This window comes from Nocardia sp. NPDC005998, assembly GCF_040614395.1.
Taxonomy (GTDB): domain Bacteria; phylum Actinomycetota; class Actinomycetes; order Mycobacteriales; family Mycobacteriaceae; genus Nocardia.
This window is the reverse complement of the sequence record NZ_JBEXUI010000002.1, coordinates 482869-540295: the sequence shown is the minus strand read 5'-3', so window position 1 is coordinate 540295 and position 57427 is coordinate 482869. Positions and strand designations below refer to the sequence as shown.

Below are 57427 nucleotides of genomic sequence, written 5' to 3'. Positions count from 1 at the left end.
CGCGCGCAACTCCGTTGGCGTCGATTCACCGTTCGTCATGGTCAGAAAGGCTACCCGCTCCAGGGAACGCCCTCGACACCCCGACCGCCGATCGGCTTGCCCGGGCAAGTGATTCGCCTCCCACTCTATGATCATGGTGTCAAAACTTCCTTGAATGACATCACAAATGGCGTCACACTGATGTCATGGATTTGAATAAATACACCGCCCGGCTACGCGAGGACCTGATCGCGGCCGCCGCACTCGGTGATGAAAAGACCCAGGCCACTGCCGCCGCACTGGCGGCGGCGACGGAGAGTTCGGCGCGACTGGCGCTGCTGGCGGCGCTGTCGGATCTCGCCGCCGAGGTCAGCACCGAACTCGGCGACCGGACGGTACATGTCTCGGTGGACGGCACCGATGCGACCGTGGACGTCCGCAAGAACCCGCCCGCGGAGAGCGAACATCCGAGCTTCGAGGAAATGACCGGCGATATCAGCCGGGTCACCCTGCGGTTGGTCGAGCAGATGAAGGCCAAGGCGGAAGAGGCGGCCGCGGCGAGCGGGGTTTCGCTGAACTCGTGGCTATCGAACGCCGTCAGCGGGGCACTGCGCGATCAGATGCGCGCATACGGGCCCAAGCGCGATATCTGACCGGGGCGATACCCGATCGATAGCGATTTCCCTCCAACGTTGCGGTGAGTTCGGGTACCGCCAACTATTGCAAGCAGCGTTGCGTTGCAGGCGGACGCCGCCGAGGTATTGGTGGCCGATGCTGCAGCGTATTGCGCGGCATTGCGCGCGGCGACTGCGAGGTCCAGCTGTGGCGGGGCAGGTTCCACATGTTCCCGCTGCTGCCCGAAGCCAGGGACGCACTCGATCACGTCGAGCGGTTCGTGGCACGGGTGGAACACGCAGCCACGCGACCCCGAAATCGGCCTGAGTGCGACCGTTCACAACAGCGGCGCGAGATCGCCGCGTTCGCCGATCACCACCTCATCGAGTTCGAGCCAGTCGGCCATCTCTCGCAGCGCGTCGGTGAGCGCTCGGGCCGTCTCCGGAGTGCGGTGGCCGGGCTCGGCGAACGCACCGGGCACCAGCAGCCGTCCGGCCGCACGCTCGGCCCGCAGGTCGACGCGGCCCACCAACTCCCCGTTCAACAGGAATGGAAAGACGTAATAGCCGTGCACCCGTTTGGCTTCCGGCGTGTAGATCTCGATCCGGTAGTGAAAGTCGAAGATCCGCTCGGTGCGGGCGCGGAAGAAGATGAGCGGATCGAACGGGCACAGCAGCGCCGCACCCTCGATCCGGCGCGGCGTCGACGCACCGGCACGCAGATAGGCGGGCTTATCCCAGCCTGTCACCTCGACCGGCGCCAACTCCCCCGCATCGACCAGATCGGCGATCGCCGGTTCGGTTTGTGATCGGTGCAGCCGGTAGTAGTCGCGCAGGTCGGTTTCCGTCGCGACGCCGAGTGCGGTCCCAGCGCGCAATACCAACTCCCGCACCGCGTCGGTCTCGGAGACATCGTGTGCCAGGATCTCCGGCGGGATCACCCGCTCGGCCAGGTCGTAGTGCCTGGCGAAACCGACCCGCTTGTCGACCGAGAGGTCACCGGCGGCGAAGAGCTGTTCGCAGATCATCTTGGTATCGCTGAGATTCCACCAGGACCCTTTGGGGCGCGGCTTGTCCAGTTCGAGATGACGCTCCACCTCACCGGCGGTAGCCGCGCCGACCTCGGTGATCACATCGAGAATGTCCTTGCCGAGGGTGGGGTTGCGCTCCTTCGCCCGGCGCACGCCATCCCAGCGACCGTGCTCGTATCTGCGCATTCGCCATCGCATCAGCGGCCAGTCCTCGACGGGGATCAGCGCGGCCTCGTGCGCCCAGTATTCGACCAGTCGCCGGGGGCGCCGCACACCATTGCTCCAGGCGGCGTCGTCCAGCAGCGTGCGGTCGTATCCGCCGATCCGGCTGAAAACCGGCGCATAGTGCGCGCGCACCACCGCCGATACCGAATCCAGTTGCAGCAGTTGCGTTCTCGCCACCGCACCCAGAACCGACTTCCGCGTTGTCGTGCTGGGCCGCCGCGCCGCGAACCCCTGCGCGGCCAGCGCCGTCCGACGCGCCGTGGCCGCACTCATCTTCCGCATGCGCACGACAATGCCATGGGGGTCCGACAGATCACGTCGAGACCGAGACCTCACCCGCGGTATCGATCTCGGTGCGCCGATCGCAGTCCGGTGCGTTCGCGAGCACCGTGGCGAGCACCCGCCGTCCCATCGGCAGCACCCGGACGGTGACCGAACCGACATTGGCCGCGTCCAATTCGCGGGTCGCGGATTCGATCACCTGCTGGCGCACCCACTTCGGGACCCCGGCGAAACCGCCGTCATCCAGCAGCACCACCTCGACCCCTCGTGAGCGCGCGCCGCGGGCGGCACTGCTCAGCTCGTCGGTCACCAGCTGGGGCGCGCGCAATCCGTCGCGCAGTTCGGCCTCGAGCAGTCGGCACTCCTCCCGCTCACATGCGGTGAGTTCCGCGCCGTCGGCAATGCGTTCCAGAATCGGGCGGGCCACCTTGTCGAGCCGGGCCAGTTGCCGATCGCGCTCACCGTTCTGCGCGGCCATAGTCGCCTCAGCGGCCGCGCGCATGGTCGCCTCCTCCCGCAGCAGCCGCAGCGAACGCTGCATCGGCCGCATGACCGCCGCGCCGATCGAGACCCCGGCCACCGTGGCGATCGGCACGATGGATCCGACCACCACGCGCAGTCCGGTCGTCGCGCCGACCACCGCGATCACCGCCGCGATCCCGGCCACACCCCACCACGCCGCACCCAAACGGCCGCGCAACACCAGCACCGCGAGCACATAGGACGAGGCGAATGCGGTCCAGACCTGTTTGGACGCGCCATGATCGATATCGACGGTGGTCAGCGCGGTCGCGAGCGGCCCGGCCGCGGCCACCGCGATCGCTGCGGGCAGTGGCAGCGGGTCGACCGGAATCACCAGGACCACCACCCCCGCCCCGACCAGCAGCACCAGCGCGATCAGGGCCAGAATCAGCGGCGATTCGGCGAAGTTGCGCGTCATGTAGAGCAGGATCGTCGCCTCGAAGATGACCAGGAACAGCCATGCCGACCGGTCCCGCAGACCGAGCAGGTCGCGCAGACCGAATTCGTTACCGGTGTCAGCCATCGCCACCCCAGACCAGGGTCACCGTGGTGCCCTCCCCCGGTTGGGATTCCACGAATCCGGCCCCACCGGCCAGTTGGCGCATCCGGCCGAGGATGCTCACCGAGACACCGAGCCGATCGGCGGGCACCCGATCCAGATCGAAACCCGCTCCGTCGTCACGGAATACGACCCGGATACCGCCCGCACTGATCGTCACCGTGACGGTGCGCCGCACATCGCGGCCCGCAACGGTGGCGTGGCGCAGACTATTTCGCGCCGACTCGGCGAGCGCGGCGGCGATGGTGCCAGCGGCTTGCACGGGCAGTCGCAGATCATCGAGTCCGGCCCAGCGCCGCGCGGTGAAGCGGATTGCCGGATTCACCTCGTACACTGCTGCGCGCAGGAAGCCGATCGCCGATTGCGCGTCCAAACGGTCGGGTTCGGTATTGGCGCCGCGACATTCGTCGAGTTGTTCGAGCGTGCGTTCGGCCTGACGGCGCAGTACCGGCGATTCGGCACCGGCACGCGAGGCATCGAGCAGCGTCGACAGCACCGCATCGTGGATGAGCGCGGCGAACCGGGCGCGCTCCCGATCCCGGGCCGCCGCACCGGCCACCGCAGCCGCACGCCGACTCGCGATAACCGATTCACGGTCCACCCGCGCGGCCGCCGCCAGCGCGTAGATACAGCACCAGAGGAAAAGCGCGCACAGGCCAGCGGCCCTGGCGAAGTCGTCGATCAGTGACCACACCGTCGCGTCGGGCACCACATACCGGTTCGCCAGCGCCGCGGCCGCGGCGGCAACCAGCAGATAGGCCACGGCCAGCGCCGGAGGCCAGGCCAGCACCGCGGCCAGCACACCGAGCGCGAGCACTCGATACATCCACACCGATGCGGTATCGGTCAGCGGTGCGGCGTAGATGAACGGCATGGTCGCAAGCGCCGCAAGGTAACTCACCGCGGCCGCGGCCGCCACCACGCGGATCACCCTGGTGCCCATCGCGATCGATACGACCGCGAGCACCGGGAACCATCCCAGCGCCACGCCGACCACTACGCTCGCCCACGGGCTGGAGACGAATTTGACCTGGTCGGCGATATCGGGCAGTTCGACGATCGCGACGATCACTCCGGCGATGCCGACGGCCAGACCCATGCGGCGCAGAATGCGATCCGAGGCCGCCTCGACAATCTTCTGCCTGGACACCGCGGCCCGCCCACGGCGCCACCGACTCGCCCGGAATGGGTCGAGCGCGGCCGAACTCGCGGTTGGTGATGAGGTGTCCAGCATGCTGGACGCGGTCATCCCCGGGTCTGCCGCTCGGGAACTGGTAGCCATCCGTCCTCTACCGCCCGCTTGTAGAGGTCGGTTTTGGTGGGAGCCGGACGCCCCGCATCGGCGTACTTCTGCCGGATGCGCCCCAGATAGTCGTTGACGGTCTGTTCGGAGAGTCCGGTCAGCCGCGCGACGCGGGAGGCCTTCTCACCGGAGGCGTAGAGCGTGAGCACCTCTTCCTGGCGCGGGCTCAGACCCACGTCGGACAGCTGCGGATCACCATCGATGGCGGCAGCCCAGTCGGTGGTCACCACCTGCTCACCCGAGGCGGCGCGACGCACCGCCGCGACCACGGTCGGCGCATCCTCGGACTTGCGCACCACGCCGAGTACACCGGCCTTCGCGGCGGCACGCACCAGGAACGCGTTATCCGCGCCGGTGAATACCAGGACCTCCACGCCGCGGTTGCGCAGCGCGCGCACATTGTCTTCCGGCGAGGATCCATCGGCCAATCGCAGATCGAGGACGACCAGATCCAGCGGCGCGCTATTCGCCGCCGCCGCAAGTAGTTCCGGTACGGTCCCCGCTGTCAGCACCAGATCGAGATCGGATTCCGGCGCCAGCATCGCGGCCAGCCCGATCGCCACCGATTCGTGGTCCTCGACCAACCCGATTCGGCGCGGTGTTGTTTCGCCCCCTTCGGCCCACATCACCTCGACACTCCGTTCCCGAGCAAACTCGTCCACATCCCCACCGTTACAACGTCATCTCGTAGTATGCCCGGCTGCCGCGGCGACCTGTCAGACACCAAAATTCGGGGGCCGTCACGCCATGAGGTGCGCCGCGACGGTCGCCCCGAGCTCCCAGCAGCGCTGAAGATCGTCCTTGGAGGGCGGGCCCATCACGATAACCGGCGCCGCGACCTTCTCCCAGCCGAGCCCGTTGGTCACGCTGACCACTCCGCGTTCGGCCCCTTCGGTGCCCTCATTGCCGTGCAGGTAGAAGCCGAACGGCCGACCACGCGTCGAGTCCAGACACGGGTAGTAGAAGGTATCGAACGCATGCTTGAGCGCACCGGACATATAACCGAGATTTGCCGGGCTACCGAGCAGATAACCATCCGCGCCCAACACATCGCTGGCGGTAACCGCCAGCGCCGCCCGGCGTTCCACCTCGACACCCTCGATCTCCGGATCTGTCGCACCGGACACCACGGCCTCGAACATCGCCTGCATATGCGGTGACGGAGTGTGATGAATGATCAGCAGCCGAGACACATCCAGCAGCGTACTGCGGCACTCGAGTTAAGGGTGGGACGCCAGCACACCATTGAGCCAAAAATCGGGCGTATTCCAGGGCGTCTAGCTATTGACTGGCGACAAAAGTAGAGGAAAATTAAGGGTTACACCGGAATACCGGAAAGTGCCGAACTGTCGGACGAAGACGTTCGTAGACATCGGAGACACCTTCCAGGATCTGGCCAGGCCCCCGGCAAGTCAGTCGAATATCGGAGTAATCAACGACGGTTGAGACTCACGAATTCGATGGAGACTACCGGGGACTGATCTGTTCGGGGGTCTTCGTTCGGCAGTCGCGTGATCAATCCGCGCGCTGATCGCTTTCGATCTTCTCCAGCGCGACTGCGCGCCGCATGGTTTCCCGGGCGCGGCTGCGGTCACCGGCGTAGTCGTAGGCGCGGGCGAGGCGGTAGGAGACGCGCCAGTTGTCGGGATCGGCCTCCCACTCCTGTTTGACCTGGTTGAACAGTTGGTCGGCGGCTTCACGTTCGATGCGGCCGGAGGGGCGGCGGGGTAGTTCGGAGGTGTCGAGTTCCAGGCCCTCCTCGTGGATGCGACGGGCCAGATGCTGGTGGGCCATGGCAGCGCGGACGGTGGCCACGACGATCCAGACGCCGAGCAGCGGCAGGATCAGCACACCGACGCCGATGATCACGGCGGGCGCGTCACCGGAACCGATCAGGCTGATCGCGATGCGGCCGAGCAGCACAAAATAGAAGCCCAGCACGACGACCAGGACCGCGATGAACAAGACGACCTTGCGGACCTCGGTGCCGCGGCCCGCCTCGACCGGTTCCGGGGCGTTCATGACTCCACCTCGCTGCGCTCGCTCACAGATCCAGGAAGGGGTCGAGCCCGACGGTCAGGCCGGGGCGGTTCGCGATCTGGCGCACGCCGAGCAGCACACCGGGGGCGAAGGAGGAGCGGTCGATGGAATCGTGCCGGATGGTGAGGGTTTCGCCCTGGGTGCCGAACAGCACCTCTTGGTGCGCGACAAGTCCGGCCAGGCGCACCGAATGCACCCGGACGCCGTCGACGTCGGCGCCGCGCGCACCGTCGAGTTCCTGGGTGGTGGCGTCGGGGCTGCGGCCGACTCCGGCCTTGTCCCGGGCCGCGGCGATCAGGCCTGCGGTGCGGTAGGCGGTACCCGAGGGGGCGTCGAGCTTATTCGGGTGGTGCAGTTCGATGACCTCGACCGAATCGAAGAATCGGGCCGCCTGTTCGGCGAAGCGCATGGACAGCACCGCGCCGATGGCGAAGTTCGGGGCGATCAGCACACCGGTCTCCGGTTGCCCGGCCAGCCAGCCGCGCACCTCGTCCAGGCGCGCCGCGTCGAATCCGGTGGTGCCGACGACCGCGTGAATCCCGCGTTCCACCAGAAACTTCAGATTCCCCATCACCACATCGGGATTGGTGAAGTCGACGACCACCTGCGTCCCGGACTCGGTGAACGCCTCCAGCGAATCGTCCTTATCGACGGTAGCGACCAACTCCAGATCGCCCGCCGCCTGCACCGCCTCGCAGATAGCCTGCCCGACTTTTCCGCGCGCACCGAGCACTCCGACCCGAATGGTCACCGCACCTCCTCATTCGCCTGCTGTCCCCGCAAGCCTATCGACCCTGCTCACATCCCCCTCCGCTGACCTCCCGCCGGGTACGCATGACTACGTTTCACTGCTAGGCGGCCATATTTTCGGCCATCCTTTCGAGCAGGCGGACCGTCTCGCCGTACTGCTCATCGGTAATGCCGTCGAGCATGGCGCGGCGGCGCTTGCCGATCAGGGCGAAGGCTTCCTGATGGGTGGTGCGGCCCGCTGCGGTGAGGGCCAAGGTGCCCGAATCGTCGGTGATGTCGCCGCGATCTACCAGATACGCGAGTTGAATGTCCCACTCCGACAGGTCGTTCCAGAATGGCGCAAGACCGTCGCGGACATCGGCGGCGGGGCGGGGGCCTTCGGCCAACGAGTTGAGCATCTGCCAGTGCCGACGAGTCAGCCCGGCGGCGGCCAGGTCGTCCTCGAAGCGGGCATTGATCAGGCGATCGAGTTCCTTGAGCCAGTAACCGATCGGGCGTTGTGCGGCCATGATTCCTCCGATACATGTAGAATTACAACTACATGCAATATGACATGAAAGTGGAGAGAATGGAAGAGCACGATGTAGTCACCGAGGCCGTCGAGGCGGCAATGGTCCGGATTCGGCGACGTCAGACGCGGGGGGCACTCGGCAAGGATTCGCCGGTGCCCATCGCGGTCTTCCGGGTGCTGGACGCGGTGGCCGGTACCAGCGCAGCTAGCGTCGGAGCCCTCGCCCCCACGCTGGGCGTCGATCAGCCGCGCGCGAGTCGCCTTGTCGCCCAAGCGGTTTCATCCGGACATCTCGAACGGGTCGCGGATCAGCAGGACGGCAGGCGAGCCGTCCTGCGGCTGACCCCCACCGGGCACGCCGTCGTGACCGCGGCCCGCAATGGCCGCCGCGCCGCAATGGCGGCCGCGATGTCGGACTGGACCGATCGCGAGCGCACCGAATTCGCCCGCCTGCTGGGACAATTCGTCGACGCACTGGACAGGCGGGAAACCTGAGCATCCCGATCGCCGCCGTAATCCAGCACACAGGCCAGGTAGCGGGTGTCCCGAAAGGGCACCGCGGGTGGACTACTCGAACACGATCACTTGCCGCAGCGCATGCCCTGCGGCCAGTTCGTCCATGGCATGGTTGATTTCGTCCAACCCGACATGGGAGGACACCAGCTTCTCGACGGGCAGGCGACCCGCGCGCCACATGCGGACGTATTCGGGGATGTCACGCGATGGGACTGCCGAGCCGAGATAGCTGCCGATGATGGTGCGCCCCTGGGCGACCAGGGCGAGAGGTGAAATGCTCGCGCGGGCATCGGGGGCGGGCAGGCCGACGGTGACTGTCGTACCGCCGGGTCCCGTTGCGGCGATGGCGGTTTCGAAGGCACGGACATTGCCCGCGGCCTCGACAACGACATCGGCCACGATGCCCTGTTCCGCGATTTCGGCCGGTGTGTAAGCGGCGGTTGCGCCGAGTTCCTTTGCAAGAGCGAGCTTTTCCGCGACAGTATCGACGGCGATCACCTCGTGCTCGCCCAGCGACACCGCGACGAGCACCGCCGCCATCCCGACGCCACCGAGCCCGACCACCATGATCCGGTCGGCCGGACCAGGCTTCACGGAATTGAGCAGCGCCCCGCCACCCGTCAGTACCGCGCAACCCAACACCGCCGCGACCTCCGGCGGCACATCGGCATCGACCGGCACCACCGATCGGCGATCGACGACGGCATGCGTGGCGAAGGCGGACACCCCGAGATGATGGTGTACCTCAGTACCCGCGCGGTGCAGCCGCCGCCCACCATTCAATAGCTCACCTGCATTATTGGCCGCACTGCCCGGCCCACATGGCGTGCGGCCCTCGCTGGCGCAGCCCGCGCACTCCCCGCAGCGCGGCAGAAAGGTCATCACCACGCGCTGCCCCATCGCGAGATCACTGCCGCCGGGCCCCACCGCCTCGACAATGCCCGCCGCCTCGTGCCCGAGCAGCATCGGCACCGGTCGCACCCGGTTTCCATCCACCACCGACAGGTCCGAATGACACAGTCCGGCGGCCTCGATGCGCACCAGCAGCTCCCCTGGCCCCGGCTCGCCGAGGTCCAGTTCACAGACGGTGATCGGCGCCGACTCGGCGAACGGCACGGGCGCTGCGATCCGCTCCAGGACCGCCCCTCGAATCTTCATCCCACGACGCTACCGCGCGGCATCGCAGCCAGCGAAGTGGGTCACAGCCGGAAACGCGCTCGACGAATGATGGTCCCGATCACTCGAGGGTGGCACGGTGGGAACCGATTCGCTAGCCTCGACGCCCGTGACGGTGCTCCCGTAGGCCGCCTTGTACCGAGCCCGGGGTCGGGACCGTCACGACATAAGGAGTAATCCCCTGTCAGTACAGTTCAATCACACCATCGTCGGCTGTCACGACCATCGAGCGTCCGCCGAATTCTGGTCGGACATCCTGGGTTTGGAACTGGGCAAAGAGTGGGGCCCGTTCATCCCGCTTCCCACGGGTAATGGAGTCACCTTCGACTTCGCGAACGTGCCACCACACATCACCGAAATCCAGCCCCAGCACTACGCATTCCTGATCTCCGAGGCCGAGTTCGACGCGGCCTACGCCAAGATCCAGCGCTACAAACTGGAGCACTGGGCCGATCCACGGCAACAGGGCGTCAACGAGATCAACCACAATGACGGCGGTCGTGGCGTCTACTTCCTCGACCCCAACGGTCACTTCCTGGAGCTGATCACCGTCCCGTACGGCGGTTGGCCGACGTAGTGCGCCCGTCGGGGCAGCCGCGCACGCGGGTGCCCCGACACGACACCAGAAGACCCACGATTCGGCGCTGCCGCAGCACCAGTGATCTCGCGCATCCAACTGAAGCCGTCTACGAGCTGATCGCAGGCAAGATCGCCGACGATCTGCTCGCGAAATACACACTGGGCCATCTGAACGCGCAGTCCTGGCCTGCCGTGAAGCCCGACGCACGGGTGAGCATCACCCCGCGGCGGTCGGCGGCCAGGGATTGGGTTTGACGCTGGTCGGTTTGCGAGTGGGCACGTCATCCCAGTCGAAATGCGTGCCCACCCAGGCCTTCGGGCGATCGAAGTGGATTTCCTGGGCGGCGAAACGGGTGCCGAGGAACGAGATACCGCCGAAGAAGTCACCCTCGGTGAAGTCGACCATGCGCCCGCCGAACACGGTCCGCGGGAACCTGATATCACCGTGGAACTCCGCCCGCGAGAAGTCCGTTTCGCGGGTGCCCCGGTTGCGTAATCGATTCGGCGTGCCCACTCTGGCCTCGTCAAAGGCGGTGAGCGTGGCGTAGAACTGTGCGCTTTTGAATGTGACACGGGGACTCGTGAATTCGGCGCGGTCGAAGGCGATGTGGTCACCATCGAAGGCAGCCCGCTCGAACGAGGTCAGCTCGGCCCGGAACTTCACGTCCTGGAACGAGGTTCGGGCGCCGAGGAAACGTACGCCGCTGAAGTCGGTGCGCGGACCCCGGAAGGTCGCGCCCTCGAACGATGCCGGATCTTCGAAGGTGACCTCGGCGAAGGTGGTGCCGACACCTGCCGGTTCACGCCGCTCCATGCGATCGGACCCGAACCCCGCGCGATCGAACAGCGCCGGACCCGCCCGAAAGGTCGCGCCGCGGAAGGTCAGATGCAGCCCGGCGAAGCTCGCGAACTCGAAGGTGGTCGGTCCGATGAAGGTCGCTCCGGCAAATGACGTATGCCGTCCCCGGAACACCGCATACCGAAAGTCCGCCTGCTCGATCACCGCGTTATTGAAGGTGAATGTGCACGCCGACCACGAGATCTCCGCCGACGGCTTCAGATGTTGTGCGATCACTCGCACGATCGCGCGACGCACCTCCCGATCATTGCGCCGGAATTCGTAGACCCGCTCGACCTTGACCCCGGCTTCCTCCGCCGACTCGGCCCGCGAGACAAGATGATTCGCCCCATCGGCCGGTTCGTACGGCAGCTGCAGATATCCGCACATCACATCGATGCACTGCTGTCTTCGACTCGGTGCCGAGAATTCGTCCGCTACCCCCGCCATCGCATAGACCCCGGCGATCCGAACCGCCGCATCCGCATCCCCCAACTGCCGTGCCGCCGCCCCGAACAACTCCGCGAACCGTCCCCGCTCCAGATCCCGCTGCCGCCGATACGCCACCACCAGCGCGACCGCCCCGCCAACTCCGGCCGCCACCGATAGCGCGATCTTGGTGAGGTCCAACTGATTCGGGGTCTCGGCCTTCGCACCCAATAGCCACCACAACAACCACCAGGTCAGCCCGGCGATCACCAATCCGCCGACCACCGCACCGAACACCGCGAGCAACAATGCCGCGCGGTGTAGTCGGTCGCCCAACCGCCCCCATCGCATCACCGCATGTTAGCCGGATTGTCGCTCGCCCACTACCGGATGAGATCGGCCGAGTCTGTGCCCCTTGGGTTTTCGACTACCGATTGCGCCGCAGACCCAGCCCCGCTGCCACCAGGCAGGCGAAGGCGACCGCACCGACGAACCACGGGAACACTTCGCTCAGCCCCCACTCGGTCGCCGCCCATCCGGCCAGGATGGTCGGCAGTGCCATGGCCGTGTAGGCGAGCAGGTAGTACGCCGACATGGTCTCGCCCCGCTTGTGCTGCGGCACAACCTCGGACAGATGCCGCAGCGAACCACCGAATCCGAGCCCGAAGGTCGCGCCGAGCAACACTCCGGCCAGCAGCACCACGACCCAGTTGCCGGTGTGCAAGGCGGGCACCGTCAACACCAGCGCCACCGCCATGCCGGTATCGCCGCCGATCGCCGCGCGCCGCGCCGGAATTCCGGTCGCGAACAGCTGAGCCGTGGCACCGGCCACCGCGGTCGAGGCGACGACCGCACCACCGAAGACCAGATTGTGAATGCCCGTCTCCGCCGAAGCGAGCGAAGGATACAGCGACAGCAGCACACCGAGCACCGACCAGGCCGCCATGACGCCCAGTGCCGAGAACCAGAAGTCACCGCGAATCTCCTGCGGCACTGCCGGTTTCGCGATCCGGATGCGTCCGGCCACCCGCGCGGTATGCGGTTCGCGCAATGCGATGACGCCGAGTCCGATGAGCAGGCACACCACGGTGATCACGACGTAGGGCGTGCGCAGCGGATGCGGCGCGTACTGTGCCAGCACCGCCGACCCCAGAATCGCCACGGCCATACCGACATTGAAGGCAACGCCACTGAGCTGCCCCGACCGCGCACCGTGCTTCGGACGCAGATCGAGCAGCGCCGCGGCACCGGCCACCACGGTCGAGCCGACCGCCAGTCCGTGCAGCGCCCGCGCCACCAACAGCATCGCGACATTATCGGCCAGCAGGAAGACCACCAGCCCGATGATCATGGTCGCGAACGCACCGAGCAGCACCGGCTTGCGGCCGACCACATCGGAGATACGCCCCGAGACCAGCACCGCGGCCAGCGCCGCGAATGCGTAGACCGCGAAGACGAATGTCGTCGTCAGCGGCGAGAAATGCCATTCCTTCTGGTACATGCCGTACAGCGGCGCGGGCACCCCGGAGACGCCGAGGGCCACGCCACTCGCCACCAGAATCAGCGCGTAGGCCCAGCGCTGAGAGGTCTGCTGGTCGGCCGCCACCGTCATTGTCGCTGCCATCGGAACCCCGATCAGGTAAGTTTGATGATGATCGAACCATAGAGACGATACAGCCGGTACGATGGTCATCAAACCACTGTGAGGTAGATCATGACCGAAACTAAGGAATCGGCCACCGAGGCACCGCCGGTTGCCTCATTACCCGCCGTGCTCGGAGCACTACAGGATCCGGTGCGATTGGAGATGGTCCGCCGACTCAGCAATGCGGGCACCGCCATGCGCTGTGGTGCGCTCTACGAGGTGATCAACAAATCGACCGCGACCCACCACTTCAAGATCCTGCGCGAAGCCGGTGTTATCGAGCGACTGATCATCGACGGCCAGACCTGCCAGCGCCTGCGCTCCGAGGATCTCGACAATGCCCTGCCGGGCCTGCTGCCCTCGATCGTCGACGCCGCCAATCGCGCCCGCAGCGACTGATCCGCGGTCGGCCGACCGCCCGTCGTCGCTTCCGACACCACGGCGAACATAGAGCGCCGCGCCAACCGCACAAGCGTCGAAACGTGATCGCGGACCCACATTTGCAGATCGAGGACCGGAGCGAATCACTCCGGCCCCCAGGGATCTACTTCAGCTCTCGACCAATCGCCGCACCGCGGCGGGCAATTCCCGAGTCCGCCGGTACGGCCCGGCCACGGAAGCCGCGAACGGCCGCGCCAGCAGGGTGCGGGCGATTGCCGAAACCTCCTCGGTGGTCACCGCATCGATGCGGGCCAGCGTCTCCGAAACGCTGCGGTGATTGCCGTAACTCAGTTCGCTGCGACCGATCCGGTTCATGCGCGACGCCGAATCCTCCAGCCCCAGCACCAGTCCGCCACGCAACGAACCCTTGGCGCGCGCGCATTCCGCATCGGTGATCCCGTTGGCCGCGATCTCTTCGAGCACGCCGCGCGCCAGTGATGCCACCTTGCCGAGATTTTCCGGCTGGCAGCCGATGTACACCGAGAACGCACCGGTATCGGCGAAGGTGTCCACGCTGGAGTACACCGAGTACGCCAGCCCGCGCTCCTCCCGAATGCGTTGGAACAGACGCGAACTCAGCCCGCCGCCGACGACGGTATTGAGCACCGACAGCGGCCAGCGCCGCTCCCCCTCGTGCCGCCCGAAGGCACGCACGCCGAAGGCCAAATGCGCCTGTTCGCTGTCGCGGTGGCTCCAGTGCAGCTGCGGCACGCTGTGCGGTCGAAACCGGCCCTCGCGCCGTCGGGCGGGTTCGGCGGACGGATCGAGCCGAGGGGCGAAGGCACGGTGTACCAGTTCCACGGTGTGGTCGTGCTCCACATTGCCCGCGACCGCGACGACCATCCGGTCCGGCCGATAGCGACGCAGATGGAAACCGCGCAATTGCGCGGCATTCATCGCCTCGACGGTTTCGACGGAGCCGATCACCGGACGCCCGATCGGATGATCACCGAAGAGCGCGGACAGGAAGGCGTCGCCGACCAGATCCTCCGGATCGTCGTCGCGCATGGCGATCTCCTCGAGCACCACCTGTCGTTCGACGTCCACATCCTCGGCCCGGCACAGGCCGTTGAGTACGACATCGGAGACCATATCCACGGCCAGCGGCAGATCCTCGTCGAGGACGTGGGCGTAGTAGCAGGTCTGCTCCTTCGCGGTGAACGCGTTGAGTTCGCCGCCGACCGCATCCATCGCCTGCGCAATATCGAGCGCCGAGCGAGTCGGAGTCGCCTTGAACAGCAAGTGTTCTAGAAAGTGCGCCGCGCCCGCGACCGTTGCGCCTTCATCGCGCGAGCCGACCCCGACCCACACACCGATCGATGCCGAACGCACGCCGGGCACATGTTCGGTAACCACACGCAGACCGCCGGGTAGCACGGTCCGCCGTACTCCGGAGTCGCTGCCCCGCATCTGATCCATCCGCAGCTCCGGAGACGAACCCCCCTGCTCGCCGCGGAGCAGAGGGGTTGCCGTCTTCTTCTTCGTCACAGAGACAAGTACTACTCGGTCTCCGCCGGGCCCGCATCAACGGCGTCGGCCGCCGCAGGCTCGTCGGCGTTCTCATCGACGGGAACCAGCGAAATCTTGCCGCGGTTGTCGATATCGGCGATCTCCACGCGCAGCTTGTCGCCGACGTTCACCACGTCCTCGACCTTGGCCACGCGCTTGCCGTTGCCCAGCTTGGAGATGTGCACCAGGCCGTCGCGGCCGGGCAGCAGCGAGACAAACGCGCCGAAGGCGGTGGTCTTGACGACCGTGCCGAGGAAGCGCTCGCCGACCTTCGGCAGCTGCGGGTTCGCGATGGCGTTGATCTGGTCGATCGCCGCCTGCGCCGCGGGGCCGTTGGTCGCACCGACGTAGACGGTGCCGTCATCTTCGATCGAGATATTGGCGCCGGTCTCCTCGGTGATCTGGTTGATCACCTTGCCCTTCGGGCCGATGACCTCACCGATCTTGTCGACCGGGATCTTGATCGCGGTGACGCGCGGTGCGTACGGGCTCATCTCGTCCGGAGTGGCGATGGCCTCGGCCATGACCTCCAGGATGGTGGTGCGGGCATCGTGCGCCTGGCTCAGCGCGCCGGCCAGCACCTGCGAGGGGATGCCGTCCAGCTTGGTGTCCAGCTGCAGCGCGGTGACGAAGTCCGGGGTGCCGGCGACCTTGAAGTCCATATCACCGAAGGCATCCTCGGCGCCGAGGATATCGGTCAGCGCGACGTAGCGGACCTCCGCCTCACCCTTGTCGTTGGTGATGGTGTCCGACACCAGGCCCATGGCGATACCGGCGACCGGCGCCTTCAGCGGCACACCGGCGTTCAGCAGCGACAGGGTCGAGGCACAGACCGAACCCATCGAGGTGGAACCGTTGGAGCCCAACGCTTCCGAGACCTGACGGATGGCGTAGGGGAACTCTTCCTGACTCGGCAGCACCGGGATGAGCGCCCGCTCGGCCAGCGCGCCGTGGCCGATCTCGCGACGCTTCGGCGAACCGACGCGACCGGTCTCACCGGTGGAGAACGGCGGGAAGTTGTAGTGGTGCATGTACCGCTTGGAGGTCTCCGGGCCGAGCGAGTCGACCTGCTGGGCCATCTTCACCATATCGAGGGTGGTGACGCCCATGATCTGGGTCTCGCCACGCTCGAACAGCGCCGAACCGTGGGCGCGCGGGATCACGGCGACCTCGGCCGACAGTGCACGGATATCGGCCAGACCGCGACCGTCGATGCGGAAGCCGTCGGACAGAATGCGCTGGCGCACCAGCTTCTTGGTGACCGAGCGGAATGCCGCGCCCAACTCCTTCTCACGACCGGTGAAGTCGTCGGCCAGGCGGGTCAGCACATCCAGCTTGATCTCGTCGATCTTCGCCTCGCGCTCCTGCTTGTCCGCGATGCTCAGCGCCTCGCCCAGCTCACGCTTGGCGGTGCCCTCGACGGCCTCGTAGACATCGGCCTCGTACGGCGGGAAGAGCGGGAACTCCTCGGTCGGCTTGGACGCCAGCGAGGCCAGATCCTGCTGTGCCTTGCACAGGCGGGCGATGAACGGCTTGGCGGCCTCGAGGCCCTGCGCCACCACGGCCTCGGTCGGCGCCTGCGCACCGTCCGCGACCAATGCGATGACCTTATCGGTGGCCTCCGCCTCGACCATCATGATTGCGACGTCGCCGGACTCGACGACCCGACCCGCGACCACCATGTCGAAGACCGCGCCCTCGAGCTGCTCGACGGTCGGGAATGCGACCCACTGGCCGTCGATCAGCGCGACGCGCACGCCGCCGACCGGGCCGGAGAACGGCAGGCCCGCGATCTGAGTGGACGCGGACGCGGCGTTGATGGCCACGACGTCGTACAGATCGTTCGGGTTCAGGCTCAGCACGGTGACCACGACCTGGATCTCATTGCGCAGGCCGTCGACGAAGGACGGACGCAGCGGACGGTCGATCAGGCGGCAGGTCAGGATCGCGTCGGTGGAGGGGCGACCCTCACGACGGAAGAACGAACCCGGAATGCGGCCCGCGGCGTACATGCGCTCTTCGACGTCGACCGTCAGCGGGAAGAAGTCGAACTGGTCCTTGGGGTGCTTGCCCGCGGTGGTCGCGGACAGCAGCATGGTCTCGTCATCCAGGTAGGCGACGACGGATCCGGCGGCCTGACGGGCCAGGCGACCGGTCTCGAAGCGTACGGTGCGGGTTCCGAAGGTGCCGTTATCGATCAGCGCGACGGACTCGAACACACCGGGTTCGACCTCAATGGCCGACGATGTAGTTGTCTCTGACATTTTTCTGCTCTCAACCTCTCGTCTTCGCTGGATCGAGCGCATCGGGGCGCGATCCAGCTCTCGTCAGCCGTACCGGATACGGACGCGCAGCAACCCTCCTGGTTGCGACGCGCACACCCGGCCGAATCCCCTTGGAAACGGCGACGCGGAGGCGGTCATCGATCGAAGCCCGCCGACGGCATCGCGCCTGTCGGGAGGCCACTACCGAAGACCGACGCCACGCAGGCGGGTGCATACGGCTGTGCAATGTTGTCGTGCAAACGGGGCGTGTATACCCCTCATACACAAATAGCCAACGGGGAGATTGTACGTCTCCCCGTCGGCTACCTGATCGACCGCCTCGGGTAGGTAGCGTGTCGAACGCTTCCGCGCCCGACCCGGCCACCGCGGAGCGAGTCCTATGAGCGACGTTCGCGGCGCTGCGGGCGCTGCGAATCGCGCGAAATTACCGGCGCAGGCCGAGGCGCTCGATGAGCGAACGGTAGCGGTGGATGTCCTTGTCCGCGAGGTACTTCGACAGCCGCTTGCGACGACCGATCAGCGCCATCAGGCCGTGGCGGGTGTGGTGGTCGTGCTTGTGCTTCTTCAGGTGCTCGGTGATATCGGCGATCCGCTTGGACAGCAGCGCGATCTGCGCCTCCGGAGAACCGGTGTCCTTCTCGTGCAGGCCGTACTCGGCGAGAATCGCCGACTTCTGCTCGGTGGTCAGCGCCATGGGGCATCCACTCCTATTTCTCAGTTCCGCGCTCGAGGATTCCGGTCAACCGGCCGGGTGCCGCCGCGGACCGCAGCAAACCCGAGGATCCACCTTACCGGATTCGGTTCGCCGTACCGAATTCAGTGCGCCGAGCCGAATCGCGCGAGCAAACTCGCTGCTGGGAGCGTCAGTCGATGGTGGTAAGGACCTTGCGGGCGTTTTCCACGTCGCGACCCATCGCCTCGAGCAGTTCATCGATGGAGTCGAACTTGCGCATGCCGCGCAGGTGCTCGACGAAATCCACGGCGACATGCTGGCCGTACAGATCGGCCTCCCGGTCGAGGACGTACGCCTCGACGGTGCGGGCCCGCCCGGAGAAGGTGGGATTGGTGCCGATCGAGATCGCGGCCATGGCCCGCTCCCCCGGCGTCACGGTGCCGATGGTCGGACCGGGACCGAGCACGGTGAACCAACCCGCGTAGACCCCGTCGGCGGGGATGGCGGCATACATGGGCGGGGCGATATTCGCGGTCGGGAATCCGAGCTCGCGGCCGCGGCCGTCGCCGTGCACGACCACGCCCTCGACGCGATGCGGACGACCGAGCGCCTCGGCGGCCGCCGCCATATCGCCCGCGTCGACGCAGGCTCGGATGTAGGTCGAGGAGAAGGTGACCGCGTGCTCGCTGAGCAACTTCACACCGTCGACCTCGAAGCCGAAGCGCTCACCCAGTTCGCGCATGGTGTCGATGGTGCCAGCGGCCTTCTTGCCGAAGGTGAAATTGTCACCGACCACGACCTCGGCCACATGCAACCGCTCGACCAGGAGATCGTGCACATAGCTCGCCGGGGTCAGCTTCATGAATTCGTGGGTGAAGGGCATCACGCAGAACACGTCGACGCCGAGTTCCTCGGCCAATTCCGCACGCCGGGTCAGGGTGGTCAGCTGCGCCGGATGTGAACCGGGACGCACCACTTCCATCGGGTGCGGGTCGAAGGTCATCAACACTGCCGGAACACCCCGCGCGGCAGCGGACTTCACCGCCCTGCTGATCAGCTGCGCGTGGCCGCGATGCACACCGTCGAATACACCGATCGTGAGTACGCACCGCCCCCAGTCCGCGGGTATGTCGTCGAGGCTTCGCCATCTCTGCACAGTCCGCAGCCTACGCAAAACAGGTGTCGAACAGTATTCGGAGGTGCCGATCCACACACGATTCCGTGCCGCTCGTGTACACCCGGTGAATCGCTGGGTGCACTCGAGTGGCGTGATGTGTGAATCGCCCGTCATATGCATAAGCTCGAACATGTGCCCGGTAAACGAGACATCGCAACCCGACGCGAGCTGGCCGACACCGCAGCGCAGCCGACCGAGACCACAGGCCCCCACGGCAGCACCGCAACGATTGCGCCGGAGCTCACCTCGGTCGCCCAGGACTATTTGAAAGTGATCTGGACCGCTCAGGAGTGGTCACAGGAAAAGGTGTCGACGAAGCTGCTCGCCGAACGGATCGGCGTCTCGGCCTCCACCGTCTCCGAGGCGGTCCGCAAGCTGGCCGATCAGGGCCTCGTCGAACACGCCCGATACGGGTCCATCACCCTGACCGAGCACGGCCGCCGCGCCGCCGTCGCCATGGTGCGTCGGCATCGGCTGATCGAAACCTTCCTCGTCAATGAACTCGGCTACGGCTGGGACGAGGTGCACGATGAGGCCGAGGTGCTCGAACATGCAGTCTCCGAACTGCTGATGGCGCGCATCGACGCGAAACTCGGCTATCCGGACCGGGATCCGCACGGCGATCCCATTCCGTCGGCCGACGGCGCGGTGCCCACCCCACCGGCCCGCCAGCTCAGCGACTTTCGCGCGGGCGAATCCGGCCATGTCGCACGGATTTCCGATGCGGATCCGGATATGCTGCGCTACTTCGATTCCGTCGGCATCGCGCTGGATACCCCGATCGTGGTGGTGGAACGCCGAGACTTCGCGGGCACCATTGCAATTCGCATCGCGGACCGGACCATTGATCTGGGCAGCCCGGCGGCCGAGGCCATCTGGCTCAGCACCCGGGACTGAACAGGTCGGCGGAAATAGTGCTGCCGGCTGTCGGCCGCGACGGCTTCGGGGCGCAGGCAGGCTTTGCCCCCTCGGAGGACCCGACGAAAAGTCAGCGGGACAGGAAATCCAGCAGCGCACGGAATTCGGACGGAGACAGGTAGCCATCCCCGTCGGTGTCCGCGGCTGCCAGCAATGATTCGGCGGGCTCGTCGATCAGGCCCGCACCGATATGGCGGATGAGGGATTCGAGTTCTTCGACCGAGATCTTGCCATCGCCATTGATATCGAAAACCCGGAAGGCCGCGTCGGCATCGGTGACCTCGATACGCCCGCCGACCAGTGCGGCGTCGAATTCGGCCCGGGAGACCAGGAAGTCACCGTTGGTGTCGGCGGCGGCGACCATGCGTTCGACGGCCTCGTCATCGACTTCCAGTCCGAGCGAACGGATTCCGGTGGTGATGTCCTCGACCGACACCAGACCGTCGCCGTCGCGATCCCAGAGTTCGAACGTATCGACGGGTTGTTCGCTCATTACCCCACTGCCTTCTTCGCACTGTCCACCGCGGCCGCCGCAGCACACCGGGCTGCGCACGGCCACGGCCCACTGTACGGATTGCCGTGCCAGCGAACGACTCCAGCCGATGGGTTCCGATTCAGCCTGCGGCGGTGACGCGCTCGACACCGGACGCCGCGCGCTTCTCGTCGGCGGTGGCGAGCCAGAAGAAGATCGGTGGTAGCACCAATTCGATTGCGGTCAGCACGATTTGGAACCAGTGCGGCCAGCCGTAGACGGCGACGGAGATCAGCCGAGCGACGCCGCTGAGCAGGAAGATTCCGGCGAGCCAGTGCACCGCAAGCGCCGGGATGGGGACCTGGCGCGCGGCCCAGATCCAGGCGACGCCGTAGCCGACGAAGATACCGCCGAAGAAGCGGGTCTGACTATCGGCGGTGACGCCGGAGGAGCCCATATCGGGGATGCCGTCGATACCGGCGGCCATGTGGAAGATGCCGATCCCCACGATGGCGATGCCCATCGCCATGGACAGCCATTTGAGTGCCGTGGCCATGAATTCCTCCCTTCACTAGTAGACGTTTGTCTACTAAGCCAAATACTACGACCGTTAGTAGACAAACGTCAACTAAGCTTCGAGGGGTGACCCGCCGCCGCCTCGCCCCCGACGAACGCCGCCGCCTGCTGCTGAACGCGGGCGCGAAATTGTTCGCCGAACGCGCCTACGACGCGGTGCTGATGGAGGACGTCGCGGCGGCGGCCGGGGTCTCGCGCGCCCTGCTCTACCGCCATTTCCCGACCAAACGCGATCTCTTCGCCGGCGTCTACCAACTGGCCGCGGATCAGCTGCTGGTCGCCACCAAACTCGACACCGAAACCCCGCTACCCGAACAGCTCGCGGCCGGACTCGACGAACACTTCGACTATTTCGAGGCCAATGCCAATACCGTGGTCGCCGCCAATCGCCTGCTAGCGGGCGATCCGACGATCCAGGCGATCATCTCGGGCGAACTCGGCGAACTTCGCGTTCGCCTACTCGATGTGATGGGCGTGGAAGGGCCCACCCGCGAGCTCACCTCATCGATCCTGACGAGCTGGCTGACCTTCGTCCGCGTCCTGTCGGTCGACTGGCTGGAAAACCGCACCTGCACACGCACCGAACTCCGCAATATCTGCGTCGGCGCCCTGCTCGGCGCTTTGGAACCGCTCGGCGCATTGGAAGCGCGTGGTGCGGTTACAGATTCGAAGGACGCACGACCATAACCGAGGCCGCGCGCTTACCGCTCTCCCGCAATAGCGCGATCGCGCGTCCGGCGGGGTCGATGGCGGCGTAGACGCCGGTGATGCCGACCGGTTCGAGCCACCGGCCGTTGCGCAGATCCTCGGCCTGCTCGTCATCGATATCGCGGCGTGGGAACGCGGTTCGGATGGCGTCGTCGATATCCAGACTCAACAGCGATTCCTCGGACTCGGCCGCCGCGGCCAATTCGTCCAGGGTTCTGGCGTGTTCGAGGGTGAACGGCCCGACCCTGGTGCGGCGCAGCGCGGTCAGATGCCCGCCGACGCCGAGCGAAGCACCGAGATCGCGGGCGAGGGCACGGATGTAGGTGCCGGAGGAACATTCGACGACCACGTCCAGATCGACGAATGTCGAACTATCCCGGCGGGCCAGGATATCGAAGCGAGAGACGGTGACCGGTCGAGCGGCGAGCTGCACCTCCTCACCCGCACGGTGCCGGGCGTACGCGCGCTCACCGTTCACCTTGATGGCGCTGACCGTAGCCGGAACCTGCTCGATGGCACCGGTCAATTTCGCGGTGTACGTCGCGATTTCGGCATCGCTGAGATGGGTCGCCGATGTGGTCGCGAGCACCTCGCCCTCGGCATCGTCGGTGCTGGTGGCCTGGCCGAGCCGGATGGTCGCGGTATAGGCCTTGGTGGTCAAGGTGAGCAGGCCGAGCAGTTTGGTCGCGCGCTCGACGCCGAGCACCAGCACACCGGTGGCCATCGGATCGAGCGTCCCGGCATGTCCGACCTTCTTGGTGCGCAGTAGCTTCCGGCACTTCGCGACGACATCGTGGCTGGTCCAGCCGCCGTCCTTATCGACGATCAGCAGACCGCCCAGGGCATCGATACGCGTGTCGGCCATCAGGTGTGCACGATCGCGGTCAGGATGAGCCCATCACCGATCATCCAGCGGCCGTCGAAGGAAACCAGTGCCGCGCCACCGTCATTGACCTGGCCGGGTACCAGGATCTGGCTGTGGAACGTGCCGGAGCCGGCACCGTCGGAGCTCTCATCGATGGTGAAGGTGATGTGGGCGTCCTCGAAGCCGAGCCAGCGCGCGGTCAACGGGAACCATGCCTTGTAGGTGGCTTCCTTCGCGCAGAACAGCAGGCGGTCCAGGTGCAGGCCGGAGCCGTCGAGGGTGGACAACCAGTCCCGCTCGGGCGGCAGGCTCACCGAACCCAGGACGCCCTCGGGCAGGGTGCCGTGCGGTTCGGCATCGATGCCGATCGAGCGGAACCGCAGTTTGTGACCCAATGCCGCCGCCCGGTAGCCGTCACAGTGCGTCAGGCTGCCGACGATCCCGCGCGGCCATATCGGCACACCGCGTTCGCCCTTGCCGATCGCGACCGGTGGCTCGCCCAGCTCCTGCAGTGCGAGCCGGGCACAGTGCCGCGCACCGATGAAGTCGCGGCGACGCTTCTCCACCGACTTCTCGATGAGATGCGCCTCCGCCGGGTGCGGCTGCAAATCCTCCGGGTACGCAAACAGTTCCGCCGAAGCAACACCCGCGGGAAGAATTTTCTCGATCATCACCGACGAGCCTAGTCGAGCCGCCCAGCCGACAGTCGCCTCGGGAGGCACGGAGCACCTCTCGGCGCAACGGCGCCGTCAGGCTCACACACCACGACGGCGCTGGGCCTTTTCTCGCATCTCGGCGGCCGCGGCCTCCATCTCGGGCGTGACCTCGAAGTGGCCGCCCCACTTGTTCAGCGAGCCCGGCGGATACTCCGGCGTCGGGAGGATTTGACGCAACAGGCGGTCCGGCAGCCCGCGCCGCTGCCATTCCCGCGGATAGCCCAGCGACACCTCCTCGAAGCGCACGCCGTCGTAGTGGGAGGTGCGCGGGATGTGCAGGTGGCCGTAGACCGAGCAGACCACGTTGTAGCTGGTGTGCCAGTCGGCGGTCAGGTCGGTGCCGCACCAGAGCGCGAACTCCGGGTACCACAGCACGTCGGTGGGCTCGCGGACCAGCGGGAAGTGATTGATCAGCACGACCGGCGTCTCCGGTGCCAGCGCGTCGAGTTTGCGCTTGGTCACCTGGACCCGGGCGTGGCACCAGGCGTCCCGCGTCAGATACGGGTCCGGCGACAGCAGGAATTCGTCGGTGGCCACCACATTGCGCTCACGCGCCAGGGCCAGTCCCTCGGCCTTGGTCCTGGTGCCCTTGGGCAGGAACGAGTAGTCGTAGAGCAGGAACATCGGGACCAGCGTCACCTGCCCGCCGTACGGCTCCGAACCCGCGCCGGTCCACACCGGGAACGGATCCTCCGGTGTGATCACGTCGAGGTCCCGGCAGATCGACACCAGGTACTCGTAGCGTGCGACGCCGTGCATCTGCACCGGATCCTTCGCCGTGGTCCACAACTCGTGGTTGCCCGGTACCCAGATCACCTTGGCGAAGCGACCGCGCAGCAGCTCCAGCGCCCAACGAATATCATCGGACTTCTCCGCCACGTCCCCGGCCACAATGAGCCAGTCCTCGGGCGAATCCGCCCGAATCTGCTCGACAACCGGCCGATTCCCCTGGTGCCCGACGTGAATGTCGCTCACCGCCATCAACTTGGGTATCACCACACCTACATTGGCACATCCACGCGGGTTGCCGCCGTTCGGCTCGATGATCATGGGCGATGCCGATCCACTACCGGCCGCGTTCGTATGGTCGGTCCGGGGCTTCGATGCGCCGATAGTCGCTGACGACGAAGGTCGGCGTCCGGTCCGGATCCCGCTGGGCACTGCCGGTTTCGACGACACCCCGAACCTCGAGCCACGCGTCGTCCTCGATCACCTCCCGCATCCCGGCCAGATGTACGAGCACATATCGGGCATCGGCGACACAGCAGGTGATGACCACGCGCGCCAGATCGGCATCGGGCGCGTCCGGATGCTGTTGTTCGAGGTCCTTGGGCCGGATGACGAAACCTCTGATGGTGACCTCGCGACCGTCCAGGGAATGGCTGGAGTCCTGCAGGGCCCGCTCCACCAGATCCACGATCGGAAGCGCCGGCGCGGGCTCCGGCGGCAGCGGCGGGAATGCCAACAGCTTCGGTTGCGCCGCAGGTAGATCGCGCGGAGCGACTTGGACGGGGGAACTGGTCACCGCCGCGCCTGCGCCCAGGGCGGGCGGGGCGATCAGCAGGAGCGCGGCGGCCGGCGCGAGCAGCAGCCATTGCGCGCGGCCGGAGCCGTGCTCATGGCCGTGGTCGCCGTGCACCTGGCCACGGCCGTGAATGTCGCTGGGGCCGTGGGTGTCGGTGTGGGCGAACATATCGCTGTGGCTGCGCGCGTCTACGCGGCCGTGCGGATCGCTGAGGCCGTGCTGGTCCGCGTGGCTGAGCACATCGCCACCGCCGAGTTCATCACCGCGACCGAAGGCGTAATCCCGCTCGTCAAATGCTTTGCCGCAGTGGATATCTCGTATGATCGCCACCATCGCGAGCAAGACGAAGCCGACGCCGCTGACTAGTAGGTACAGGTAGAGGCTCGGTTTCACATAGCGCAGGTAGCTCCCGTCCAGTGTGATCCACAGCACCGCGGCACCGATGAGCAGCAACAGCAGATTCTGTGTCTCCCGCTTCATCGGGCACCTCCCAGGAAGACATATCCGGCTACCGTGCCGCAGGCCACGGCGACCACGAAGGTCAATGGCGCGAAGCGCAGGGCGAACCGCCGTCCGAAACTGCCCGCCTGCATGGCGAACAGCTTCACATCGACCGCCGGTCCTACCACCAGGAAGACCAGCCGCGGCAGCAGGGGCAGTGTCGACATGCTCGCCGCGACGAACGCGTCGGCCTCCGAGCACAACGCGAGCACGATCGCCAGCACCGCCATGACCAGGATCGCAATCACCAGCTGCCCGGCCAACCGCTCGTACCAGGCGGGCGGAACCAGTACATGCAACGCCGCGGCCGCCGCCGCGCCGAGTACGAGAAATGCGCTGGCCTGCAACAGATCGTGACGCGCGGCCTCGGTGCAGACTTCCCACCGGGTCCGCCCCGCCACGCAATGCTCGCGACCGGAGCCGCGCGGCAGCAGCCAGGCCGGACGCCCGATCCGCGACCAGATCAGCCCCATCACCACCGATGTGGCCAGCGAACCGGTGAACCGCGCGCCCACCATCCCGGGCTCGCCGGGAAACGCCACCGCCGTCGCGATCAACACCACCGGATTGATCGCGGGTGCCGACAGCATGAACGCCAATGCGACCGAGCCCGGTGCACCCTGATCGGTCAGCCGCCGCGCCACCGGCACGACACCGCACTCACATCCGGGCAGCGCCATCCCGGCCAGTCCGGCCATACCGATCGCCGCTGGCTCATTGCGCGGCAACACCTTTCGCAGCACCGCGGGTGATACGAAGGCCGCGATGCCCCCGCTCACCAAAACCCCGAGCGCGAGAAATGGCACCGCTTGCACGAAGACACCCGCGAAGATGGTCACCGCGGTCTGCAGTCGTGTCGAAGCCCCCACCGCCCGCACCAGCGGCGCCTGTAGCACCAGTCCGAGGATGATCAGCGCGGCGAGCACGTACGTCGAGGACACCCGTGTCCGTACCGAATTCACAGCGTTCTGTGCGAGCACGTCCCCCATCCTGCCTGGTTCGATCGATAAATCCCGGCTATCGGAGCTCACCCCGCGTTGCGCCGCCCGCCACCGGTATGTCGCGGCGCAATAGGCGGCGCGCCCATTCCACTCATGCTGCCGGCGCGTCCGCCCGACGGGAATCGGAGAGCCGCACGAGGCATCCGTGCTCGGCACACGCCGGGCAGCCTTGCCGAATTCCCAGCGGCAGAGCCGAACCCGATCTCGCTCGGCTATCCGAACCAGTGGATTCTCGCGGTCGCCGCGAAACCCGCAGCGACAGTGAGCTTTCCATTCGGCTCGCGGCGGCAGGATGCGATGGCGATATGGCAGGGGCGCGGAATATCGGACGGAATTCGGACGCCGCCGTCGATTTCATAGCGCATATTCGTGACCTTCCAGGAGCGTGCCCGAGGGTCGTCCGGTGTGGTCGGTGGCTGGTCGGGACGCACTACGGCCATGACCTCGGTGACGCCGACGGGCCAGGTGAAGATCAACAGGCCCGCCCGTTCGGCGAGCCCGCTGACGGCGGGGATGCCGCTCGGCGCCGGGTCGTCCGGCGGCGATTGTTCTGGTCCGTCTTGCGGTTTCACGGCTGGGCCGGTATCGGATCGGGTGATCTCGGAGTATCGGCCCGCAATGGCGGCGGCCACCGCGTACACCGGTTGCCCAACAGCGGGCGCAGCACCGTCCTCGAGTTCGGTCGCCTGGGTGCGCCCGACGACCCGCCACGACCCGTCCGGCTGCAACCGGGTCACGCGGTAGGCGACATTATTCGTCGACGATGGCGACCACGCGACGAGTACCGATCCATTCGCCAGCCGGGTGGCCTCGACCCGCGGTGGCGCCTCGACCGGCGTTTCCGCGAGCGCGGCGACCGCACCGGCATGATCGGCGCACACCGCCACCGCCGCGAGCAGCCCGGGCATCCTGGCATCGGCCGGTCCGGCCTGTGCCGCGGCGACGAGCCGATCCGCTTCGGCGATGGCCTGCCCGGCTTCGGCGAGCAACTGGTCGATGCTCGGCACCTGGTTCGGCGGAAGCAGATCGGATGCGGTGCGCCGCAGCTGCTCCAGGTGCGCAAGCGCCTCGGCATACCGCCTGCCCGCGCAGGCGGTCGTCGCGCTGCGCCAGCGCCCCTCCGCCTCGGCCAATACCCGGTCCACCTCGTCGGATACCGAACGAATCGGGGTGCGGCCCGTCCCATCGGAGCCGACAAGTCCGCGTGCCTGCTCGACATGCCGCGCAGCCTCCCGCGGGCGACCACCGCGCAGCGCCGCCCGTGCGGCCTTCAGCGGTGCTTCCCAGAGTCGCAGCGGCGGTGGGGGCGGTATCGGCACTGCACCCGACGGGGACGCGGTCGGCACTGCCGGTGGCGAATTGTCTACTCGCGCACCGAGTTCAGTGGCGATATCGGTGAGAACCCGGGTCGCATCGGCCCGATCCAACCCCAACCGCATCGCCTCGTCGAGCAGATACCGGAAGTCATCGCCGACGAGTTCATCCTCCACGAGCACGGCCGCCCTGACCTTCGGCCGCAGTTCGTTGGCGACCTCCTCGGCCACCGCGCGAAGATACTCCCGCAGTGTCGCCGCACCTGACTCGAGCACATCGTGGATGTGAATGAGCAACTCGTCCAATATCACTCGGATGCGCCCCGGCGGCAGCTCACGCGACCGTGCCCGCAATGCCTCCGCGCGCAGCCGAATCTCCTGGGACTGACCGGCTTTCGATGGATCGACGCGCAGCAGGGCGAACAGCGTCGGCGTCGGTTCACCGTCGACCAGTCGTTCCCATTCACTGAGCAACTGTCGAATCTGTTGTCTGCGTTGCTCGGTGAGCACACCGACGGGCACGGGCTTGTCTTCGATGACCCGATGTCGGCGCAACCTGGTCGCGACCTCGGCGGCGCTGAGCCCGCCCATCGCGCCGATCTCCTCCAGTCCGGAAACCTTCCCGGCCGGTACCCCGCCGTGTCGCTGCACCAAGCGCGATATCGCCGCGTCGAGTATCTCGTAGCGATCCGCGTCCCGCTGGGCACGCACCTCTCGGACCCGCGCCGTCTGCACGCGACGCACCGCGGAGTCCAGCAGCAGGCGCGACAACGTTGAATGCGCGTCGACCAGCAATCCAACGAGCACCCGATACTTCGGATGATCGCGCTGCCGCTGCCAGAAGCCCCAGACCTCCTCGACCCGCGCGGCGACCTCGGCATCGCTCAGCGACTCCGCTTCCTCCAGTGGAATGTCGTAGAGCTCGAACGGATCCGACTCCTCGATCCCGCCGCGGCGCTCGACCTCGGCGAGCACTCGCTTGCGGTAGTCGTTCGGGCTGAACGGCTGCATGGCCGCGGCTCAGCTATCGCGACGGCGGGTGCGCTGGACCTGATCCAGTTCGCGTGCCACATCCGCTTGGGACAGGGTCGCGCCGGTCTGCGCGGTCAGCGTCAGCGGGATATCGGCGTCGACGTGATGGCAGGTGACGTGCAGGACGCCGTCGAACCCCATCTCGAAGGTCACCCGCACCTCGCTGCCCTCGGGATAGCCGGCGGGAATGCCGCGAATGCGGCCCTCCACCAGCACCTTCGTATCCTCTGGCCGCAGCGATGCCGCTTGGCCCTGCTGTTCGACGATGGTCAGCGCGATCTCGTCCTGGTCTGCGCGCACGGTGCCGAACGAACGGCGCACCTTCACCGGCAGGGTCGCGTTGCGCTGCACCAGCCAGGTCGCCGCCAGCCCGTACTGATAGTCGAGCGCGAGCACGCCGAAGCCCCGCGAAACGACGGTATCGACCTGGATCTCGAGCATCCGGCGCACCGTAGCGACCGGCTGGCCGAAGGATGCGGCGACGCGTGCGATCGACTGGTCCAGATCGGCGGGTGCAGCATCGTGGATATCCGCGCCGTCGCGCAGTCGGCCGCGCGTGGTGAGATCGGCGAGGATCAGGCGTTCCATCTCGAGCTTTTCGCCATAGAGCGCCGCACCGCGCGCCACCGAAAGGTCGGGGTCGCGCAGTTCGCCCGCGAGGCCGAGTTCCCTGTGCAGTTCGCGCGCCACCATCGGCATGCGTGACGAGCCGCCGACGAGCAGCAATCGATCGACGGATGCGACGCCGCGCTTACTCGCCGCGGCCAGGCAGGCGCGGGTGAGGTCGATGGTACGGCGCATCAGCGACGACGTCATCGCATCGACTTCATCGCGCGTCAATGGAATCACGGCTCGGGCGCCATCGTGCACGATGACCACATCGGTGCGGTCGGCGTCGGTCAGCTCGCGTTTGGCCCGCTCGGCGGCGAGCACCAGCATCTGCGAGCCCGCCGAATCGTCCAGTGGGTCTTCGGCATCCGGATTCGCTTCGCAGAACTTCTGCGACAGGTACAGCGCGATGCGCTCGTCCCAGTCCGCACCGCCGAGTTGGTGATCACCCTCGACCGCGAGCACCGAAATGCGACGGTCGGCCAACTCGATAACGGTGGCGTCGAATGTACCGCCGCCCAGGTCGTAGACCAGTACCGTCTCCCGCGCCCCCTGCTTGCCGACGTCGATATCGGATTCGCGGTACTCCCCGGGCCCTACGTCGGCCTGCCCGTCGCCCGCCACCCGCAACGGGCGGCCTGCGGCCGACTCTGCTCCCGCCTCCGGACCCGTCGCTCGCACCGCATGGCTACCGTCGAGTCTGCCGAAACCGTACGAGAGCGCGGCGGCGATCGGTTCGGACAGTACACCGGCGACATCGAAGCCCGCATAGGTGCCCGCCTGGATGGTCGCGCGCCGCTCCTCGTCACCGAAATAGGCGGGAACCGTGATGACCACACGTTTCACCGGCTCGCCGCCACCGAATTCCGCATCCGAGGCAAGGCTTTTCAAGATGAGCGCCGAAACCGCGGGTGCCGACCAGGTCTGCCCATGCGCGGCAAAACGCCAATCGGTATCGCCCATCCGCCGTTTCACCAGCGCGCACACATGCTCCGGATCGAGACGGGCCTGCCGGCGCGCACCCTCGCCGACCAGATGGTCGAATGCGGAGGCGAACAGGACAACCGACGGCACGGTCGCCTCACCGTTCAAACCGATCATTACTTCAGGTCGACCGTCGGCGTCGATCCGCGCGATTGCTGAGTTCGTTGTGCCCAGGTCGATCCCGTAGACCCCCATGAGACGCGATGGTAGCAGCCGAATCCGACACCCGACCATCGGTCGATCCGCGAATCCGGCTGACGCCCAATCCAATCGGCTCGAGCTCGGGTTATGGTGCGATCATGACCGAATCAGCGGCCCAGCGGACCGATGCTTCCGCGCAGTCCGAAGCACGCTCGGCCGAGCTGGTGCCCGACGGCGCGGCGCACACCATCGCGCACTTGGTCGAATCCCAAGCACGGCTCGGTGAACGAATCGAAGACCTGGGCCGCGTGATCGCCCGCCAAGCCGCGACCATCGAACGTCTCACCGATGCCGCAAGGGCGCGCGCCGAACAGGGCCGCGCCGGTGCCGATCTCCCCCTCATAGTCGAACTTTTCGCCCTGCACGGCGATGCCGCGGCCTGTGCGACGACGGCCGAATCGGTCCGTGAGCGAGACGCTTTCGCGGCCATCACCACCCGAATCGAACGACTCATCATCGGCCGGGGCGGCAGTCTGGTCACGCCCCGCGCGGACGACGCCTTCGACGCACTCACCATGGAGGCCGCGGACACCACGAAGACCGACGATCCGGAGTTGGACCGCACCGTGGATTCGGTCATCCGGACGGGTCTGATCGTCTCCGGTCGATCCGTCCGTCCAGCGGGTGTGGTGGTCCGCCGCTACCGGGCCCCGGCGTCCGCGCCCTAGGGCTCGAGCGTCTGTCGCCCGCTGGCTCCGGCGTCGAGCATCGGGTGGATATCGCAGGTACAGGTTTCAATGGTGGGACAGGTACACCGCAGGCCCCATTCGACGATCGCTCGGGCCTGGGTGAGCGCGGCGATGCGGGCATCGATATCGGCCAGTTTCGCCGCGGCCAATGCCCGCGTTGCCGGCCGGCCCGGTGTTTCATCGGCCAGCAGCACCTTGATCTCATCGAGGGTGAATCCGGATATCTTGCACAGATCGATCGCCTTGAGCCTGGTCAGCACCGATTCGTCGTACATGCGCCGACCGCCGAGCCGGGTCGGCGGCCGGAGCAGACCCAACTCTTCGTAGTAGCGCAGCGTGGTGGCCGCGGTACCGGAACGCCGAGCGATCTCACCGATGGGCAGCTGTGATCTCACGGTATCGATCCTGCGGCGAGTACGCACTTGACTTCAAGTCGACTCTAAGTCGTTGAATTCCGGCATGACAGCTCATACCTCCTCGTACCCCACATCGGCACTCGATTCGCTGACCGGCGCGCACTATGCGCTGTTGCGCAGCTACCGCCGCGACGGCACCGCGGTCGATACGCCGATCTGGTTTCGGATCGATGGCGACGCCCTGACCTTCCGAACCAAATTCGGTCCCAAGACTCGTCGATTGGCCGCCAGCCCACAGGTCGAACTGCGCCCCTGCGACTACCGCGGCCGGGTCGCCGACGGTGCCCGCGCGGTCACCGGGCGAGCCACGATTCTCGACGGCGAGACCGCTGAAGCCGCGAATCGTGCGCTGCACCAGCGGTACGGCTGGCAGTGGAATATCGTCCCACTCATCAAAGTGCCCGGTGTGGTCAATGTCCATCGCGAACTCGGCCTGCGGGAAAGGCTCCGCAGAGCCAGGTCGAAGACGCTGTGGCCGGACAGCGCCATGGTGCGGGTCGACCTGGACCGCATCCCGTAGCCGAACCGAGCGGCCACTGTTCGCTCCCCAACGACGCATTCGATCCCACGAACAATCCACGTTCGCAGTGGCGGCCAGCACCATCCCGGCGTCATCGAACCGACACGCGGCCGACCGCGTCAGATGACCTGACGCGGAATCTCGGTGCCCACCCTGGCCCAGCGACCGGATTCGGCGCGCCAGACGACCGCGATCAGACGCAGCACCATGAATGCGACCAACCCGGTCCAGATTCCGGCGATGCCCCAATCGAAGATCAGGGCAAGCCAGATGGCGGGCAGGAATCCGAACAGGGCGGCTCCGAGCGTGGTGTTGCGGAGATAGGCGGCGTCGCCCGCGCCGAGCAGGACGCCATCGAGGGCGAAGACAATGCCCGCGATCGGGATAATGGCGACGAAGAACCACCAGGCGATATGGGTGCGGTCCAGAACGGCGGGGTCGTCAGTGAACAGCTTCGGGATCACGCTGGCGCCCGCCGCGAAAACCGCCGCCAGCACCAGCGCGAATGCGCCCGACCAGCGGGTAATGCGCCGCGCCAGTCCGCGCGCGCCGGATGCGTCGCCCGCGCCGAGCGCCGCGCCGACCAGGGTTTGGGCGGCGATCGCGAGCGAATCCAGGGTCAGGGCAAGGAAATTCCAGAGCTGCAGGACCAGTTGATGCGCGGCCACCGATGCCGCACCGAATCGGGCGGCGACCGCCGCCGCGGAGACGAAGCTCGCCTGGAAGGCGAGGCTGCGGGCGATCAGGTCACGACCGAGCACGAGCTGAGCCTGCATCACCGACCAGTGCGGCGCCAGCGAAACAGGTTCGCGTACCAGCGCACTCAGGAACAACCCGGCCGTCACGGCCTGGCCGGCGACGTTCGCGACCGCCGAACCCGCCAACTCCAATCGCGGTGCACCCAGCAATCCGTGCACCAGCATCGGGCACAGCATCCCCGAAACCAGCAGTCCGGCAATAACGAACAGCAGCGGCCTGCGCGTCTCCTGCACCCCGCGCAGCCAGCCATTGCCCGCCATCGCAATCAAAATCAACGGCACACCGAACAACGCGATCCGCACCCAGACCAGCGCTGCCCCGGCGATATCCCCACCACCCGCGATCACATTCGTCAGTGGAACCGCAACCGCCTGTCCCACAACAAGAATCAGCGTCCCGGCGAAGATGGCGACCCAAGTCGCCTGTACCCCCTCCCCTATCGCACCGCGCTCATCACCGGCCCCATGCCGCCGTGCCGCCCGCGCCGTGGTCCCATACGACAGAAACGTCAGCTGCGAACTGACCTGCGCCAGAATCAATCCGCCAACCGCGAGACCAGCCAAGGCCAATGCCCCGAGCCGCCCCACCACCGCCAGGTCGAACAGCAGATAGATGGGTTCGGCCACCAGCACGCCCAAAGTCGGCAGCGCAAGCCCGATAATCCGTCGAGGGTCCACCCCACCAACCGAATTCGGCACATCCCCAGTGACCTCCGGGGCAGCCGCGGACTCCGGTATCCGATCCGCCACCGAATCGAGGCCATCCCCCGCTGCTCCGGGCGAGGAATCGGCTCGTATCTCACCCATCAATGCACCGTTCCGACCCCGCAAGATCCCAAGATCGCCATCCACTCCGAAGCGAGAACTCGGCGACCGTGCGCCCGGACAGCACCGATGTGTCGTGCCCCTGCTCGACCGGACAGTCGACGGCCGCCGTGCTCACCCGAGTTCGGCCAGTAGAGCCGCGACTACCGACTCCGATGTGCCGGTCGTGGTGTAGCCGGCGGCGAACCGATGCCCACCACCGCCCAAAGACGTTGCGACCGTGGCGACATCGACGCCGTCCTGCGCACCGGGCGCACTATCGCGCGAACGCAGCGAGACGGTCCACCGATCGGCGACGGTGCGAGATTGTTTGAACACCGCGGCGACCCCGGCTTCGGCAGTGGTGCGGACGATATCGACCACACTCTCCACCTCTTCCGAGCGCACCCCATCGACATCCTCGCGGCGTACAAAGGCATACACCAACCCGGTACCGCCACCCGCCTGCGGCTCCAACCGCGCCGTACCGAGCACCCGCGACAGCATCGGCAACCAGCCGAACGGATGCGTATCCATCAGTGACCGGGTGATTTCGGCGCCGTCGATGCCGGTGGCCAGCAACCGTTCGGCCAGCTGATGGGTGCCGGGCCGGACCCAGCGGAACGATCCGGTATCGGTGACCAGTCCGGCGTAAAGGCAATGTGCCACTTCGGAATCGATCGGCACCTGCCAGGCATCGAGCAGCCGGGCGATCAGACTCGTCGTCGACTCCGCGCCCGCGTCGATCACATTGATCGTCCCGAACCGGGTATTGGAGCGGTGATGATCGAGCACCAAAGTCGTTCGGGCTCCGGCCAATCGATCGGCGAGCGCGCCGAGCCGACCGGCACTACCGCAGTCCACGGTGACGAGCAGATCCACCTCCGCCGGTACGTCGCCGGGCGGCACCAGGTGCCGCACACCGGGCAATGTCCGCATCGTGGCGGGCAGCTCGGCGGGTTCGGCGAACGACACCCAGACCGGAATGCCCCGACGGTGCAGCACCAATGCCAAGGCCAGCCCGCTGCCGATGGTGTCGGCATCGGGCTGCACATGACACAGGATGGTGACCGAACGGGCCGCGTTCAGTGCGGCAACGGCCGGTCCGAGCTGGACCGCCGCATCGAGATCGACCCCCCTGGTACCCGGGTCGGCAGGCATCGTCGTCATCGCCTACCGCACGTCACTCGTCGGATTCGCGTTCGACCTTGTACGGGTCGGCGGCACCGGCATGGGTGGCGGTGGCCGCCACCTTCGCGACCGCGTCATCGGCGGCCCGCGCCCTGGCCAGCAGCTCCTCCATATCCCGCGCGGCGTCGGGCACCTTGTCGAGCACGAACGCCAACGTCGGGGTGAATTTCACACCGGTGCCAGCACCCACCTTGGAGCGCAGCACACCCTTCGCCTTCTCCAGGCCCGCGGCCGCAGCCGCGTAATCCGGTTCCACGTCGAGGGTTTCGCCCATTACCGTGTAGTACACCGTCGCCTCGCGCAGATCGCCGGTGACCTTCGCATCGGTCACGGTCACGAAATTCAGACGCGGATCCTTCACCTCGTATTCGATCGCGGTCGCCACGATCGCGGAAATCCGCTTGGCGAGTCGGCGTGCCCTGGCTTGATCCACCATGGCTGAACCCTCCTCACTACTAACTCGTCAGTCCTCGGGTCCGAAGATCCTGCGGCGCACTGCCAGCAACTCTAACTCCGGACGTGCCGCGACGTGTCGTTCACATTTGTCGAGCACCTCGGTCAGATGGTCCATACCGGAACTGACCATGGCAACCCCCAGCAATGAGCGACGATGGCGGTCTTGTTCCCCACCCTCAGCGGCACTCACACCGAAGCGCTGCAATTCGGCCAGCACGGGCCGGATCACCGAACGCTTCTGTTTCAGCGAGTGCACATCTCCGAGCAGGATGTCGAACTCCAGTGCACCCAGGTACACCCAAGCCTCCTGTATCGGTACCTACGAAATGATCGTCTCGGTGGTCCGGCACGGCATCGATACCGTGCCGGACCACCGGCACACGATCAGTCGCGCGGCTTCTCGCGCAGTTCGTAGGCCTCGATCACATCGCCTTCCTTGATGTCGTTGTAGGTCAACGTCATACCGCATTCGAAGCCCTCGCGGACCTCGGTGACGTCATCCTTTTCCCGCCTCAAGGTGGAGATCGTGACCGTCTCGGCGACCACCACGTTGTCACGGAGCAAGCGCGCCTTGGCATTGCGCTTGACCGAACCCGAGGTGACCATGCAGCCAGCGATATTGCCGACCTTCGACGAACGGAAGATCGCGCGGATCTCCGCCCGGCCCAGCTCGACCTCTTCGTAGATCGGCTTGAGCATGCCCTTGAGGGCCTTCTCGATCTCGTCGATGGCCTGGTAGATCACCGAGTAGTACCGAATGTCCACGCCTTCGCGGTTGGCCAGCTCGGTCGCCTTGCCCTCGGCCCGGACATTGAACCCGATGATGATCGCGTTCGATGCCGACGCCAGGTTGACGTTGGTCTCGGTGACGCCACCGACACCGCGGTCGATGACCCTCAGGCGCACCTCGTCGTCGATCTGGATGCCGAGCAGCGCCTCCTCGAGGGCCTCGACGGTACCGGAGTTATCGCCCTTGAGGATCAGGTTGAGCTCCGAAGTCTCCTTCAGCGCGGCATCCAGATCTTCCAGGCTGATCCGCTTGCGGCTGCGCGCGGCCAGTGCGTTGCGCTTGCGCGCATTGCGGCGGTCGGCGATCTGGCGAGCGATCCGGTCCTCGTCGACGACGAGCAGGTTGTCACCGGCGCCGGGCACCGACGTGAAGCCGATGACCTGAACCGGCCGCGACGGCAGCGCTGCGGCGACATCGTCGCCGTGCTCGTCGACCATGCGGCGGACGCGACCGTAAGCGTCGCCCGCCACAATCGAGTCGCCGACGCGCAGCGTGCCGCGCTGGATAAGTACGGTCGCCACCGGGCCACGGCCACGGTCGAGGTGCGCCTCGATGGCGACACCCTGGGCGTCCATATCCGGGTTGGCCCGCAGATCCAGCGCCGCGTCCGCGGTCAGCAGCACCGCCTCGAGCAGCTGCTCGATATTGGTGCCCTGCTTGGCGGAGATGTCGACGAACATGGTGTCGCCACCGTATTCCTCGGCAACCAGGTTGTATTCGGTCAGCTGCTGCCGGATCTTGTCCGGGTTCGCGCCTTCCTTGTCGATCTTGTTGACCGCCACCACGATCGGCACATCGGCCGCCTGCGCGTGGTTGATCGCCTCCACCGTCTGCGGCATGACGCCGTCGTCGGCGGCGACCACCAGGATCGCGATATCGGTGGCCTTCGCACCACGGGCACGCATGGCGGTGAACGCCTCGTGACCCGGGGTGTCGATGAAGGTGATGAGCCGGTCGCTGTCGCCGAGGTGGGTGAGCACCTGGTAGGCACCGATGTGCTGGGTGATGCCACCGGCCTCGCCCTCACGGACGTTGGCCTTGCGGATCGTGTCGAGCAGTCGGGTCTTACCGTGGTCGACGTGACCCATGACGGTCACCACCGGCGGACGCTGTTCGAGGTCTTCCTCGCCGCCCTCGTCCTCACCGTAGGTCAGATCGAACGATTCCAGCAGCTCGCGGTCCTCATCCTCGGGGCTGACCACGTGCACGACGTAGTTCATCTCGCTGCCGAGCAGCTCGAGGGTCTCGTCGTTCACCGACTGGGTCGCGGTGACCATCTCACCGAGGTTGAACAGGGCCTGCACCAAGGCAGCCGGGTTCGCATCGATCTTCTCCGCGAAATCCGAGAGCGACGCGCCACGGGCGAGACGGATGATCTCGCCGTTGCCGCGTGGCAGGCGAACGCCGCCGACCGCGGGCGCTTGCATGCTTTCGTACTCGGCGCGCTTCGCCCGCTTCGACTTGCGGCCACGACGAGGCGCGCCACCGGGACGGCCGAACGCACCGGCCGCACCGCCACGGCCACCGGGACCACCCGGACGACCGCCACCACCGCCACCGGGACGACCACGGAAACCACCGGCCGCCGGAGCACCCGCACCGGCACCGGGGGCACCCGTGCCGCCGCCGCCCTGGCCACCGCGGTAGCCACCGCCACCGCCGCCGCCACCACCGGGACGACCGCCGCCACCACCCGGACCGCCACCGGGACGACCCGGACGGCCCGCACCTGCGCCGCCGCCCGGACCCGGACGGGCCGAACGTGCGGGCATGGCACCGGGATTCGGGCGCGGCGGCATCGAGCCGGGGCTCGGCCGCGGACCACCGGGACGCGGACCACCTTGGCCGGGACCCGGACGCCGCTCGCCCTGGGCGCCACCCGGACGGGGACCGGGACCGCCCTGGGCCGGACCCGGACGCGGCCCCTGGCCGGGACCGGGACGCGGGCCCTGGCCGGGACCCGGACGGGGTCCACCCTGACCGGGGGCCGGCCGCGGCGCGGGACGCTCACGATCGGGCGCGGAGGAGAAGGGATTGTTGCCGACGCGCGGGGCCTTCGGACCCGGCTTCGGTCCGGCCGCGGCCGGACCACCAGGACGCGGACCACCCTGCGCGGGTGCACCCGGACGCTGCTGACCGGGACGTGCGCCACCCGGCGTCGGGCGGGGTCCGCCCTGAGCCGGAGCGCTCGGCGACGGAGCGGCCTTCGCGGCCGGAGCCGCCGGCGTCTCCTGGACCGGGGTGGTGTCCCGCGGGGCGGGCTTGGCCGCCGGACCGGGACGCACGGCCGGGCCGGGCCGGACCGCATCGGACGGACGGGCAGCCGGAGCCGCCGTCTCACGGGCGGCCGGAGCCGCCGGGGTCGCCGCCTGCGTAGGCGCAGGGGTACGTGGACCGGGACGCGGACCGCCTGCGGCGGGCTTCGCGGCCGGAGTGCTCGACGGTGCGGAACCGGAGCGCGCCCCGGACTTCGCAGCGCCGTTCGCCGGGGCGGACTTGCCTGCCACCGACTCGCGCAGCCGACGTGCGACGGGTGCTTCCACCGTCGAGGACGCCGACTTCACGAACTCGCCCTGCTCCTTGAGCCTTGCGAGTAGTTCTTTGCTCGTGACACCGAGTTCTTTGGCCAACTCGTGCACGCGGGCCTTGCCTGCCACTGCTCTCCTCACTGAGAGGTCGAGCAGTGCCTCCGCCTAGGGATGGCGGGCCCGCACGACCTCGGGTTATCTCCGATGGACGTTCATCGTTGGTGCTTCACGGTGTGCTCATGAGTGCTCGTGCCTGTTCTCGAGGTACTTCTCCAGGGCTGAGATATCCAGATTTCCGGACACTCGTAGTGCTCTGCCGAATGCTCGGCGTCGTTCTGCGGTGCGCAAACAAACCGAAACGGGGTGCAGCCAGGCACCCCGTCCGGGAAGTCTGCGCTGCGGATCGGGAACTATCGCAACAACCTCGGAACCGTCACCGGTCTCACAGTCCTGCGCCACGATCCGCAACAGATCGACGGCCAGCTCGCGCTTTCGGCATCCGATACACGTCCGCACCGGAGCTGCTCGACGTCGGTGCGCCGGGACTTGCTCGGTGGTGCGTTCGAACATTGGAACCGAAGGCTCGCGCTGAACCTGACACCACTCTACCGCTGTCCCGCTCGGAACACCGAACCCCGTCCCTTTCGAAGTTACGAACATGTCATCCGATGGGCCCGATTGGCGGGAATCGGTCAACTGCGATGCGCCTCCGTCCGCACGCTGCCGCTGCCCGTATCCGGTGCGGCATCGCTGCGGATATCGATCCGCCAGCCGGTCAGGCGAGCCGCCAACCTGGCGTTCTGCCCTTCCTTGCCGATGGCGAGCGAGAGCTGGAAGTCGGGCACGACCACCCGGGCCGCACGCGCCTCCGGATCGACGATGGTGACCGAGACCACTTTCGAGGGCGAAAGCGCATTGCCGACGAAGGTCGCCGGATCATCGGCGTAATCGATGATGTCGATCTTCTCCCCGGCCAGTTCGCTCATCACATTGCGCACGCGCTGCCCCATCGGGCCGATACAGGCACCCTTGGCGTTGACACCGGGCACGGTGGTGCGCACGGCGATCTTGGAGCGGTGCCCGGCCTCGCGGGCGACGGCGACGATCTCCACCGAGCCGTCGGCGATCTCGGGCACCTCGAGTGCGAACAGGCGGCGCACCAGATTCGGGTGGGTGCGCGAGAGGGTGATCTGCGGACCGCGCGGACCACGGGATACGCCGACGACGTAGCACTTGATCCGGTCGCCGTGCTCGTAGCTCTCCCCCGGCACCTGCTCGGCGGGCGGGATCAGCCCCTCGGTGCCGTGCAGTTCGCTGCCGATGCGCACCACCACGGTGCCGCGGGCATTGGCGCGGGCATCGCGCTGCACCACACCGCCGACGATGTCGCCCTCGTGAGTGGAGAACTCGCCGAAGGACTTCTCGTTCTCGGCATCACGCAGCCGCTGCAGCACCACCTGGCGCGCGGTGGTCGCCGCGATTCGACCGAAACCCTCTGGGGTGTCGTCCCATTCGGAGATCACATTGCCGTCGATGTCGAGTTCGCGGGCCATCACCCGGACCACGCCGGTCTTCTGATTGATATCGATGCGCGCGTTGGGCTGGTGGCCCTCGGTGTGGCGGTAGGCCGTGAGCAGTGCCGACTCGATCGCGGAGATCACGGTCTCGATCGAGATCCCTTTATCGGCGACAATCGCGCGCAGGGCTTCGATTTCGATGTTCATTCCACGATCCCTTCGGTCGGCGCATCGGACGCGTCTAATGATTCGGTTGGTGCATCGGTTGTTCCATCGGCGGCGAGGTCCACCGCTTCCTCTTGTCCCGGCCGCGGACGGCCGGGCGCGACTCCGCCCGCGAGTTCCAGTTCGCGCGCGCCGGGTGGGTTGAACTCCACCTGGACGACGGCCTCGGCGATATCGGCCACCGGAACGTGCACCCGGTGCGGCTTGTTCTTGCCGCCGAGCACCAACGCCACTGTGTCGTCGGTGAGAATGCCGACCCTCGCCTCGAACTTGTCCGATGACTTGGGATCCGGTGACGGCGCGCCAGCGCGGAGTTTGATCCGCACCTTGCGGCCCTGCGCGCGGCGCCAGTGCCGGTCGGCGGTGAGCGGACGGTCGATGCCCGGGCTGGTCACCTCGAGCAGGTAGGGGGTTTCGCCGAAATCGCCCGCCTCGTCGAGGACCTCGGACAGCTCGGCGCTCAGTTTCGCGATCGAGTCGAGATCGGAGGCCGCGTCGCTGTCCACGATCACCTGTACCCGAACCCGCGCATCCACATGTGTGCCCGTCGTCGAGATCTCGACACCCTCGAGGTCGAATCCTCGGCGCTCGACGAGTCCAGCAACAAGCTGGCTCACCCTTTCCTCGGTCGGCATGGGCATGTGGGGCGGCTCCTGGTTCAGTTGTCAGACGGCTGATCTGTCCAGCGAACTGTGGGCAGTCGCTGGCGGAAAAATTTCTCTACCGAAGATCTAGCGTAACGCGCTCCGAGAGTGTAATGGACCAGCGGCCTCGAGCAAGTTTCCTGGCCACACGCCTGCGACACGGCGCGGCGGGTGCCGCGCCGACCGGACGGTAGGCGTGCGGCCGACCGCGCGGTAGATGCGCAGCCGGCGATGCGGTGGCCGCTTGGTCGGTGGCGCCTCGTGAATCTGGCACGATGGTGCCGTGCCCATCCGCCTCCCCGCCCCGCCGCGCGCCGGGTGCACTTCCGGCATCCCCGAAGACCGGGACCGAGTCCAGCACAGCGACGCTGGCGCCGGTCGCCCGAACATCGTCGACCGCCGGACCGCGCTGCGGCTGGCAGGCGGCGGTGCGGTGGGCGCGCTAGCCGTCGGCGCGGTGGCCGGGTGTACGGACAAGAAGGTGTACGAACCCGATCCACTTGCCGCACAAGAGGTTCTGGCCCGTGCCGACGCCGCGGCCGCGACCGCGGCGATCGCCGTGACGCCACAGCGGCACGCCGCGCTGACCGCGATCGCCAGCGAACGCACCGAACACGCCGACGCGCTGCGCGCCGAAATCAACCGCGTCATCGGCGTTTACGGCGATGGGACCACCCCGGCGCACCGCACCCGCCAACCCGCCCCATCCGCCGCCGTCCCTGCGGCGTCCGGTACCGAAACAACGCCCACCCAGCCGGCGAGCATCGACGAGCTGCGCACGCGCCTCACCAAATCGCAGCAGTCCGCAGGCGATCTCGCCCGCACCCAATCCGGTTACCGCGCAGGGCTATTGGCCTCCATCAGTGCGGCATGCGCGGCCCAGGCGGGGGTCTTGCTCGCGTGAATCGTGCCGAAGACCAAGCCTTGTCCGAAGCCGGGAACGCGCCCCCGACCGACATCGCCCACCGAGCTGCTGCCCGCGTTGCGCACGGCTCACCTCCTCAGGCAGAGATGAGCAGATGACCGAAGCCGAACGCCACGCCTTGCTCGACGCATTGCGCGCCGAATACTCGGCGGTATACGCCTATGGGGTGATCGCGGCCTATGCCGCCGCCGAGCGAACCCGGTTGGTCGCCCAGGACACCGCCGCCCATCGCGCCCGCCGCGACACCGCCATCGATGCGCTGCAGTTGGCCGGAGTAGCGGCACCGCCGCCCGACGCGGCCTATGCCACACCGTTCCCGGTGAACGACCCGATCCCAGCCGCGAATCTGGCCGTCACGGTGGAAACCGACACCGCCGTCGCCTGGCGCTCGGTCGTCGAAAACGGCACCTCGGACCCCATCCGCCGGATGGCCGTCGACGCCCTCACCGAATGCGCCGTCCGCCTGGCCACCTGGCAGTCAATCCTCGGCACCAACCCGCCCACCACCGCCTTCCCAGGCAAGGCCTGACACGCTCTCCCAGCGCCACGCACCAATTCGCCAGACGCGGCAGGCCGAAGCAGACTCGACAACCACATCCGACGCGGTAGGCCGCGCCGGGCACGTTGTACCGAGCCAGGCGCGGCCTACCGCAGTTGGGCGGGGAATGTGGGGTTATGGGCGCATTTCGTAGGTGCCGTCGTAGGCGGCGACCTGGGTCCAGATGCGGTCGAAGCGGGGGCGGTCGGTTACCGGGGGACGCAGGGAGGAGGCGGCCCAGGCCTGTTGGTCGGGGGTGGCGGAAGGCTTGCCGTAGAGGGTGGTGGCGTAGCCGTTGAAGTCGCGGATCTGGAAGTCGAAGATCTGGTCGAGCATGTCGCGGTCCAGGCCGGTGATCGCGGCCTGCTCCAGGATCAGCTGGCCGTAGACCACCAGGGAGAACAGGTGGCCGATGGTCAGCATGAAGTCCAGGTCCTGCTGCTGGCCGGCATCGGGTGCGGCCGTGGTCAGCAGGGTGCGTAGGGCCTGGGCCTGCTCGTAGAAGCGGGCGACGTTCGGTACATCGGTGTGCTTGTCGTAAACCGTGGTCCAGTCGGCGAACTGCACCTTGCCTGCGCCGCGAGCCGGGCCCTGCCGGAAGAAGAACTCGTCGTCTGCCGCGTCGTGCCGGGTGCCGATCTCCGGGTAGTCCTTCGGGTTGAACAAGTAGTTCGGCATGAACTTCAGGATCTGGCCGACATTGACGTGCACCGTGCCCTCCAGCCGGGGCAGCGTGCCGATATAGCGGGCGACCTGGGCGAAGTAGGTGTTCTTCTCGAATCCCTTGGCGGCCAGCACATCCAGCAGCAGCGTCATGACGGTCTCGCCCTCGGAGGTCACCTTGGACTTCGTCATCGGGTTGAACAGCAGATAGCGCCGGTCCTCGAGGCTGGCGCTGCGGAAGTAGTCGACGGCGCGGTCGCTGAACAGCTTCATCGCGACGATGCGCGCGTAGGCATCCACGAAATTCGTTCGCACATGCGGGAATTCGGTGACGGCCTGGCCGTAGAGAATGCGGTTGTTGGAGTGCGTGATGGCCTCGTAGAACGAGTGCTCGACCATGCCGATGCTGCCGTGGCACAGGTTGAACTTGCCGACGTTCACGGTGTTCAGCGCGGCGGAGAAGGCCTCGGGACCGGTGGACAGGATATCGGCGGCGGTCACCGGGTAGTCGTGCAGCGCGAAGGTGCTCACATACAACTGGCCGTGGATGACATTGTCGATGAGTTCATAGCTGTCCTGGCGACTGTCGGCGGCGAACCAGATATAGCCGTCCGCGCCGTCGATATCGGCGCGACGGGAGAACACCGACACCATCGATGCGACATTGCCATTGCCGATGTAGTACTTGACGCCGTTGGCGCGGAAGAGAATTCCGGCTTCGGCGTCCGCGCTGCCCGGTTCGGTCGGCGTCAGGATCAGATCGGTGTTGTAGATGTCGGCACCGTGGTCACGCTCGGACAGGCCGAACGCCATCACCTGACCGTCGACGAGATCGGCGGCGGCGCGCTTCTTAGCGGCCTCGTTATCGCTCTGCCAGATCGGGCCGAGGCCAAGGATGGTGACCTGTTCGGCGTACCAGTACGCCAACCCGTAGAACCCGAAGATCTCCGACAGCGCTGCATTGCGCGCACCGTCCCAGCGCCGGTTCTCATCGCCGTCGGCGTAGGCGGCGGGCGTCAGGAAGGTCGCGAACAGCTTCTCCTTCTTGACGAACTCGAGGAAATCCGACACCCACACCGCATCGGCATCATCGGCCAGCAACTGCCGCTTACCCCGCGATTCGAACCACTCGATGGTCGCCTTCAACAGCCGCCGCGTCTCGGCGTCGAACTGCTTCGGGTCATAGGTGGCGGGGTTGAACAACAACGCGTCGGTACTCGTCATGGGTGTTAACTTACCAGCGGGTAACAGCAGCCTGGAGTGGGTCCGGCAATACCGCTGGCCACGAATCGTGCCTACGGAACCGTAGGTCAGGGCGGATATGAGAAGCCCGGACGACCCCGGCTGCTGTCATCATCAGCATTGCCGCAGTCGCCCGGGCTTCGCTATCGGTCGCCGAAGGCGGACCTATCGTTCGCCGCGTACCTGCGCGAGCACCGATTCGACCACCGCATCGGCGGGGACCTCAATGGACTCTCCGGTGAAGCGATCGCGAATCTCGACCTTGCCCTCGGCCCAGCCGCGACCGACGACCACGATCAGCGGAACACCGATCAGCTCGGAATCCTTGAACTTCACACCGGGCGAGGCCTTGCGGTCGTCGAGCACGACCTCGAGTCCGGCCGCATCCAACAGCGCCGCGACCTGTTCGCCACCCTCGCGCGAAGAGTCGTCCTTATTGGCGATGACCGCGTGCACGTCGAACGGCGCGACCTCGCGCGGCCAGCGCAGGCCCTTCTCATCGTGCTGCTGTTCGGCGATGACCGCGACCATGCGCGAGACCCCGACGCCGTAGGAGCCCATGGTGAGCCGCACCGGCTTGCCGTTCTCGCCGAGCACGTCCACCTCGAACGCGTCGGTGTACTTGTTGCCGAGCTGGAAGATGTGGCCGATCTCGATGCCGCGCGCCGATACCAGGACGCCACGGCCGTCAGGCGAGGGATCGCCATCGCGCACCTCGGCGGCCTCGATGGTGCCGTCGGGGGTGAAGTCGCGGCCAGCGACCAAGCCGACGACATGTTTGCCGGGCTCGTCGGCGCCGGTGATCCAGCTGGTGCCGGTGCCGATGCGCGGATCGACCAGGTAGCGAACACCATTGGCCTGCAGCGCCTTCGGGCCGATATAGCCCTTCACCAGGAACGGGTTGGCGGCGAAATCGGCCTCGGTGAGCAGTTCCACCTCGGCGGGTTCGACCGAAGCGCCGAGGCGCTTGTCGTCGATCTCGCGGTCGCCGGGAACGCCGATGCCGAGCAGTTCGGTCTTACCGTCCGGATGGCGCAGCTTCACCATGATGTTCTTCAAGGTGTCGGCGGCGGTGATCGGACGGTCTGCGATGCCCGTGCCATTGGCCCAATCCACCAAGGTCGCGATGGTCGGGGTGTTCGGGGTGTCGTGTACGACCGCGGCGGGCAGACCCTCGATCGGCCTCGATTCGGCAGCGGGCGTGACCACCGCTTCCACATTCGCCGCGTATCCGGACTCCCGGCACACCACGTAGGTGTCCTCGCCGACCGGACTGTCGGCGAGGAATTCCTCCGACGCACTGCCGCCCATCGCGCCCGAGGTGGCCGCGACAATGACGTACTTGACCTCGAGCCGGTTGAAAATGCGCTGGTAGGCCTCGCGGTGTGCGCTGTAGCTGGCCTTGAGCCCGTCCTCGTCCAGGTCGAAGGAGTAGGAGTCCTTCATGATGAATTCGCGCCCGCGCAGGATGCCAGCGCGGGGACGCTCCTCATCGCGGTACTTCGTCTGGATCTGGTACAGCGTGACCGGGAGATCCTTGTACGAGCTGTATTCACCCTTCACGGTGAGCGCGAACAGCTCCTCGTGGGTGGGACCGAGCAGATAGTCGGCGCCCTTGCGGTCCTGCAGCCGGAACAGGCCGTCGCCGTATTCGGTCCACCGGTTGGTGGTCTCGTACGGATCGCGCGGCAGCAGAGCGGGCAGCGAGATCTCCTGTGCGCCGATGGCGTTCATCTCCTCCCGCACGACCTGCTCGACCCGCCGCAGCACCCGCAGGCCCAGCGGTAGCCACGAGTACACGCCCGGGGCGATGCGCCGCACATATCCGGCACGGACGAGGAGTTTGTGACTGGGCACCTCGGCGTCGGCGGGATCGTCGCGCAGGGTACGCAGGAACAGGTGGGAGAGGCGGGTGATCACGGACGACAGGGTAGTCGCTGGCCGAGCGATGTCTGCAAGGCATCGGCCCATTTCGGCGTGAGCGGGGTCCGTCGTTGCGCAGGCAACCGGCTCCGAGCCCTGACCGCTCACGGCTCCGCCGCGCCGACACCCGACTCCGCCGCACACCGACGCGCGCTGTACACGTGGCACACTCGCCGACACTCACTCACGGCACTGCCTCGCCAACACCCGACCCGCCGCACACCGACGCACGCACATGGCACGCTCGCCAGCACTCACTCACGGCTCCGCCTCGCCAAACACCCGACCCCGCCGCACACCGACGCACGCACATGGCACGCTCGCCAGCACTCACTCACGGCACTGCCTCGCCGACACCCGACCCCGCCGCACACCGACACGCACTGAGTTCATGGCTCGCTCGCTGGCACTCGCCTGCGCGCCGGTACCGTATCCGGTCGTGCTGGTCCTGCTACCCCCTTCCGAAACCAAGTCCGACGGTGGAACCGGCGGACCGCTAGAGCTGGAGTCGCTGGCGATGCCCCAGCTCACAGTGGTGCGCGATCGGCTCATCGACGAGGTCGTCAAGCTGGCCGCCGACCCGGACGCCGCGCGTGCGGTACTCGGCCTCGGCAAGGGGGCCGATACCGAAATCGCTCGCAATGCGGCGTTGCGCAGCTCCGCGACCCGGCCCGCACTGGAGCGCTACACCGGCGTCCTCTATGACGCTCTCGATGCCCGCTCCTTCACCAAGGTGCAACGCGCCAAGGCCTATGCGCGCCTCGGTATCGGCTCGGCACTGTTCGGCGCTGTGCGCGCGGACGACCTCATCCCCGCCTACCGCCTCTCCGGCGGTGCCAAACTCCCCGGCCTGTCGACCCTTTCCGCCATCTGGCGCGATGTCCTACCCGACGCCTTGCACGCCGAGGCCGCGGGCGAACTCGTCATCGACCTGCGTTCGGGCACCTACCAGCAGCTCGGCCGCGTCCCCGACGCCATCACCGCCAACGTCCTCACCGAACACCCCGACGGCTCGCGAACCGTGGTCAGCCACTTCAACAAACACCACAAGGGCCTGCTCGCCCGCGCCCTCGCCCTCACCCGCGCCGACCCCACCGACATCCGCGCTGTCGCCCGCATTGCCACCAAATCCGGCCTGCGCACCGAAATAGCCTCCCCCACCGAACTCCTCATCATCACCACCTAGAAGCTTTCGGCGGAGAGCCAGGAACCGGTTCGGCGGATGCGGCCGGCCAGGTCGGCGGCTCGGGTCAGGCGCGTCAGCCAAGGTTCCGAATTATCGAGGTCGCGCCAGCACCAGCGGACCACTATCCACCCGAGGGCGCGCAGCGCGTCGTCGCGGACCTTCTCGGCTACCGATTCCGCTGATGGGTGAATGTTGTTGCGGCGCTGGCCCATTTCATCGAATTCGCCGACGACACCGAGTGTTGGGAACAGGAAGTCGACTCTGGCCACGGCGGTTCCCCGCACATCCAGGATCGTGGGCTGCAGTTCCGGCATCGGGAGACCGCAGGTGTGCAGCGCAACCCGACTGCGGGATTCGCCCGGACTCTCGGCCCGCCCGTCCAGGAATTCGATGACTCGACGGGCCGCCGGACAGCCGGGACGTCCGGCGGACCGCATCAGTTGCTCAGCGAGTTCGGCACGGGATGTTCGGCCGAGACGCAGTGCAGCATCACCTATTACTACTGCCTGTTCGAAAGGCACGGTGCGGGCCAGATCGATGATCGTGCGCGCCACCGTCGTCACCCGCAGGTCACCGATCCGCACGATCTCGTCCGGTTCCGTCGACGCGGCATGCACCACGACTCGGGGACCGATCCGCGCCCCGGTCCTTCGGTTGCGGGTCAGGTGAACTCGCGTCAGCGGGACGAACCACACCGGTAGCCCATGGGCGACCGCCGCGGAGACATGGCTGATAACCGCGGCGGAACTCGCGCCCGCGGCGACCGCGCCGATCAGCACCGAATGCCGTTGTGCGGCATTGAGTTCGCCGACATCACCGGTATTGACATAGTGCCCGCGACAAATCCGGTGCCAGGATCGTCCGCGCAGTTCACGACCGGCGACGCCGGCCTGAAGCGCGGCCTGCCGGGAGATCGTTTTCGGTAAGTCCACACCACGATGCTCCCGAACGGACCATGCCGCCAAAAGCCCCAATCCGCGAAATGTGGACAACTCGCGGGCTGTGGATAAATCCGCTCGCTAGCGCTGGGCGAGGGCGGTGCGGGCCGGGGCTGCACAGCGCCCGCGGTAATCGTGGTAACCCGCCCGGCAATGGTGGACGGGCTGTGTCTTTCGGCACCGTCGCCACCATTGCGGCGATCGGACGGATCACCACGCACACTCGGTCCCGGCATCGGGCAGGGCCACCGCCTGGGCGCGCAGTCTGGCCAATCGCCACAGCAGTGTCCGCCGAGGGCAGGGTAGACCGGCGAGATGTTCCATAGTGGGGATGAGAAGGTGACGTGCCTCGGAGCGCTGGAGCTCGCAGTACAGCTCCTCGACGGCGCCACCGTCGCCCGTTTCGCGGAACACCGCCGCCAGATCGAATCCCTTCTCCCTGGCGAAGCGGTATAACCGCTGCTCGCACCGGTCGACTCCGTCGGCGACCAAGGCCGTGCGAATAAGTGCGTACATCAACGGACGCACAGTTGTGGGCATCTCGACCACCCCTTCGATCAAATATCTTCTGCCGCAGCGGTATCGGGCACGCGCACGACGGGTAACTCGCCGATGGCATATCGCTGACGCAGCGTCGCCTTGTCGTACTTGCCGACGGAAGTCTTCGGAATCTCTGCCAACACCGTCCACCGTTCGGGCAGTTGCCATTTCGGTACCCGGGCAGCCAGGAAGATACGGAGGTCACGCACCGAATACTCATCCGAATCGCGGATCACCACACATGCCAGCGGCCGTTCGCCCCAGCGCTCATCGGCCACTCCGATCACCGCGGCCTCACGGACCCCCGGATGCTCCATCAGCGTGTTCTCGAGCGACACGGACGAAATCCATTCCCCGCCGGACTTGATCACGTCCTTGATGCGGTCGGTGATCGTCAGGTACCCGTCGGCGGTGATGACGCCGATATCGGCGGTGCGCAGCCAGCCCTCGTCGAATCCGCCGTGACCGCCGGGGCGATAGTAGGCGCCGGTGATCCACGGCCCGCGCACCTGCACCTCGCCCTCGTTACGCCCATCGTGCGGCAGCACCGAACCGTCGGGCCCGACGAGTCGCGCCTCGACCTGTGCTGGGAATCGGCCCTGGCTGTACCGGTGTGGACTGTCGTCGGGCGCGCCGACCGGCGGGCGGGCGATCGCGCCGAGCGGCGAAGTCTCGGTCATGCCCCATGCCTGAATCAGATTCACGTTGTGCCGCTTGCGATACGCGTCTATCAGGGCGGGCGGACAGGTCGACCCACCGACCAAACCCTCACGCAGCGACGAGATGTCGACCTCGGGGTGGGCATCGAGGTGGTCGAGCAGCGACTGCCAGACGGTCGGAACCGCGGCTGCCTTCGTGGGTTCGGTCCGAGTGATGAAGGCAGCCAACGGTTCCGGTGCCAGGAACCGGTCCGGCATAGCCAGTGACGCGCCGGTCAGCATCGCCGCGTACGGCAGCCCCCAGGCCAGCACGTGGAACTGCGGCACGATCGCGAGTACCCGATCGGCTTGCGCCAACCCGAATGCGTCCGGTAGCGCCAGTGCCATCGCATGCAAATAGATCGAACGATGACTATAGACAACACCTTTCGGCGCGCCGGTGGTGCCGGAGGTGTAGCAGATGGCGGCCGCGTCGTCCTCGTCGATGTCCGGCCACGGATACTCGGCGGACCGTGCGGCCAGCAAGGCGTCGTAGTCGTGCACCATGACATTCGCGTCACTCAGCATCGACAGATCGGCTGCGCCGCTGACTACGATGTGCTCGACCCGCGGCAGCAGCGGCACCAGCGGCGCGAACTTCGGCAGCAGCGACGCGTCGACGATCACCACCCGGTCCCATGCATGATCGGCGGTGTACACGATCTGGTCGGTACCGAGCCGGATATTCAGCGGATGCAGTACCGCGCCCATGCCCGGCACCGCAAGGTAGGCCTCGGTGTGCTCCTGGTTGTTCCACATGAATGTCGCTACCCGGTCACAGTCGCGCACGCCGAGCGAGCGCAGCGCCCAGGCCAGCCGCGCGGCATTGCCGCCCAACTCCCGGTAGGTGGCCGAGCGCATGCCGCCGGACGTCGCGGTGAGCAGTTCACGCTCACCGTGCACGGAACTCGCGTACTCCAGCAGTCGCCGAATCTGAAGCGGCACTGCCTGCATCGTGCTATGCATGGGCAATCTCTCACGGTCACAGTGGATTTCGAGGACGCCGCCCCGCGCGGTCCACAGTGACCGAGGGGTAACGCGGAGCGACTGAAACCGAGTGTGCCCGCGTTCGCATGCCTCGGATAGCTACCACCGGCGATATGAATTCGGAGGTCTCCGAATGGAGATGGCTGTTGCGCACCGGCTGCGCGACGATGACAATTGTGTTTCCACGGGCTTGGATCGTCGCGATCGGCGCGTGGTCGGAGGTGAGAACGTTCGTGCAATACAAGACGTCGGTGCCTGATCTGCTCGTCGCGCTGGATCGGGATTACACCGATGTCCTCACCCTGCTGGACCAGGACTCCGCGTTGCGCCGGATGGTGGGCTCGGTACCCGAATTCACCGGTGTCGATCTCGCCTGGGTGGGCCAACCCGAGCACGAGGACCGCATCGTGTTACGTGACGCGGTCAATAACGCCACCGATGTCATCAACGGTTTGGTCGTGCCCGCCGGAATCGGCGTCGGCGGCCGGGTACTGCTGAGTCGCCGACCGCATTGGGAGAGTGACTATCTCGGCACCTCCGGGGTCGGCGACCGCTTCCGCGCCGAAGCCGAGGCCGAACAGGTGCGATCCATGATCGCCGTGCCGATTCAGCACCACGATCGGCTGCTCGGCGTGCTCTATGGCGCCACCCGCCAGCGCTCGGAATTCGGCGACCGCACCACCGCCACCCTGGAGCAGCTGGCCAGCCGGACCGCGACGGCACAGATCGTCGCCGAGCGGGCCCGCCACAGCGCCGAGGTCGCCATGCACGAGGAGCGCCGTCGGGTCGCCCTCGAACTGCACGACAGTGTCGGCGCGATGCTTTTCACCCTGGGGGCGGGCATCCGCCGACTAGGAGCGGAACCGGATCTGGATCGCGAAATCCGTTGCCGGTTGAGCATTCTCGAACAGCAGGCCGCCGAAGCCGCTGCGGCACTGCGTGGTTCGCTGCGTGCATTGAGCGCACCGCCGGAACAAGTTGCCCTTGGCGTGGCGCTGCGCGCGCACTGCCGGGCGTTCCAGCAGCGCACCCAGATAGAGGCACGCATGATCACCCTCACCGAGTTGCCCGCGCTCTCCGCGGCGGCGATCACCGCGCTCACCGACAGTGCCCGGGAGGCCCTGCTGAACGTCGAGAAGCACGCCGATGCCCACTCGGTCGTAGTCAGTGTTTTCGCGGTGCGCGACGGCGTCGTGGTGGCGGTCTCCGACGATGGCGACGGCCCACCCGACGCGCCACTCGCCGATACCGGACTCGGGCTGGCCTCGATCACCGAGCGGCTGGGCCGAATCGGCGGCACCCTCAGCATGATTCGCGATGACGACAACGGATTCACCCTGCAAGCTTGGGTTCCCGCATGACCGACGAGGTGATCCAGGTACTCGTCGCCGATGACCATCCGGTGGTGGCCGACGGTGTCACCCTCGCGGTCCAGTCGACGTCCTGGCTGCGAGTGGTCGGATTCGCCCGTACCGGACGCGAAGCCATCGATGCGGTACGGCGATTGCGCCCGCACGTGGTCCTGCTCGATCTGCGCCTGCCCGATATGCTCGGCCCCGAGGTCGTGCGCGCCCTGCTGTGCCTGGCGCAGCCACCCAAGATCATTCTGTTCACCGCCTACCCAGACCATGCCGCCGTGGCCGCCGCGCTCGCCGCAGGCGCGCACGGCGCGATGATCAAGGATGTGGACCGCGCCGATCTCGTGGATGTGATCGCGCGCGTGGTCGCTGGCGAGCAAGTCATGCATCAGGACCTGGGCACCGACGCCCGGATTCTGGTGAACCGCAAGTTGCGCGAACACGGCTTGACCCGGCGCGAATACGAGATCCTGCGCCGGGTCGCGATGGGTGAAACCAATCCCGAGATCGCCGAGGTACTCGGCCTCACCCGCAATACCGTGAAGACGTATCTGCAGCGGACCCTGGAGAAGTTGGGCGCACACAACCGGGTCGAGGCCCTGGCGCGCGCCAATCAACTCGGAATCCTCTAGTCGCCGTTCATGATTCGGGACAGTCGGCGTAGCGGCCGCGAGCCCACATCGGGTAGACGAACCACCACATCACGAACCACACGAAGGTGGCGATCGCGACGGCCAGGGCGAGCGCGACCCCGCACACCACATACAGGGCGAACAGCAGGCTCGCGACAACCGAGCACATCAGCATGGTCAGGCCCGCCAGCACACAGCGGTTGGCCACCGCCATCTTCGGCTCGCGGTGATGCCGGAAGGTCAACTGGCGGTAGACGATCGGAGTAACCAGCAGCGCTATCGCGGTGACGCTGAGCATCAGCATGATGACATAGAGCATCCGCTGCGTCGGCTCGGTCAGGCTGAATCGGCTGGTGAAGCCGAGTCCCAATTGGAAAGCGACCACCGCTTGGGCCACCCCCTGCGCAACCCGAATCTCCTGCAGAATCTCCGCATACGATCGCTCGGGGGCGGTCCGCGCCACGTGCTCGCCCGGATTCGCGGCCGCGGTGGCCGCGCGAGCGGGCGCCTTCACCAACCGGATATTCGCGGGCGGGCGCCACGGCGCCGCACCGATTCGTTGTCCCGACGCCCATCCGTCGTGTTCCACCACCATTGTTCCTGCACCCCTTATGTTTTCCCAGTTCATATACGTTATCTACGTTTCGGCCATTTTCTGTTCACCTTCCGCACAGGGATCGGCCCCGTTCGCTGTGCGGCTGCCCAGTGGGCCGAATTCGGTTGTCCGCGTGCGTATCTCAACCGAAGCGGCGCCCTAGGTACCGAATCGGCCACGTTCCACGACCAGTTCGTTGCGACCAATGTGTTCGGGATCCGGTAGCACCGGCCGCCCCGAAACCTCCCCCGTCGCTCGGATGAGCATCGCGGGCACTGCGATCACCGCGGTGATCCCCGTCGCGAGCCGATCGGTCTCGGTGGGACGCAGCCGAACACTGATCCCGTGCCGTTCAGCGAGCCGACCGACCACGTAAAGTCCCATGCGACGGGCGGTTTCGGCTTCGATCTCCGGTGGTGCGGCGAGGCGCCGGTTGAGGACGTCCAGGTCGGTGGCGAGGATTCCGATGCCCTGGTCGACAATATCGATCACCAGCCCGCCATCCCGGATCCGATCACAATGCATGAACACCTGGCTGTCCGGGGGTGAGCAGCGCAGCGCATTGTCCAGCAACTCGGCCAGCAGATGCACGATATCCACCACGGCCGCGCCCATGATCGCGACATCTGACGGCGCGCTGGCCCGGACCCGTTGGTAGTGCTCCACTTCCGACACCGCGGCCTGCATCACATCGCGGATCGGATACGGCGTCGATCGGGTTCTCGACAGGTGGGTACCCGCAAGGACAAGAAGGTTGTCACCGTTGCGCCGCATCCGGGTGGCGAGATGGTCGAGCTGGAACAGACTGGCCAACCGCTTGGGATCCTCCTCCCGGCCCTCCAGTGATTCGATCAGCTGCAACTGGCGCTCGAGCAGGGAATTCGTACGCCGGGCCAGGGCATCGAAGAGATCGTTGACCATCAGCCGCAGCCTGCGCTGCTCGCCCGCCAGATGCAGCGCTTGACCGTGGATATCGTCGACGGCACGGGCCAAGCGGCCGATTTCTTCCTCGGAATCCACCGGCACCGAAGTGATGACCATGACGTCATCGGGATCGCTGGTACTGATCCGTTCGACCTCCGCCGGGAGCTCGACCTCCGCGATCCGGCGGGCGCTGTCGTGCAGTCGACGCAATGGCCGCACCAGTGCCTGGCCGACCACCACTGTCATCGCCAGACCGATCACCAGCGTGATCAGCAGAACGATGGAGTCGCGGACGGCGGCGGTTCGTGCCTCGGACACGCGCGCCGCGACGGTGGCGACGATGACGCTCGCGGCCTCGGCGACCAATGTGCTGTAGACCTCCAGGTCATGCACCAGCGCATCGCCGTATCCGACCGCGCGGACCGCTTCGGTCCCCGACGGAATTGCCGCGCGGACACGCATGATCAGTGGCAGTTGCGCGGCCAGCGAGGCACGCAGGTCACCGATTCGGGGGTCATCGGATGGATAGTGCCTGCTCAATCTGTCCAGCAGCACTGTCTCGGCGCCCGTCGCCGCGGTCAGTTCGGTGCCGGGGTCGCTGGGGTCGCGGATCACCCGCACCAGACCGACCGCGACGGCGAAAATCTGGCGCTGGGCCGCCCAGACATCGAGCAATCGATGCTGATGGTCGGTCACCTCGGCCGAATTCATCGGGCGCAGTAGCGCTTCCACCGTGGTGTCGGCGCTCGTGGTGACCGTGCGCTGAATCTCGCCGAGATCATCGATGGACACCAGCGAGCGCACGTCCATATCGCGCAACCGGGCTGCGGCCTTGAACATTCGCTCCATCGACGCCGCGGCCACCGGCGGCAAGCCCGGCGTGCGGCGGGCGGAATCGAGCCGGGAGATCGCATCGATCAGCGGCACCTTGTCCTCGGGCACAATGGTGCCCGCCGTTTGGCGACCAGCGACCACGGTCGTGGCCGCGCCGACCGCGACCACCGCGTCCACGCTGTGCAAGTACTCGGCGGCATCGGCGAGCCGAACGGCCTCGCCGATCTCGCCGACCAAGCGCAGCGTGGCCAGCGTGATCGCCACGATCAGCGGAAATACCACTACAACAGCGACTTTCGTATGCACCCGCCAACGTTGGGGTGACAACCAGCGACCAGTCACATTCCTACTTCCCAGGTCAGCGGTTCAATGAGACCCGCACCCGCGAAGCCGCGACGGCTTCGTCACCAAGTGCGGATCGGTTCAGTGTGCCGTCGCGCGACGGCGGCGCGTAGCTGCCGATGGCGATCTCCATTCGGAGAGGGGCACCATCGGCGACGCCGATGTCACTGTGCGGGAAGCAATTCCAGCGTCAGCAGCCCGAGATAGCAATTGAGCAGATGCCGCGGATCTTCGAGCGAGCCCCCGGTCAGGGTTTCGATCCGGCGCAATCGATTGAGGATCGTATTGCGGTGGCAGTAGAGCTGTTTCGCCGCCCGGCTCGCGGAGAGTCCGTTGCGGTACCAGATCGCCAGCGTCCGCAGCAGCAGCTCGCGCTCGCCACGGGGCAACGCCAGCACCGAACCGAGGGCATAGCGGGCAAGCCGACCGGACAGATTCGGGCTGCTCACCACCAAAGCCTCGGGTAGCCGCTCGGCGATCCAGGCGACCTCCGCACTGTCGAGGGCGACGGTCCGCAATGCGATATCCGCCGCGCGATAAGCCTCCGGGACCTCATGCATGGCGTCGAACCGATCTGAGATACCGATCGGCCCAACAGAATTCGCACGAAGCACGGTCATCAGCCGGGGCACCGAAGACTCCGCGAGCGCGACAATCCCGATCTCCCGATCGCCCCTGATACGCCAGGCACCCGCATAGGCGTACGCGGCGCAGGCGTCCCGAGTGACGCCGAGCGCGGGTCGAACCGCGAGGTCGATGGCGGCGACCACGACGACATACGATCCGTCCGACGGCAACCCGAGTACCGACAGCGCCTCGGCAGCGGTCGCCGGATCGCCGCCCCGCCCTTCCAGCAGCGCGTCGAAGACCGCCTGTCGCCGCTCGGCATCGCGACGCTGCAGCTGTGCCTCGGTTTCGCGGTATCCGGTGACGACGGCCACCGAATGGCGGTCCACCACCTGGATCACCACGGTCGCCACATCCAGGAACGCGTCGAGTTCCGCTGCGGATCTGGCTCTGGCCTCGGCCAGCAACATATCCATGATCCCCTGGGTAGCCAGACGAAAGGCACGCAGCACCGATTCGAGCGGCACCCCCTGCCGCGCACGACGACTGCCGGTGGTGCGGGCCACCGCCAGTTCCTCGTCCTCGGATCGGACCACACCGGCCAGCCGCTCCAGAATGCGCTGCACGTTGGCGTCGACGGATCGGCTCAGCACATCGACAGGGATCTGACCGGTCGGCTGATAGGCCGGTTCTTGGGCTACTACCAGCGTGACGATGCGCTCGGTGACTTCGGCCCGCCGTTGCAGCACCGCGGCAGCGGCCGATGCGAGCACCGAATCTGGTGCAGGAAACGGTTTTTCGGACGGACCGGGCCGTCTGCGTGCACGGGGCGAAGCGTCCCCCAATCGATAGAACTTCCCGATCCACCATAGAATGACGTCGCCGAAAACATCGCGAAAACAGTGAGCGCGCAGCCCGAGTTCGGCCGATCTGTGCGGGTGCCACTGCCGACTACTTACCCGTCGGCGCGGCCATCAGCCGTCGACCCCAGACCGACATCAATGTCGGTGCGATGACGTCGTAGTCGGGATCACCGACCCGCTCCTGAAATGCCTTGACCGTCAGCGGATTCAATAGGCCTGCCGTGCAGAGCCGCTCCAGGGCGCGGCTGGTGAACTGCCGGTGCGCCGGATCCAGCGGCGCGGTGGCGCCGCGCAGGGTAAGCACAACGCCCTCCGCGTCGACTTCGTTGAGCCCGAGGTCACGGAGTAATCGCGGCAGTCGACGCCCCAGAGTCGGGTCGATGCCGACCCCACGTAGATGCGCACGGACGATATCCATCGTGGCAGCCGCGGCCGGGTCCGGTGCGGCGGGACCATAGGTGCACCAGTCGAATTCCTCGACCAGAAGGGCCCCACCCGGCGCGAGTGCCGTGACCATCCGCGCCAACAGGCGATCACGCCGCCGCACGCCGCCGAGCAGCATCCTGCCGTGCACGAAGTCGAACGTCTGCTCGGGTAACCCTCGCCCTGGCTCGGCCACCACAACAACT

At 66.8% G+C, this 57427-nt stretch carries 57 protein-coding genes (2 of these 57 running past the window's edge); 14 read left to right on the top strand and 43 right to left on the bottom strand.

Annotation, left to right across the window (positions count from 1 at the left end; all coding sequences use genetic code 11):
• On the bottom strand, positions 1 to 39 hold the 5' end (the start) of the coding sequence (gene dapA, locus ABZ293_RS06080) for a 4-hydroxy-tetrahydrodipicolinate synthase (protein WP_355177718.1). The gene continues 870 nt to the left of window position 1, outside the view; only the first 39 of its 909 coding nucleotides appear in the window; the start codon lies at positions 37 to 39; its stop codon lies off the left edge, out of view.
• Between the two features lie 146 nt (positions 40 to 185).
• Between dapA and ABZ293_RS06075 the strand changes: the two genes are divergently transcribed.
• Positions 186 to 632, top strand: a complete 447-nt coding sequence (locus ABZ293_RS06075; RefSeq protein ID WP_355177716.1) for a toxin-antitoxin system HicB family antitoxin — start codon at positions 186 to 188, stop codon at positions 630 to 632.
• Between the two features lie 299 nt (positions 633 to 931).
• Here the strand turns inward: ABZ293_RS06075 and ABZ293_RS06070 are convergent, their stop codons facing one another.
• From ABZ293_RS06070 to ABZ293_RS06035, 8 genes are all read right to left on the bottom strand, one after another.
• A complete protein-coding gene (locus tag ABZ293_RS06070; RefSeq protein WP_355177714.1) occupies positions 932 to 2131 on the bottom strand; it encodes a crosslink repair DNA glycosylase YcaQ family protein in 1200 nt (399 codons plus the stop codon).
• Between the two features lie 31 nt (positions 2132 to 2162).
• Positions 2163 to 3176, bottom strand: coding sequence for a hypothetical protein (locus ABZ293_RS06065; RefSeq protein WP_355177712.1), 1014 nt, complete (start codon positions 3174 to 3176; stop codon positions 2163 to 2165).
• A complete protein-coding gene (locus ABZ293_RS06060; protein WP_355177710.1) occupies positions 3169 to 4362 on the bottom strand; it encodes an ATP-binding protein in 1194 nt (397 codons plus the stop codon). The genes ABZ293_RS06065 and ABZ293_RS06060 overlap by 8 nt, the downstream gene beginning before the upstream one ends.
• Before the next feature lie 95 nt (positions 4363 to 4457).
• Positions 4458 to 5141 carry a response regulator transcription factor gene (locus ABZ293_RS06055; protein ID WP_355177891.1) on the bottom strand — a complete coding sequence of 228 codons (684 nt, stop codon included), beginning with the start codon at positions 5139 to 5141 and terminating at the stop codon, positions 4458 to 4460.
• Between the two features lie 114 nt (positions 5142 to 5255).
• Positions 5256 to 5708 carry a flavodoxin family protein gene (locus ABZ293_RS06050; protein WP_355177708.1) on the bottom strand — a complete coding sequence of 151 codons (453 nt, stop codon included), beginning with the start codon at positions 5706 to 5708 and terminating at the stop codon, positions 5256 to 5258.
• Between the two features lie 322 nt (positions 5709 to 6030).
• On the bottom strand, positions 6031 to 6537 hold the full coding sequence (locus tag ABZ293_RS06045) for a hypothetical protein (protein ID WP_355177706.1): 507 nt from the start codon (positions 6535 to 6537) through the stop codon (positions 6031 to 6033).
• A gap of 22 nt (positions 6538 to 6559) precedes the next feature.
• Positions 6560 to 7306, bottom strand: a complete 747-nt coding sequence (gene dapB / locus ABZ293_RS06040) for a 4-hydroxy-tetrahydrodipicolinate reductase (protein ID WP_355177704.1) — start codon at positions 7304 to 7306, stop codon at positions 6560 to 6562.
• Positions 7307 to 7406: 100 nt separating this feature from the next.
• A complete protein-coding gene (locus tag ABZ293_RS06035; protein ID WP_355177702.1) occupies positions 7407 to 7814 on the bottom strand; it encodes a MarR family transcriptional regulator in 408 nt (135 codons plus the stop codon).
• A 59-nt stretch (positions 7815 to 7873) separates the two neighbouring features.
• Between ABZ293_RS06035 and ABZ293_RS06030 the strand changes: the two genes are divergently transcribed.
• Positions 7874 to 8311 (top strand): MarR family winged helix-turn-helix transcriptional regulator, encoded by a 438-nt coding sequence (locus ABZ293_RS06030; protein ID WP_355177700.1) that lies wholly within the window; start codon positions 7874 to 7876, stop codon positions 8309 to 8311.
• A 72-nt stretch (positions 8312 to 8383) separates the two neighbouring features.
• On the opposite strand, the gene ABZ293_RS06025 is transcribed toward ABZ293_RS06030, so the two are convergent.
• Positions 8384 to 9490 carry a zinc-binding dehydrogenase gene (locus ABZ293_RS06025; protein WP_355177698.1) on the bottom strand — a complete coding sequence of 369 codons (1107 nt, stop codon included), beginning with the start codon at positions 9488 to 9490 and terminating at the stop codon, positions 8384 to 8386.
• A 199-nt stretch (positions 9491 to 9689) separates the two neighbouring features.
• Between ABZ293_RS06025 and ABZ293_RS06020 the strand changes: the two genes are divergently transcribed.
• Both ABZ293_RS06020 and ABZ293_RS06015 read left to right on the top strand, forming a co-directional pair.
• Entirely contained in the window at positions 9690 to 10085 is a 396-nt protein-coding gene (locus tag ABZ293_RS06020; protein WP_355177889.1) for a VOC family protein, read from the top strand.
• Positions 10073 to 10342 (top strand): hypothetical protein, encoded by a 270-nt coding sequence (locus tag ABZ293_RS06015; protein WP_355177696.1) that lies wholly within the window; start codon positions 10073 to 10075, stop codon positions 10340 to 10342. Before ABZ293_RS06020 ends, ABZ293_RS06015 begins: the two co-directional genes overlap by 13 nt.
• On the opposite strand, the gene ABZ293_RS06010 is transcribed toward ABZ293_RS06015, so the two are convergent.
• Both ABZ293_RS06010 and ABZ293_RS06005 read right to left on the bottom strand, forming a co-directional pair.
• On the bottom strand, positions 10305 to 11705 hold the full coding sequence (locus tag ABZ293_RS06010) for a pentapeptide repeat-containing protein (protein WP_355177694.1): 1401 nt from the start codon (positions 11703 to 11705) through the stop codon (positions 10305 to 10307). The genes ABZ293_RS06015 and ABZ293_RS06010 overlap by 38 nt on opposite strands.
• A 76-nt stretch (positions 11706 to 11781) precedes the next feature.
• Positions 11782 to 13047 (bottom strand): MFS transporter, encoded by a 1266-nt coding sequence (locus tag ABZ293_RS06005; RefSeq protein ID WP_355177692.1) that lies wholly within the window; start codon positions 13045 to 13047, stop codon positions 11782 to 11784.
• A gap of 21 nt (positions 13048 to 13068) precedes the next feature.
• Between ABZ293_RS06005 and ABZ293_RS06000 the strand changes: the two genes are divergently transcribed.
• Entirely contained in the window at positions 13069 to 13398 is a 330-nt protein-coding gene (locus ABZ293_RS06000) for an ArsR family transcriptional regulator (RefSeq protein WP_354960496.1), read from the top strand.
• Between the two features lie 150 nt (positions 13399 to 13548).
• Here the strand turns inward: ABZ293_RS06000 and ABZ293_RS05995 are convergent, their stop codons facing one another.
• From ABZ293_RS05995 to ABZ293_RS05980, 4 genes are all read right to left on the bottom strand, one after another.
• Complete coding sequence (locus ABZ293_RS05995) at positions 13549 to 14859, bottom strand: pitrilysin family protein (protein WP_355177690.1); 1311 nt, start codon at positions 14857 to 14859, stop codon at positions 13549 to 13551.
• Positions 14860 to 14939: 80 nt separating this feature from the next.
• On the bottom strand, positions 14940 to 17213 hold the full coding sequence (locus tag ABZ293_RS05990) for a polyribonucleotide nucleotidyltransferase (RefSeq protein WP_355177688.1): 2274 nt from the start codon (positions 17211 to 17213) through the stop codon (positions 14940 to 14942).
• A gap of 445 nt (positions 17214 to 17658) precedes the next feature.
• Positions 17659 to 17928, bottom strand: coding sequence for a 30S ribosomal protein S15 (gene rpsO, locus ABZ293_RS05985; RefSeq protein WP_355177686.1), 270 nt, complete (start codon positions 17926 to 17928; stop codon positions 17659 to 17661).
• Between the two features lie 169 nt (positions 17929 to 18097).
• Entirely contained in the window at positions 18098 to 19063 is a 966-nt protein-coding gene (locus tag ABZ293_RS05980; RefSeq protein ID WP_355177684.1) for a bifunctional riboflavin kinase/FAD synthetase, read from the bottom strand.
• A gap of 135 nt (positions 19064 to 19198) precedes the next feature.
• Here ABZ293_RS05980 and mntR point away from each other — a divergent pair, with 135 nt between their 5' ends.
• Positions 19199 to 19981, top strand: a complete 783-nt coding sequence (gene mntR, locus ABZ293_RS05975; protein WP_355177682.1) for a manganese-binding transcriptional regulator MntR — start codon at positions 19199 to 19201, stop codon at positions 19979 to 19981.
• 91 nt (positions 19982 to 20072) lie between these two features.
• Here the strand turns inward: mntR and ABZ293_RS05970 are convergent, their stop codons facing one another.
• Together ABZ293_RS05970 and ABZ293_RS05965 are read right to left on the bottom strand one after the other, a co-directional pair.
• Complete coding sequence (locus ABZ293_RS05970) at positions 20073 to 20495, bottom strand: EF-hand domain-containing protein (RefSeq protein ID WP_355177680.1); 423 nt, start codon at positions 20493 to 20495, stop codon at positions 20073 to 20075.
• Positions 20496 to 20616: 121 nt separating this feature from the next.
• The gene (locus ABZ293_RS05965; RefSeq protein ID WP_355177678.1) at positions 20617 to 21030 is read right to left on the bottom strand and encodes a DUF4345 domain-containing protein; all 414 of its coding nucleotides are present in this window, start codon (positions 21028 to 21030) and stop codon (positions 20617 to 20619) included.
• An 86-nt stretch (positions 21031 to 21116) separates the two neighbouring features.
• Here ABZ293_RS05965 and ABZ293_RS05960 point away from each other — a divergent pair, with 86 nt between their 5' ends.
• Entirely contained in the window at positions 21117 to 21737 is a 621-nt protein-coding gene (locus ABZ293_RS05960) for a helix-turn-helix domain-containing protein (protein WP_355177676.1), read from the top strand.
• Here ABZ293_RS05960 and truB read toward each other — a convergent pair.
• The 7 genes from truB to ABZ293_RS05925 form a co-directional block, all read right to left on the bottom strand.
• A complete protein-coding gene (gene truB, locus ABZ293_RS05955; RefSeq protein ID WP_355177674.1) occupies positions 21709 to 22623 on the bottom strand; it encodes a tRNA pseudouridine(55) synthase TruB in 915 nt (304 codons plus the stop codon). The genes ABZ293_RS05960 and truB overlap by 29 nt on opposite strands.
• On the bottom strand, positions 22623 to 23294 hold the full coding sequence (gene npt, locus ABZ293_RS05950) for a 4'-phosphopantetheinyl transferase Npt (RefSeq protein WP_355177672.1): 672 nt from the start codon (positions 23292 to 23294) through the stop codon (positions 22623 to 22625). Before npt ends, truB begins: the two co-directional genes overlap by 1 nt.
• An 84-nt stretch (positions 23295 to 23378) precedes the next feature.
• On the bottom strand, positions 23379 to 24335 hold the full coding sequence (locus ABZ293_RS05945; RefSeq protein ID WP_355177887.1) for a metallophosphoesterase: 957 nt from the start codon (positions 24333 to 24335) through the stop codon (positions 23379 to 23381).
• A gap of 70 nt (positions 24336 to 24405) precedes the next feature.
• Complete coding sequence (locus ABZ293_RS05940) at positions 24406 to 25344, bottom strand: TIGR03943 family protein (protein ID WP_355177670.1); 939 nt, start codon at positions 25342 to 25344, stop codon at positions 24406 to 24408.
• Positions 25341 to 26354, bottom strand: a complete 1014-nt coding sequence (locus ABZ293_RS05935) for a permease (protein ID WP_355177668.1) — start codon at positions 26352 to 26354, stop codon at positions 25341 to 25343. The genes ABZ293_RS05940 and ABZ293_RS05935 overlap by 4 nt, the downstream gene beginning before the upstream one ends.
• Before the next feature lie 224 nt (positions 26355 to 26578).
• A complete protein-coding gene (locus ABZ293_RS05930; RefSeq protein WP_355177666.1) occupies positions 26579 to 28690 on the bottom strand; it encodes an Ig-like domain repeat protein in 2112 nt (703 codons plus the stop codon).
• Positions 28691 to 28699: 9 nt separating this feature from the next.
• Positions 28700 to 30499 carry an Hsp70 family protein gene (locus tag ABZ293_RS05925; protein ID WP_355177664.1) on the bottom strand — a complete coding sequence of 600 codons (1800 nt, stop codon included), beginning with the start codon at positions 30497 to 30499 and terminating at the stop codon, positions 28700 to 28702.
• 104 nt (positions 30500 to 30603) lie between these two features.
• Here ABZ293_RS05925 and ABZ293_RS05920 point away from each other — a divergent pair, with 104 nt between their 5' ends.
• A complete protein-coding gene (locus ABZ293_RS05920) occupies positions 30604 to 31173 on the top strand; it encodes a nucleotide exchange factor GrpE (protein WP_355177662.1) in 570 nt (189 codons plus the stop codon).
• On the opposite strand, the gene ABZ293_RS05915 is transcribed toward ABZ293_RS05920, so the two are convergent.
• A complete protein-coding gene (locus ABZ293_RS05915; protein WP_355177660.1) occupies positions 31170 to 31589 on the bottom strand; it encodes a MerR family transcriptional regulator in 420 nt (139 codons plus the stop codon). The two genes, ABZ293_RS05920 and ABZ293_RS05915, sit on opposite strands and share 4 nt — an antisense overlap.
• 64 nt (positions 31590 to 31653) lie before the next feature.
• Here ABZ293_RS05915 and ABZ293_RS05910 point away from each other — a divergent pair, with 64 nt between their 5' ends.
• Positions 31654 to 32130: a PPOX class F420-dependent oxidoreductase gene (locus tag ABZ293_RS05910; protein ID WP_355177658.1), complete on the top strand. Its 477-nt coding sequence runs from the start codon at positions 31654 to 31656 to the stop codon at positions 32128 to 32130.
• 119 nt (positions 32131 to 32249) lie between these two features.
• On the opposite strand, the gene ABZ293_RS05905 is transcribed toward ABZ293_RS05910, so the two are convergent.
• From ABZ293_RS05905 to rimP, 8 genes are all read right to left on the bottom strand, one after another.
• A complete protein-coding gene (locus ABZ293_RS05905; RefSeq protein ID WP_355177656.1) occupies positions 32250 to 33695 on the bottom strand; it encodes an MATE family efflux transporter in 1446 nt (481 codons plus the stop codon).
• Positions 33696 to 33827: 132 nt separating this feature from the next.
• Positions 33828 to 34853, bottom strand: coding sequence for a bifunctional oligoribonuclease/PAP phosphatase NrnA (locus ABZ293_RS05900; protein ID WP_355177885.1), 1026 nt, complete (start codon positions 34851 to 34853; stop codon positions 33828 to 33830).
• Between the two features lie 22 nt (positions 34854 to 34875).
• Positions 34876 to 35319 carry a 30S ribosome-binding factor RbfA gene (gene rbfA / locus ABZ293_RS05895; protein ID WP_354957838.1) on the bottom strand — a complete coding sequence of 148 codons (444 nt, stop codon included), beginning with the start codon at positions 35317 to 35319 and terminating at the stop codon, positions 34876 to 34878.
• Positions 35320 to 35346: 27 nt separating this feature from the next.
• Positions 35347 to 35637, bottom strand: a complete 291-nt coding sequence (locus ABZ293_RS05890) for a DUF503 domain-containing protein (protein WP_040693064.1) — start codon at positions 35635 to 35637, stop codon at positions 35347 to 35349.
• A gap of 86 nt (positions 35638 to 35723) precedes the next feature.
• Positions 35724 to 38786: a translation initiation factor IF-2 gene (gene infB, locus ABZ293_RS05885; RefSeq protein ID WP_355177654.1), complete on the bottom strand. Its 3063-nt coding sequence runs from the start codon at positions 38784 to 38786 to the stop codon at positions 35724 to 35726.
• 108 nt (positions 38787 to 38894) lie between these two features.
• Positions 38895 to 39227, bottom strand: coding sequence for a YlxR family protein (locus ABZ293_RS05880; protein WP_355177652.1), 333 nt, complete (start codon positions 39225 to 39227; stop codon positions 38895 to 38897).
• A 122-nt stretch (positions 39228 to 39349) separates the two neighbouring features.
• The gene (gene nusA, locus ABZ293_RS05875) at positions 39350 to 40381 is read right to left on the bottom strand and encodes a transcription termination factor NusA (protein WP_355177651.1); all 1032 of its coding nucleotides are present in this window, start codon (positions 40379 to 40381) and stop codon (positions 39350 to 39352) included.
• Positions 40378 to 41040, bottom strand: a complete 663-nt coding sequence (rimP, locus tag ABZ293_RS05870; RefSeq protein WP_355177649.1) for a ribosome maturation factor RimP — start codon at positions 41038 to 41040, stop codon at positions 40378 to 40380. The genes nusA and rimP overlap by 4 nt, the downstream gene beginning before the upstream one ends.
• A gap of 286 nt (positions 41041 to 41326) precedes the next feature.
• On the opposite strand from rimP, the gene ABZ293_RS05865 reads away from it, so the two are divergent.
• Positions 41327 to 41947, top strand: coding sequence for a hypothetical protein (locus ABZ293_RS05865; protein WP_355177647.1), 621 nt, complete (start codon positions 41327 to 41329; stop codon positions 41945 to 41947).
• 115 nt (positions 41948 to 42062) lie between these two features.
• The gene (locus tag ABZ293_RS05860; protein WP_355177645.1) at positions 42063 to 42497 is read left to right on the top strand and encodes a ferritin-like domain-containing protein; all 435 of its coding nucleotides are present in this window, start codon (positions 42063 to 42065) and stop codon (positions 42495 to 42497) included.
• Positions 42498 to 42641: 144 nt separating this feature from the next.
• On the opposite strand, the gene ABZ293_RS05855 is transcribed toward ABZ293_RS05860, so the two are convergent.
• Positions 42642 to 44393, bottom strand: a complete 1752-nt coding sequence (locus tag ABZ293_RS05855) for an acyl-CoA dehydrogenase family protein (protein ID WP_355177643.1) — start codon at positions 44391 to 44393, stop codon at positions 42642 to 42644.
• A gap of 183 nt (positions 44394 to 44576) precedes the next feature.
• Complete coding sequence (locus ABZ293_RS05850) at positions 44577 to 46331, bottom strand: proline--tRNA ligase (protein WP_355177641.1); 1755 nt, start codon at positions 46329 to 46331, stop codon at positions 44577 to 44579.
• 442 nt (positions 46332 to 46773) lie between these two features.
• Between ABZ293_RS05850 and yaaA the strand changes: the two genes are divergently transcribed.
• On the top strand, positions 46774 to 47520 hold the full coding sequence (gene yaaA, locus ABZ293_RS05845; RefSeq protein WP_355177883.1) for a peroxide stress protein YaaA: 747 nt from the start codon (positions 46774 to 46776) through the stop codon (positions 47518 to 47520).
• Here the strand turns inward: yaaA and ABZ293_RS05840 are convergent.
• The 3 genes from ABZ293_RS05840 to ABZ293_RS05830 form a co-directional block, all read right to left on the bottom strand.
• Entirely contained in the window at positions 47517 to 48452 is a 936-nt protein-coding gene (locus ABZ293_RS05840; RefSeq protein ID WP_355177639.1) for a hypothetical protein, read from the bottom strand. The two genes, yaaA and ABZ293_RS05840, sit on opposite strands and share 4 nt — an antisense overlap.
• Positions 48453 to 48668: 216 nt before the next feature.
• Positions 48669 to 48998, bottom strand: a complete 330-nt coding sequence (locus ABZ293_RS05835) for a hypothetical protein (protein ID WP_355177637.1) — start codon at positions 48996 to 48998, stop codon at positions 48669 to 48671.
• A gap of 17 nt (positions 48999 to 49015) precedes the next feature.
• Entirely contained in the window at positions 49016 to 50662 is a 1647-nt protein-coding gene (locus ABZ293_RS05830; protein WP_355177635.1) for a long-chain fatty acid--CoA ligase, read from the bottom strand.
• Positions 50663 to 50916: 254 nt separating this feature from the next.
• On the opposite strand from ABZ293_RS05830, the gene ABZ293_RS05825 reads away from it, so the two are divergent.
• Positions 50917 to 52044, top strand: coding sequence for a GAF domain-containing protein (locus ABZ293_RS05825; protein WP_355177633.1), 1128 nt, complete (start codon positions 50917 to 50919; stop codon positions 52042 to 52044).
• On the top strand, positions 52041 to 52673 hold the full coding sequence (locus ABZ293_RS05820) for a response regulator transcription factor (protein WP_355177631.1): 633 nt from the start codon (positions 52041 to 52043) through the stop codon (positions 52671 to 52673). The genes ABZ293_RS05825 and ABZ293_RS05820 overlap by 4 nt, the downstream gene beginning before the upstream one ends.
• 7 nt (positions 52674 to 52680) lie before the next feature.
• Here the strand turns inward: ABZ293_RS05820 and ABZ293_RS05815 are convergent, their stop codons facing one another.
• From ABZ293_RS05815 to ABZ293_RS05800, 4 genes are all read right to left on the bottom strand, one after another.
• Positions 52681 to 53268: a DUF6328 family protein gene (locus ABZ293_RS05815; protein ID WP_355177626.1), complete on the bottom strand. Its 588-nt coding sequence runs from the start codon at positions 53266 to 53268 to the stop codon at positions 52681 to 52683.
• 159 nt (positions 53269 to 53427) lie between these two features.
• Positions 53428 to 55332 carry an ATP-binding protein gene (locus ABZ293_RS05810; protein ID WP_355177624.1) on the bottom strand — a complete coding sequence of 635 codons (1905 nt, stop codon included), beginning with the start codon at positions 55330 to 55332 and terminating at the stop codon, positions 53428 to 53430.
• 200 nt (positions 55333 to 55532) lie between these two features.
• Positions 55533 to 56708 (bottom strand): helix-turn-helix domain-containing protein, encoded by a 1176-nt coding sequence (locus ABZ293_RS05805; RefSeq protein ID WP_355177622.1) that lies wholly within the window; start codon positions 56706 to 56708, stop codon positions 55533 to 55535.
• A gap of 178 nt (positions 56709 to 56886) precedes the next feature.
• Positions 56887 to 57427 carry the 3' portion of a hypothetical protein gene (locus tag ABZ293_RS05800; protein WP_355177620.1) on the bottom strand. The gene runs 134 nt beyond the window's last position, so only the last 541 of its 675 coding nucleotides appear in the window; its start codon lies off the right edge, out of view; it ends in the stop codon at positions 56887 to 56889.

Bases quoted from the DNA above. Each gene is read 5' to 3' on its own strand.
- ABZ293_RS05880 (WP_355177652.1), bottom strand. From the start codon at position 39,227: ATGTTCGAACGCACCACCGAGCAAGTCCCGGCGCACCGACGTCGAGCA.
- ABZ293_RS05820 (WP_355177631.1), top strand. From the start codon at position 52,041: ATGACCGACGAGGTGATCCAGGTACTCGTCGCCGATGACCATCCGGTG.
- ABZ293_RS05830 (WP_355177635.1), bottom strand. From the start codon at position 50,662: ATGCATAGCACGATGCAGGCAGTGCCGCTTCAGATTCGGCGACTGCTG.
- ABZ293_RS06010 (WP_355177694.1), bottom strand. From the start codon at position 11,705: ATGCGATGGGGGCGGTTGGGCGACCGACTACACCGCGCGGCATTGTTG.
- ABZ293_RS06065 (WP_355177712.1), bottom strand. From the start codon at position 3,176: ATGGCTGACACCGGTAACGAATTCGGTCTGCGCGACCTGCTCGGTCTG.
- rbfA (WP_354957838.1), bottom strand. From the start codon at position 35,319: ATGGTGGATCAAGCCAGGGCACGCCGACTCGCCAAGCGGATTTCCGCG.
- ABZ293_RS05920 (WP_355177662.1), top strand. From the start codon at position 30,604: ATGACCGAATCAGCGGCCCAGCGGACCGATGCTTCCGCGCAGTCCGAA.
- ABZ293_RS05970 (WP_355177680.1), bottom strand. From the start codon at position 20,495: ATGAGCGAACAACCCGTCGATACGTTCGAACTCTGGGATCGCGACGGC.
- ABZ293_RS06025 (WP_355177698.1), bottom strand. From the start codon at position 9,490: ATGAAGATTCGAGGGGCGGTCCTGGAGCGGATCGCAGCGCCCGTGCCG.
- rpsO (WP_355177686.1), bottom strand. From the start codon at position 17,928: ATGGCGCTGACCACCGAGCAGAAGTCGGCGATTCTCGCCGAGTACGGC.
- ABZ293_RS05930 (WP_355177666.1), bottom strand. From the start codon at position 28,690: ATGCAGCCGTTCAGCCCGAACGACTACCGCAAGCGAGTGCTCGCCGAG.
- ABZ293_RS05935 (WP_355177668.1), bottom strand. From the start codon at position 26,354: ATGGGGGACGTGCTCGCACAGAACGCTGTGAATTCGGTACGGACACGG.
- ABZ293_RS06045 (WP_355177706.1), bottom strand. From the start codon at position 6,537: ATGAACGCCCCGGAACCGGTCGAGGCGGGCCGCGGCACCGAGGTCCGC.
- mntR (WP_355177682.1), top strand. From the start codon at position 19,199: ATGCATAAGCTCGAACATGTGCCCGGTAAACGAGACATCGCAACCCGA.
- ABZ293_RS05855 (WP_355177643.1), bottom strand. From the start codon at position 44,393: ATGACGAGTACCGACGCGTTGTTGTTCAACCCCGCCACCTATGACCCG.
- ABZ293_RS05925 (WP_355177664.1), bottom strand. From the start codon at position 30,499: ATGGGGGTCTACGGGATCGACCTGGGCACAACGAACTCAGCAATCGCG.
- ABZ293_RS06000 (WP_354960496.1), top strand. From the start codon at position 13,069: ATGACCGAAACTAAGGAATCGGCCACCGAGGCACCGCCGGTTGCCTCA.
- rimP (WP_355177649.1), bottom strand. From the start codon at position 41,040: ATGCCCATGCCGACCGAGGAAAGGGTGAGCCAGCTTGTTGCTGGACTC.
- ABZ293_RS05965 (WP_355177678.1), bottom strand. From the start codon at position 21,030: ATGGCCACGGCACTCAAATGGCTGTCCATGGCGATGGGCATCGCCATC.
- nusA (WP_355177651.1), bottom strand. From the start codon at position 40,381: ATGAACATCGAAATCGAAGCCCTGCGCGCGATTGTCGCCGATAAAGGG.
- npt (WP_355177672.1), bottom strand. From the start codon at position 23,294: ATGATCGAGAAAATTCTTCCCGCGGGTGTTGCTTCGGCGGAACTGTTT.
- ABZ293_RS05995 (WP_355177690.1), bottom strand. From the start codon at position 14,859: ATGGATCAGATGCGGGGCAGCGACTCCGGAGTACGGCGGACCGTGCTA.
- ABZ293_RS06070 (WP_355177714.1), bottom strand. From the start codon at position 2,131: ATGCGGAAGATGAGTGCGGCCACGGCGCGTCGGACGGCGCTGGCCGCG.
- ABZ293_RS05860 (WP_355177645.1), top strand. From the start codon at position 42,063: ATGACCGAAGCCGAACGCCACGCCTTGCTCGACGCATTGCGCGCCGAA.
- ABZ293_RS06055 (WP_355177891.1), bottom strand. From the start codon at position 5,141: ATGTGGGCCGAAGGGGGCGAAACAACACCGCGCCGAATCGGGTTGGTC.
- ABZ293_RS05900 (WP_355177885.1), bottom strand. From the start codon at position 34,853: ATGCCTGCCGACCCGGGTACCAGGGGGGTCGATCTCGATGCGGCGGTC.
- ABZ293_RS05910 (WP_355177658.1), top strand. From the start codon at position 31,654: ATGACAGCTCATACCTCCTCGTACCCCACATCGGCACTCGATTCGCTG.
- ABZ293_RS05940 (WP_355177670.1), bottom strand. From the start codon at position 25,344: ATGAAGCGGGAGACACAGAATCTGCTGTTGCTGCTCATCGGTGCCGCG.
- ABZ293_RS05905 (WP_355177656.1), bottom strand. From the start codon at position 33,695: ATGGGTGAGATACGAGCCGATTCCTCGCCCGGAGCAGCGGGGGATGGC.
- ABZ293_RS05815 (WP_355177626.1), bottom strand. From the start codon at position 53,268: ATGGTGGTGGAACACGACGGATGGGCGTCGGGACAACGAATCGGTGCG.
- truB (WP_355177674.1), bottom strand. From the start codon at position 22,623: ATGGCCGACACGCGTATCGATGCCCTGGGCGGTCTGCTGATCGTCGAT.
- ABZ293_RS05835 (WP_355177637.1), bottom strand. From the start codon at position 48,998: ATGCCCACAACTGTGCGTCCGTTGATGTACGCACTTATTCGCACGGCC.
- ABZ293_RS06075 (WP_355177716.1), top strand. From the start codon at position 186: ATGGATTTGAATAAATACACCGCCCGGCTACGCGAGGACCTGATCGCG.
- ABZ293_RS06005 (WP_355177692.1), bottom strand. From the start codon at position 13,047: ATGACCATCGTACCGGCTGTATCGTCTCTATGGTTCGATCATCATCAA.
- ABZ293_RS05990 (WP_355177688.1), bottom strand. From the start codon at position 17,213: ATGTCAGAGACAACTACATCGTCGGCCATTGAGGTCGAACCCGGTGTG.
- ABZ293_RS06035 (WP_355177702.1), bottom strand. From the start codon at position 7,814: ATGGCCGCACAACGCCCGATCGGTTACTGGCTCAAGGAACTCGATCGC.
- ABZ293_RS06030 (WP_355177700.1), top strand. From the start codon at position 7,874: ATGGAAGAGCACGATGTAGTCACCGAGGCCGTCGAGGCGGCAATGGTC.